Annotated in this window: 49 protein-coding genes and 1 tRNA gene (1 of these 50 only partly in view); 27 read left to right on the top strand and 23 right to left on the bottom strand. The window is 69.3% G+C overall.

Annotated features, from left to right (window positions below; translation table 11 throughout):
- From C6P64_RS08030 to tsaD, 11 genes are all read right to left on the bottom strand, one after another.
- Window positions 1-430, bottom strand: partial view of an NADH-quinone oxidoreductase subunit C gene (locus tag C6P64_RS08030; RefSeq protein ID WP_105748039.1) — the 5' portion only. The gene continues 194 nt to the left of window position 1, outside the view; the window shows 430 of its 624 coding nt (coding positions 1-430); its start codon is at window positions 428-430; its stop codon lies off the left edge, out of view.
- A 17-nt stretch (window positions 431-447) separates the two neighbouring features.
- The gene (locus C6P64_RS08025) at window positions 448-927 is read right to left on the bottom strand and encodes a NuoB/complex I 20 kDa subunit family protein (RefSeq protein ID WP_105729463.1); all 480 of its coding nucleotides are present in this window, start codon (window positions 925-927) and stop codon (window positions 448-450) included.
- 25 nt (window positions 928-952) lie between these two features.
- On the bottom strand, window positions 953-1312 hold the full coding sequence (locus C6P64_RS08020) for an NADH-quinone oxidoreductase subunit A (protein ID WP_105748038.1): 360 nt from the start codon (window positions 1310-1312) through the stop codon (window positions 953-955).
- A 40-nt stretch (window positions 1313-1352) separates the two neighbouring features.
- A tRNA-Leu gene (locus C6P64_RS08015) sits at window positions 1353-1437 on the bottom strand.
- Window positions 1438-1562: 125 nt separating this feature from the next.
- Window positions 1563-1904, bottom strand: a complete 342-nt coding sequence (gene secG / locus C6P64_RS08010) for a preprotein translocase subunit SecG (RefSeq protein ID WP_105748037.1) — start codon at window positions 1902-1904, stop codon at window positions 1563-1565.
- An 11-nt stretch (window positions 1905-1915) separates the two neighbouring features.
- Window positions 1916-2683: a triose-phosphate isomerase gene (gene tpiA / locus C6P64_RS08005; RefSeq protein ID WP_105748036.1), complete on the bottom strand. Its 768-nt coding sequence runs from the start codon at window positions 2681-2683 to the stop codon at window positions 1916-1918.
- A gap of 29 nt (window positions 2684-2712) precedes the next feature.
- Window positions 2713-3708: an NAD(P)H-quinone oxidoreductase gene (locus tag C6P64_RS08000; protein WP_105748035.1), complete on the bottom strand. Its 996-nt coding sequence runs from the start codon at window positions 3706-3708 to the stop codon at window positions 2713-2715.
- A gap of 7 nt (window positions 3709-3715) precedes the next feature.
- Window positions 3716-5845, bottom strand: coding sequence for a polyribonucleotide nucleotidyltransferase (gene pnp, locus C6P64_RS07995; protein ID WP_105748034.1), 2130 nt, complete (start codon window positions 5843-5845; stop codon window positions 3716-3718).
- A gap of 216 nt (window positions 5846-6061) precedes the next feature.
- Window positions 6062-6328, bottom strand: a complete 267-nt coding sequence (rpsO, locus tag C6P64_RS07990; protein ID WP_105748033.1) for a 30S ribosomal protein S15 — start codon at window positions 6326-6328, stop codon at window positions 6062-6064.
- A 131-nt stretch (window positions 6329-6459) separates the two neighbouring features.
- Window positions 6460-7794 (bottom strand): branched-chain amino acid ABC transporter substrate-binding protein, encoded by a 1335-nt coding sequence (locus tag C6P64_RS07985; RefSeq protein WP_105748032.1) that lies wholly within the window; start codon window positions 7792-7794, stop codon window positions 6460-6462.
- 66 nt (window positions 7795-7860) lie between these two features.
- Window positions 7861-8904: a tRNA (adenosine(37)-N6)-threonylcarbamoyltransferase complex transferase subunit TsaD gene (gene tsaD, locus C6P64_RS07980; protein ID WP_105748031.1), complete on the bottom strand. Its 1044-nt coding sequence runs from the start codon at window positions 8902-8904 to the stop codon at window positions 7861-7863.
- An 81-nt stretch (window positions 8905-8985) separates the two neighbouring features.
- Here tsaD and C6P64_RS07975 point away from each other — a divergent pair, with 81 nt between their 5' ends.
- From C6P64_RS07975 to C6P64_RS07955, 5 genes are all read left to right on the top strand, one after another.
- Window positions 8986-9999 (top strand): nitrate- and nitrite sensing domain-containing protein, encoded by a 1014-nt coding sequence (locus C6P64_RS07975; RefSeq protein WP_170073065.1) that lies wholly within the window; start codon window positions 8986-8988, stop codon window positions 9997-9999.
- Window positions 9996-10619, top strand: coding sequence for an ANTAR domain-containing response regulator (locus C6P64_RS07970; RefSeq protein WP_105748030.1), 624 nt, complete (start codon window positions 9996-9998; stop codon window positions 10617-10619). Before C6P64_RS07975 ends, C6P64_RS07970 begins: the two co-directional genes overlap by 4 nt.
- A gap of 183 nt (window positions 10620-10802) precedes the next feature.
- Complete coding sequence (locus tag C6P64_RS07965) at window positions 10803-12047, top strand: CmpA/NrtA family ABC transporter substrate-binding protein (protein WP_105748029.1); 1245 nt, start codon at window positions 10803-10805, stop codon at window positions 12045-12047.
- 25 nt (window positions 12048-12072) lie between these two features.
- The gene (gene ntrB, locus C6P64_RS07960) at window positions 12073-13011 is read left to right on the top strand and encodes a nitrate ABC transporter permease (protein ID WP_105748028.1); all 939 of its coding nucleotides are present in this window, start codon (window positions 12073-12075) and stop codon (window positions 13009-13011) included.
- A gap of 19 nt (window positions 13012-13030) precedes the next feature.
- Complete coding sequence (locus tag C6P64_RS07955; protein ID WP_105748027.1) at window positions 13031-13837, top strand: ABC transporter ATP-binding protein; 807 nt, start codon at window positions 13031-13033, stop codon at window positions 13835-13837.
- A 36-nt stretch (window positions 13838-13873) separates the two neighbouring features.
- On the opposite strand, the gene C6P64_RS07950 is transcribed toward C6P64_RS07955, so the two are convergent.
- On the bottom strand, window positions 13874-14506 hold the full coding sequence (locus C6P64_RS07950; protein ID WP_105748026.1) for a TetR family transcriptional regulator: 633 nt from the start codon (window positions 14504-14506) through the stop codon (window positions 13874-13876).
- A 133-nt stretch (window positions 14507-14639) separates the two neighbouring features.
- Here C6P64_RS07950 and C6P64_RS07945 point away from each other — a divergent pair, with 133 nt between their 5' ends.
- The 4 genes from C6P64_RS07945 (at window position 14640) to C6P64_RS07930 (ending at window position 21255) form a co-directional block, all read left to right on the top strand.
- Window positions 14640-15926: an efflux RND transporter periplasmic adaptor subunit gene (locus C6P64_RS07945; RefSeq protein ID WP_105748025.1), complete on the top strand. Its 1287-nt coding sequence runs from the start codon at window positions 14640-14642 to the stop codon at window positions 15924-15926.
- A 12-nt stretch (window positions 15927-15938) separates the two neighbouring features.
- Window positions 15939-19094, top strand: coding sequence for an efflux RND transporter permease subunit (locus tag C6P64_RS07940; RefSeq protein ID WP_105748024.1), 3156 nt, complete (start codon window positions 15939-15941; stop codon window positions 19092-19094).
- Entirely contained in the window at window positions 19087-20490 is a 1404-nt protein-coding gene (locus tag C6P64_RS07935) for an efflux transporter outer membrane subunit (RefSeq protein WP_105748023.1), read from the top strand. The genes C6P64_RS07940 and C6P64_RS07935 overlap by 8 nt, the downstream gene beginning before the upstream one ends.
- Before the next feature lie 72 nt (window positions 20491-20562).
- Window positions 20563-21255, top strand: a complete 693-nt coding sequence (locus C6P64_RS07930) for a substrate-binding domain-containing protein (protein ID WP_105748022.1) — start codon at window positions 20563-20565, stop codon at window positions 21253-21255.
- Between the two features lie 95 nt (window positions 21256-21350).
- Here the strand turns inward: C6P64_RS07930 and C6P64_RS07925 are convergent, their stop codons facing one another.
- On the bottom strand, window positions 21351-22610 hold the full coding sequence (locus C6P64_RS07925) for a nitronate monooxygenase (protein ID WP_105748244.1): 1260 nt from the start codon (window positions 22608-22610) through the stop codon (window positions 21351-21353).
- 491 nt (window positions 22611-23101) lie between these two features.
- Here C6P64_RS07925 and nirB point away from each other — a divergent pair, with 491 nt between their 5' ends.
- The 5 genes from nirB to cobA all read left to right on the top strand — a co-directional run bounded on the left by nirB (window position 23102) and on the right by cobA (window position 30483).
- Entirely contained in the window at window positions 23102-25561 is a 2460-nt protein-coding gene (nirB, locus tag C6P64_RS07920) for a nitrite reductase large subunit NirB (RefSeq protein ID WP_105748021.1), read from the top strand.
- 24 nt (window positions 25562-25585) lie between these two features.
- On the top strand, window positions 25586-25900 hold the full coding sequence (gene nirD, locus C6P64_RS07915) for a nitrite reductase small subunit NirD (RefSeq protein WP_105748020.1): 315 nt from the start codon (window positions 25586-25588) through the stop codon (window positions 25898-25900).
- Between the two features lie 20 nt (window positions 25901-25920).
- Entirely contained in the window at window positions 25921-28689 is a 2769-nt protein-coding gene (locus tag C6P64_RS07910) for a nitrate reductase (protein WP_105748019.1), read from the top strand.
- Window positions 28690-28774: 85 nt separating this feature from the next.
- Window positions 28775-29677, top strand: coding sequence for a DNA-binding protein YbiB (gene ybiB / locus C6P64_RS07905; RefSeq protein WP_105748018.1), 903 nt, complete (start codon window positions 28775-28777; stop codon window positions 29675-29677).
- A 17-nt stretch (window positions 29678-29694) separates the two neighbouring features.
- Complete coding sequence (cobA, locus tag C6P64_RS07900) at window positions 29695-30483, top strand: uroporphyrinogen-III C-methyltransferase (RefSeq protein ID WP_105748017.1); 789 nt, start codon at window positions 29695-29697, stop codon at window positions 30481-30483.
- A gap of 78 nt (window positions 30484-30561) precedes the next feature.
- On the opposite strand, the gene C6P64_RS07895 is transcribed toward cobA, so the two are convergent.
- Window positions 30562-30894 (bottom strand): ATPase with chaperone activity, encoded by a 333-nt coding sequence (locus C6P64_RS07895; protein WP_105748016.1) that lies wholly within the window; start codon window positions 30892-30894, stop codon window positions 30562-30564.
- Between the two features lies 1 nt (window position 30895).
- Window positions 30896-31390, bottom strand: a complete 495-nt coding sequence (locus C6P64_RS07890; protein ID WP_105748015.1) for an acyl-CoA thioesterase — start codon at window positions 31388-31390, stop codon at window positions 30896-30898.
- An 85-nt stretch (window positions 31391-31475) separates the two neighbouring features.
- On the opposite strand from C6P64_RS07890, the gene C6P64_RS07885 reads away from it, so the two are divergent.
- Entirely contained in the window at window positions 31476-32711 is a 1236-nt protein-coding gene (locus tag C6P64_RS07885) for a BaiN/RdsA family NAD(P)/FAD-dependent oxidoreductase (protein WP_105748014.1), read from the top strand.
- Between the two features lie 18 nt (window positions 32712-32729).
- On the opposite strand, the gene pap is transcribed toward C6P64_RS07885, so the two are convergent.
- Window positions 32730-34232 (bottom strand): polyphosphate:AMP phosphotransferase, encoded by a 1503-nt coding sequence (gene pap / locus C6P64_RS07880; RefSeq protein WP_105748013.1) that lies wholly within the window; start codon window positions 34230-34232, stop codon window positions 32730-32732.
- 183 nt (window positions 34233-34415) lie between these two features.
- Here pap and rpsU point away from each other — a divergent pair, with 183 nt between their 5' ends.
- The 3 genes from rpsU (at window position 34416) to murI (ending at window position 36103) form a co-directional block, all read left to right on the top strand.
- On the top strand, window positions 34416-34628 hold the full coding sequence (rpsU, locus tag C6P64_RS07875) for a 30S ribosomal protein S21 (RefSeq protein ID WP_105748012.1): 213 nt from the start codon (window positions 34416-34418) through the stop codon (window positions 34626-34628).
- Between the two features lie 138 nt (window positions 34629-34766).
- Window positions 34767-35228 (top strand): GatB/YqeY domain-containing protein, encoded by a 462-nt coding sequence (locus C6P64_RS07870; RefSeq protein ID WP_105748011.1) that lies wholly within the window; start codon window positions 34767-34769, stop codon window positions 35226-35228.
- Window positions 35229-35257: 29 nt separating this feature from the next.
- Complete coding sequence (murI, locus tag C6P64_RS07865; protein ID WP_105748010.1) at window positions 35258-36103, top strand: glutamate racemase; 846 nt, start codon at window positions 35258-35260, stop codon at window positions 36101-36103.
- Between the two features lie 59 nt (window positions 36104-36162).
- On the opposite strand, the gene pmbA is transcribed toward murI, so the two are convergent.
- Window positions 36163-37581: a metalloprotease PmbA gene (pmbA, locus tag C6P64_RS07860; protein WP_105748009.1), complete on the bottom strand. Its 1419-nt coding sequence runs from the start codon at window positions 37579-37581 to the stop codon at window positions 36163-36165.
- A 22-nt stretch (window positions 37582-37603) separates the two neighbouring features.
- Here pmbA and yjgA point away from each other — a divergent pair, with 22 nt between their 5' ends.
- Window positions 37604-38257, top strand: a complete 654-nt coding sequence (gene yjgA / locus C6P64_RS07855; RefSeq protein WP_105748243.1) for a ribosome biogenesis factor YjgA — start codon at window positions 37604-37606, stop codon at window positions 38255-38257.
- The gene (gene mog / locus C6P64_RS07850; RefSeq protein WP_105748008.1) at window positions 38254-38862 is read left to right on the top strand and encodes a molybdopterin adenylyltransferase; all 609 of its coding nucleotides are present in this window, start codon (window positions 38254-38256) and stop codon (window positions 38860-38862) included. Before yjgA ends, mog begins: the two co-directional genes overlap by 4 nt.
- A gap of 78 nt (window positions 38863-38940) precedes the next feature.
- Here the strand turns inward: mog and cysE are convergent, their stop codons facing one another.
- A complete protein-coding gene (gene cysE, locus C6P64_RS07845; protein WP_105748007.1) occupies window positions 38941-39708 on the bottom strand; it encodes a serine O-acetyltransferase in 768 nt (255 codons plus the stop codon).
- A 25-nt stretch (window positions 39709-39733) separates the two neighbouring features.
- Window positions 39734-40579 carry an RNA methyltransferase gene (locus C6P64_RS07840; RefSeq protein ID WP_105748006.1) on the bottom strand — a complete coding sequence of 282 codons (846 nt, stop codon included), beginning with the start codon at window positions 40577-40579 and terminating at the stop codon, window positions 39734-39736.
- An 83-nt stretch (window positions 40580-40662) separates the two neighbouring features.
- Here C6P64_RS07840 and C6P64_RS07835 point away from each other — a divergent pair, with 83 nt between their 5' ends.
- From C6P64_RS07835 to C6P64_RS07805, 7 genes are all read left to right on the top strand, one after another.
- On the top strand, window positions 40663-41607 hold the full coding sequence (locus C6P64_RS07835) for an inositol monophosphatase family protein (protein ID WP_105748005.1): 945 nt from the start codon (window positions 40663-40665) through the stop codon (window positions 41605-41607).
- A 214-nt stretch (window positions 41608-41821) separates the two neighbouring features.
- Window positions 41822-42502 carry a Bax inhibitor-1/YccA family protein gene (locus C6P64_RS07830; protein ID WP_105748004.1) on the top strand — a complete coding sequence of 227 codons (681 nt, stop codon included), beginning with the start codon at window positions 41822-41824 and terminating at the stop codon, window positions 42500-42502.
- A gap of 171 nt (window positions 42503-42673) precedes the next feature.
- On the top strand, window positions 42674-44008 hold the full coding sequence (tssK, locus tag C6P64_RS07825) for a type VI secretion system baseplate subunit TssK (protein ID WP_105748003.1): 1335 nt from the start codon (window positions 42674-42676) through the stop codon (window positions 44006-44008).
- A 61-nt stretch (window positions 44009-44069) separates the two neighbouring features.
- Window positions 44070-45317 carry a type VI secretion system protein TssL, long form gene (gene tssL, locus C6P64_RS07820; protein WP_105748002.1) on the top strand — a complete coding sequence of 416 codons (1248 nt, stop codon included), beginning with the start codon at window positions 44070-44072 and terminating at the stop codon, window positions 45315-45317.
- 44 nt (window positions 45318-45361) lie between these two features.
- Window positions 45362-48880, top strand: a complete 3519-nt coding sequence (tssM, locus tag C6P64_RS07815; RefSeq protein ID WP_105748001.1) for a type VI secretion system membrane subunit TssM — start codon at window positions 45362-45364, stop codon at window positions 48878-48880.
- Between the two features lie 20 nt (window positions 48881-48900).
- Window positions 48901-49284 carry a hypothetical protein gene (locus tag C6P64_RS07810; RefSeq protein WP_105748000.1) on the top strand — a complete coding sequence of 128 codons (384 nt, stop codon included), beginning with the start codon at window positions 48901-48903 and terminating at the stop codon, window positions 49282-49284.
- Between the two features lie 43 nt (window positions 49285-49327).
- Window positions 49328-51211 (top strand): serine/threonine-protein kinase, encoded by a 1884-nt coding sequence (locus C6P64_RS07805; protein ID WP_105747999.1) that lies wholly within the window; start codon window positions 49328-49330, stop codon window positions 51209-51211.
- Here the strand turns inward: C6P64_RS07805 and C6P64_RS07800 are convergent.
- From C6P64_RS07800 to tssF, 4 genes are read right to left on the bottom strand one after another with little or no spacing between them, the layout of a single operon-like run.
- Window positions 51208-51738, bottom strand: a complete 531-nt coding sequence (locus C6P64_RS07800; protein WP_105747998.1) for a DUF4123 domain-containing protein — start codon at window positions 51736-51738, stop codon at window positions 51208-51210. The two genes, C6P64_RS07805 and C6P64_RS07800, sit on opposite strands and share 4 nt — an antisense overlap.
- Before the next feature lie 3 nt (window positions 51739-51741).
- Complete coding sequence (locus C6P64_RS07795) at window positions 51742-53808, bottom strand: type VI secretion system Vgr family protein (RefSeq protein WP_105747997.1); 2067 nt, start codon at window positions 53806-53808, stop codon at window positions 51742-51744.
- Window positions 53789-54730 (bottom strand): type VI secretion system baseplate subunit TssG, encoded by a 942-nt coding sequence (gene tssG, locus C6P64_RS07790; RefSeq protein ID WP_105747996.1) that lies wholly within the window; start codon window positions 54728-54730, stop codon window positions 53789-53791. The genes C6P64_RS07795 and tssG overlap by 20 nt, the downstream gene beginning before the upstream one ends.
- Entirely contained in the window at window positions 54706-56568 is a 1863-nt protein-coding gene (gene tssF, locus C6P64_RS07785; RefSeq protein ID WP_105747995.1) for a type VI secretion system baseplate subunit TssF, read from the bottom strand. The genes tssG and tssF overlap by 25 nt, the downstream gene beginning before the upstream one ends.
- Window positions 56569-56598: the final 30 nt, after the last annotated feature.

Here is a 56598-nt window from a genome sequence, read left to right as displayed (position 1 = left end):
CATGGCCTTCGAACACGATGCCATAGAGGTCGAAGGCTTCGCGCTCGTACCAGTTGGCCGACGACCAGAGCGGGCACAGCGTGGCAACGACCGGGAAGTCGTCGTCGGCGCAGAACACGCGCACGCGCAGGCGCTGGTTGAGCTCGACCGACAGCAGATGCGCGACCACCGCGAAGCGCTGGCCTTCCCAGGCGCCGTCGCGGTAGGCGGAATAGTCGAGGCCGCAGATGTCGAGCAGCTGGTCGAAGCGGCAGCCCGGCGCGTCGCGCAGCAGCTGCATGGCCTCGAAGTAGTCGGCGGGAGCGACTTCAACGGTGACTTCACCGTGCTCGAGCTTGGTCTTCTTGATCTTGTCGCCGAGCACCTCGGCGACGGTTTGCTGCAGCGCCTCAGGGGCGATCGCCACAGCCTGTGCGGTTGCGTTCGTCATCGGGGGGTCTCCGGCGCTCAAGCGCGCGCAATGGTGTTGGTGCGGCGGATCTTGTTCTGCAGCTGGATGATGCCGTAGATCAGCGCTTCGGCCGTCGGCGGGCAGCCCGGCACATAGACATCGACCGGCACGATGCGGTCACAGCCACGCACCACCGAATAGCTGTAGTGGTAGTAGCCGCCGCCGTTGGCGCAGGAGCCCATCGACAGGACCCAGCGCGGCTCGGCCATCTGGTCGTAGACCTTGCGCAGCGCGGGCGCCATCTTGTTGCAGAGGGTACCGGCCACGATCATGAGGTCGGACTGACGCGGACTGGCACGGAAGACTTCGGCACCGAAGCGGGCGATGTCATAGCGGGCGGTCGCCGCATGCATCATCTCGACCGCGCAGCAGGCCAGACCAAAGGTCATGGGCCAGAGCGAACCGGTTTTGGCCCAGTTCACCACCGAATCGTAGCTGGTGGTGATGAAACCTTCCTTGAAGACGCCTTCGATCATTTGTACTCCTGAGCGCTAGCGCGCTTCATTCCCAGTCCAGGGCACCGATCTTCCAGGCGTAGACAAAGCCCACGAGCAGGTCGATCAGGAACACCACGCCGGTCCAGAAACCGGTCGAACCGATGTCGGTCAAGGCGACCGCCCAAGGGATGAGGAACGCGATTTCCAGGTCGAACAATATGAAGAGGATGGCGATCAGGTAGTAACGCACATCGAACTTCATGCGCGCGTCTTCGAAAGCTTCGAAGCCGCACTCGTAAGGGGAGTTTTTCGCCGCGTCAGGGCGATTGGGGCCTAGTATGTAGCCCAGGACTTGCGGCAGCACACCTACCGCAAGACCGACCAAAACAAACAAGAGTACCGGGAGGTATTGTGCTATGTCCATTTGCTTGTTCCGCGGACGCCTTGCGCGCCCATTGAATTTTTGGTGCCGACGGCGAGACTCGAACTCGCACAGCTTTCGCCACTACCCCCTCAAGATAGCGTGTCTACCAATTTCACCACGTCGGCTATTGTCTTGATACAACTTGTTGCAAGTACCGGGGTACTGCGCTGCACCAATTCGTGTATTCTATCCCGAAAAAATCGCTTTTCTCGGCCGCCCGCAGCTTTTTATGCAGCGGGCGCTTTCGTCATCACTGGCCCGGGATCTGGCCGGCAGCCGGCTGGACCGGAGCCGTCGCCGGCGCGGCAGCAGCGGGCGCCGCGCTCTCGAGCACGCTGCCGCTGCTGGCCGGCTTGGAGTGGCCAAAGTAGGCCAGCGCCAGCGTGCAGACGAAGAACACGGTGGCCAGCACGCCGGTGCTGCGCGACAGGAAGTTGGCGCCGCCGGTGGCGCCGAACAGGCTGGCCGAGCCGCCGCCGCCGAAGGCTGCGCCAGCATCGGCGCCCTTGCCGTGCTGCATCAGGATCAGGCCGATCATGGCCAGCGCGGACAGGATTTGAACGATCAAAAGCAGGTTGAAGAGAATGGTCATGATCTGGTGCTTCAGAGGCCAGCCGCCGCAAGCGGACAGCTGGCAATGATGGAGAGGAATTCGTCGGCCTTGAGCGAGGCGCCGCCGATCAGGCCGCCGTCGATGTCGGACTGGCAGAGCAGTTCGGCGGCATTGCCCGCGTTCATGCTGCCGCCGTAGAGGATGCGGTTGCGGCTCGAATGCGCCGAGGCCGCCTTGAGCTGGGCGCGCAGCACCGCATGCACGGCTTGCGCCTGCTCGGGCGTCGCGGTACGGCCGGTGCCGATGGCCCAGACCGGCTCGTAGGCCACCACGATCTCGCTGGCGCAATGGCCGACGGCGTGAATCACGGCCGACAGCTGGCGCTTGACGACGAACTCGGTGCGGCCGGCTTCGCGGTCGGCCAGCGTCTCGCCGACGCAGACGATGGGCGTGATGCCGGCGGCCAGCGCGCGCTGCGCCTTCTGCGCCACCTGGTCATCGGTCTCGCCATGGTACTGGCGGCGCTCCGAATGGCCGAGGATGACGTAGCGGCAACCGAAGTCGCGCAGCATCGCGGCGGCGACCTCGCCGGTGTAGGCGCCCGACTCGTGGGCCGAGCAGTCCTGGGCGCCCCAGCCGATCGCGCTGCCCTGCAGCAAGGCCTGCAGCTGCGCCAGGTAGGGGGCACTGGCGCAGAGGGCGACATCGGCAGCGGCTGCCTGATCGCCCAGTCCGGCCAGCAGGGCCTGCAGCAGCCCGGCATTGGCGGCCAGGCTGCCGTTCATCTTCCAGTTGCCGACTATCAGTTTCTTCGTCATGCGTGACAAGGAGCAAGGGGGTTGCGGATTCAGGCGGATGCCCAGTCGAGCAGGATCTTGCCGATGTGCCGGTTGGATTCCATCAGCTCATGCGCCTGCGCAGCCTGCGCCGCCGGGAACACCTGATGGATCACGGGCTTGATCTGGCCGGACTCGATCAGCGGCCAGACCACATGGCGCAGCGAGCGCGCGATCGCGGCCTTGAAGGCCAGCGGGCGCGGACGCAGCGTCGAGCCGGTGACCGTCAGGCGCCGGCGCAGCACCTTGCCGGCATTGATCTCGGCCTTGGCGCCACCCTGCACCGCGATGATGACCAGGCGGCCGTCCTCGGCCAGGCAGTCGATCTCGCGCGCCACATAGGGACCGGCCACCATGTCGAGAATGACATCGACGCCGCGTCCGTCCGTCAGACGGGCGACCTCGGCGACGAAGTCCTGCGACTTGTAGTCGATCGCATGGTCGGCGCCGAGCGCGAGGCAGGCCTGCGCCTTCTCGGCGCTGCCCACGGTCACGATGACCTGGGCGCCGCGCGCCTTGGCCAGCTGGATCGCGGTCACGCCGATGCCGCTCGAGCCGCCCTGCACCAGCAGGGTTTCGCCCGGCTGCAGGTGGCCACGCTCGAAGACATTGCTCCAGACCGTGAAGAAGGTCTCGGGCAGGCCGGCGGCCTCCAGGTCGGTCCAGCCCTTGGGCACCGGCAGGCATTGCGCCACCGGGGCGACGCAGTACTCGGCATAGCCGCCGCCGGCCACCAGCGCGCAGACGCGGTCGCCGAGGTGCAAGCCCTCGGCGGCGAGCGCCGCGGCATCGCCCTCGACGATCACACCGGCCACTTCGAGGCCGGGAATGTCGGAGGCACCCGGCGGCACCGGATAGTTGCCGGTGCGCTGCAGCACGTCGGGACGGTTGACGCCCGATGCGCTGACGCGGATCAGCAGCTCGCCAGCGCCCGGCACCGGACGCTCGCGCTGCACCAACTGAAGCACCTCGGGGGCGCCAGGGGTGGTGATCTCGACGGCCTGCATGGCTGGCTTACTGCTGTTGTTGCTGTTGCTGGGCGAACGCTTCGTCGCGATCGATCAGCGCCTTCATCGACAGCTTGACGCGGCCCTTCTCGTCGGTCTCGAGCACCTTGACCTTGACGATCTGGCCTTCGCTCAGGAAGTCGGTGACCTTCTCGACACGTTGGTGCGCGATCTGGCTGATGTGCAGCAGACCGTCCTTGCCCGGCAGCAGGTTGATCAGGGCACCGAAGTCCAGGATCTTGGTGACCGGGCCTTCGTAGACCTTGCCGACCTCGACCTCGGCCGTGATCTGCTCGATGCGGCGCTTGGCCTCGTCAGCCTTGGCCGACTCGGCAGCAGCGATGGTGATGGTGCCGTCTTCCTCGATGTTGATCTGGCAGCCGGTTTCCTCGGTCAGCGCGCGGATGGTGGCGCCGCCCTTGCCGATCACGTCGCGGATCTTCTCGGGGTTGATCTTCATGGTGAAGAGCTTGGGCGCGAAGTCCGAGATCTCGGTCTTGGCTTCGCCCATGGCGCTTTGCATCTTGTCGAGGATGTGCAGGCGGGCTTCCTTGGCCTGGGCCAGCGCGACCTGCATGATTTCCTTGGTGATGCCCTGGATCTTGATGTCCATCTGCAGCGCGGTCACGCCAGCGGTGGTGCCGGCGACCTTGAAGTCCATGTCGCCGAGGTGGTCCTCGTCACCCAGGATGTCGGTCAGCACCGCGAAGCGGTTGCCGTCCTTGATCAGGCCCATGGCGATGCCGGCCACATGGGCCTTCATCGGCACGCCGGCATCCATGAGCGCCAGGCAGCCGCCGCAGACCGAAGCCATCGACGAGGAGCCGTTGGACTCGGTGATCTCGGACACCACGCGCAGGGTGTAGGGGAACTCTTCCTTGGACGGCAGCGCGGCGACCAGGGCGCGCTTGGCCAGGCGGCCGTGGCCGATCTCGCGGCGCTTGGGGCTGCCGACACGGCCGGTTTCGCCAGTGGCGAAGGGAGGCATGTTGTAGTGCAGCATGAAGCGGTCTTCGAACTCGCCAGCCAGCGCGTCGATGCGCTGCGCGTCGCGGTCGGTACCCAGCGTTGCCACGACGAGCGCCTGGGTCTCGCCGCGGGTGAACAAGGCCGAGCCGTGGGTGCGCGGCAGCACGCCGTTGCGGATCTCGATCGGGCGCACGGTGCGGGTGTCGCGGCCGTCGATGCGCGGCTCGCCGGCCAGGATCTGGCCGCGCACGATGCGCGCCTCGATGTCAAACAGCAGGCCTTCGACCTTGACGGCGTCGAACTCGACGCCATCGGCCTTCAGGCCAGCCATGACTTCGGCGTAGGCGCTGCGGCAGGCCTGGGTGCGGGCCTGCTTGTTGCGAATCTGGTAGGCAGCAGCCAGCTTGTCGGCGCCCAGGGCCTCGACCTTGGCGATCAGCGCTTCGTCGCGCGCCGGGGCTTGCCAGTTCCACTCCGGCTTGCCGGCTTCGCGCACCAGCTCGTTGATCGCGGCGATGGCGATATTGCCCTGCTCGTGGCCGAACACGACGGCGGCCAGCATGGTTTCCTCGGACAGTTGCTGCGCCTCGGACTCGACCATCAGCACGGCGGCTTCGGTGCCGGCGACGACCAGGTCCATCTGGCTGTTGTTGCGCGCGGTCTGGCCCGGGTTGAGCACGAACTCGCCGTTGACATAGCCGACGCGGGCTGCGCCGATCGGGCCGTTGAACGGGATGCCAGAGACCGACAGCGCGGCGCTGGTGGCGATCATGGCGGCGATGTCGGCATCAACCTCGGGGTTGAGCGACAGGGTGTGGATCACGACCTGGACTTCGTTGAAGAAGCCTTCCGGGAACAGCGGACGGATCGGACGGTCGATCAGGCGGCTGGTCAGGGTCTCGAACTCGGACGGACGGCCTTCGCGCTTGAAGAAGCTGCCCGGGATCTTGCCGGCGGCGTATGACTTCTCGATGTAGTCGACGGTCAGCGGGAAGAAGTCCTGGCCGGCCTTGGCGTCGGACTTGGCGACGACGGTGGCCAGCACGACGGTACCGTCCATGTCGAGCAGCACGGCGCCGCTGGACTGGCGCGCGATCTCGCCGGTTTCCATGCGGACGGTGTGCTGACCCCATTGGAAGGTCTTGGTGACTTTGTTGAACAGGCTCATGGTTTTCCTAGGATGTTGTGCGCTAAGGGGCAGCGCACGGTGCCTGGAGTCAGGCCCTCAGAACACGATGCCATTCCAGCGCAGCCCCAGGGGACCCCGTTGGAATGACACAGCTTCGCTCTGAAAAGACACAACTCCGATTGAAGGGTTTAAAAGCGCAAAACGCCTGAGTGGCCAAGCAACCCAGGCGTTTCGGTCAGCAAGACAGCGTCAAGTTTACTTGCGCAGGCCCAGCTTCTGGATCAGGGCGACGTAACGCGCAGCGTCCTTGGCCTTCAGGTAGTCCAGCAGCTTGCGACGACGGCTGACCATCTTCAGCAGGCCGCGACGACCGTGGTGGTCCTTGGCGTGAGCCTTGAAGTGCGGCATCAGTTCGTTGATGCGGGCGGTCATGATGGCGACCTGGACTTCCGGGCTACCGGTGTCGTTGGCGCTGCGGGCGTTGGCGGCAATGACTTGCGCCTTGTTGTCGAAAGAGATCATGGTGGTCCTTGTATGACTTGCATCCCGCCGCAGCCTCCTCTTGGGGGCAGCCGCAACGGGCGTGAAACCGCTCGCCGAAATGGCGGGGGTCGCTGATTATAGCGCGGGCCAGGCCGGCCGCGCCAGGGGCTTCAAGGCCGCACCATGCGGCAGCTGTGCGCGTGCGAGGCCGCCTCGGCATTGAGCTGGTGCACGACCCGGAAGCCGTAGCCCGAGCCCTCGACATCGAAGGCCACTCCCTTGGCGCCCTTGCGCTCCATGATCGCGACCATCAGCGGCTGCTGCGCCTGGTGGTCGGCGGCGCGCATCTGCAGGCGCTGGCCGGCCAGGCTGACATCGGCCTGCTCGAGCGCGCGCGCGATGGCCAGCGCGCTCGGGACGGCCGACTGACCCTTGGCAGCGCCCTGCCCCACCGGCTGGGCGGCCGCGCGCTCGATCGCCTGCGCCAGCGCCTCGATCATCAGCTGCATGCGCAGGTGCACGTAATCGTCCTCGGGCTTGGGGAAGCGCTGGCGGAAGGCCTGGTAGAAGGCCTTGCTGGCCTGGCCCAGCGCGTTCGGGAACCATTCGGCCACCGCCAGCACCTGGCCGACGCCGGCATCGCCGATGGCAGCCGGCGCACCGAGCGCGTTGCCATAGAAGGTGTAGAACTTGCCCTCGTAGCCGACCTCGCGCGCGGCCTTGATCAGCAGGGTCAGGTCGTTGCCCCAGTTGCCGGTGATGACGGCCTGGGCGCCGCTGGCCTTGATCTTGGTCGCGTAGGGCAGGAAATCCTTCACGCGCGCCATCGGATGCAGTTCCTCGCCGACGATCTTCACGTCGGGGCGGCGCATCGAGAGCTGGCGCTTGGCCTCGCGCAGCACCGACTGGCCGAAGCTGTAGTCCTGGCCGATCAGGTAGGCGCTGGCGACCTGGCGGTCGTTCTTGAGCACGTCCATCAGCGCGGCCATGCGCATGTCGGCATGGGCATCGAAGCGGAAATGCCAGAAGTTGCAGCGCTCGTTGGTCAGCGCCGGATCGACCGCGGAATAGTTGAGGAACAGCACCTGCTGCGCCGGATTGCGCTCGTTGTGCTTGGCGATGGCCTCGACCAGGGCGCCGGCGACCGCCGAGGAGTTGCCCTGGGCGACGATGCGGATGCCGGCATCGATGGCCGAGCGCAGCGCGGCCAGCGCGTCCTCGATCTGGCCCTTGCTGTCGTAGCGTTCGATGGCCAGAGGAGCCCGGCCACCCGCGAGCTTGACGCCGCCGCGCGCGTTGACGCGCTCGGTCGCCAGCACCAGGTTGCGGTGCACGGCCTCGCCGGTGTTGGCGATCGGGCCCGACAGGCTCTCGATCAGCGCGACGCGGATCGGCGACTGGTCCGGGCTGGCCGCCCGCACCGGCAGCGCCGCCACACCCAGCAGGCCGGCCAGCGCCAGCAGGGAATGGCGGCGGTTGAACGAATGCTTGCGAAGATTCATCATTTCTCCATGGAAAAGCCGCATCCCGGCTGAAACGCAGGCCGGCCGGAATGCGGAAAGCGAGCCCTTTCAGGCCGGCAGGGACAGCTCGGCCAGTGGCCAGCGCGGACGCACGTCGAAGGCGTAGTCGGCGGCGGCCCGGTCGGCCAGGCCGGCCTGGACTCGCATGCCGGCGGCCAGCGCGATCATGGCACCGTTGTCGGTGCACAGATGCAGCTCAGGGTAATGCACGCGCCAGCCGCGCTTGGCGCAGGCGGCATCGAGTTGCTCGCGCAAGCTGGCATTGGCGCCGACGCCGCCGGCGACGACCAGGCGCTTCAAGCCCGACTGCTTGAGCGCGGCGACGGATTTCTTGACCAGCACCTCGACGATGGCGGCCTGGGTCGAGGCGGCCAGGTCGGCCTGGCGCGCGGGCAGCTCGGTGCCAAGCTTCCTGGCCTGGGTGAGCACTGCGGTCTTGAGTCCGGCAAAGGAAAAATCGAGGTCGCCGCTATGCAGCAGCGGGCGCGGCAGCTTGAAGGCCTCCGGGTCGCCCTGCCGGGCCAGGCGCGACAGCGCGGGACCGCCGGGATAGCCCAGGCCGAGCAGCTTGGCCGACTTGTCGAAGGCCTCGCCAGCGGCATCGTCGATGGTTTCGCCGAGCAGCTCGTAGCGGCCGACGCCGTCGACGCGCATGAGCTGGGTATGGCCGCCCGAGACCAGCAGCGCGATGAAGGGGAATTCGGGCGGGTCGGCGCTCAGGAAGGGCGACAGCAGATGGCCTTCGAGGTGATGCACGCCCAGCGTGGGCTTGTCCAGCGCCGCCGCGATCGCGCAGGCGACGCCAGCGCCGACCAGCAGCGCGCCAGCCAGGCCCGGCCCCCGGGTATAGGCGACCAAGTCGACGGCGGCCAGGTCCAGCCCGGACTGCTGCAGGGTGGCTTCGGTCAGCGGCAGCACGCGGCGGATATGGTCGCGACTGGCCAGTTCGGGCACCACGCCGCCGTAGGCCTGGTGCATCTCGATCTGGCTGTGCAGCGCATGGCCGAGCAGGCGCGGCACGGCGCTGCCGCTGGCGTCGACCAGCGCGACGCCGGTCTCGTCGCAGGAGGATTCGATTCCGAGGATCAACATGGGGCAAGTGTAAGCGTGCGGCCATGGTGTGGAACTTGCTTGACAAGGCCGACGGTTTTGTCGCATTCGGGAGAAGCAAGCATGAGGCAAGAAACTGGACATGTCGCAACCCTGCGCCAGCAGGCAGCCAACGCACTGGAATGGTCGCTGTCATGCATCGAACTGGTGCAGGGCTGCACCGATCTGATCGACGAGCTGCAACGCGAGCGCGGCCTCGGCCAGTTGCTGCTGGGCAGCGTGGGCGAGAGCTACGCCTCGGCGCTGCGCGAACAGCTGCAGCTCAGCGAAGAGGCCGAGCAGGCCTTGCGCCGCCAGCTGCTGCGGCTCGAGGCGCTGCCGGCGACGACGGACCCCGGCCAGCTCAAGCTGCAGCGGCTGGGCCTGGCGCTGCTGAACTCGCCCGGCCTGGCCGACCTGGTGCCGCTGCGCCGCGATCTGCTGTTGCTGCGCTGCGCCCGCCAGCAGATGTTCGATGCCTACTGCAGCCTGCTCGCGCAACTGCTGGAGCTGGTCGAGGCCGCCGTCCAGGCGATCCAGGAGCCCGCGCTGGCGCAGGAACTCGCCACCCTGCGGCAGCTGATGTGGGCCAAGGAATACAGCGGACAGGAGCGCGCCAGCGGCGCCGGCCTGTATGCCTCGGCTTGCCACGATGCGCGGGTCTGGCAGCGCATCGTGCAGCTGATCGAGGCCCAGCACCGCTGCGCCTCGGCCTTCATCAGCCGCGCCAGGCCGGGTGCGCGCAAGCGCCTCAAGGACAGCCTGCAACTCGAGACCCAGGCCGAGCTCGAACGGCTGCGCCAGCAGCTGGCCGACAGCGTGGACCAGGCCGCGCTCGACCCGGGCCTGGGCGAGCAGTGGTTCCGCAGCTGCAGCCGGCGCATGAACGAGCTGCGCGAGGTCGAGCGCAGCCTGCTGCAGGAGATGCAGCAGGCGCTGGCCCAGCAGCAGGCCCGCTCGCTCCCGGGCCGGCCTGCCGCCACGCCTGGCCCGAACCGGCTGACGCCCGGCAAGGTCGAGACGGTGCTGCGCACGGCCAAGGCCTGGCTGGCGAGTGCCAGCCCTGGCAGCGCCGTCCAGGACGGCACGCCCGCATGAGCGAATCGCTGCGCATTGTCGTCGTCGCGCCCGATCTCGATATCGCGGACGAGGACCCGCAGGCCTTGCAACAGGCCGAGCGCTCGCGCGCGCTGCGCATCGGCCTGCTGGAAAACGGCTACAACCTGGTCGCGGTGCTGCCGGCCGACCCCTTCCTGACCGAGCGGCTGGCGCAGCTGCACCCCGACCTGGTGATCGTCGATGCCGAAAGCGAGGCGCGCGATGCGCTCGAGCATGTGGTGATGGCCACGCGCGAGGCACCGCGCCCGATCGTGCTGTTCACCAACGACAGCGATACCTCGCAGGTGCGGCATGCGGTGGCAGCCGGCGTCACGGCCTATATCGTCGCCGGGCTCGAGGCGGCGCGCATACGCCCGATCCTGGACGTCGCGCTGGCGCGTTTCGAGCACGAGCAGGCCTTGCGCGCCGAGCTCGACAGCGCGCGCACCGAACTCAGGGAGCGCAAGACCATCGAGCGGGCCAAGGGCCTGCTGATGCAGCGCCAGGGCCTGAGCGAACCCGAGGCCTATGCCCGCCTGCGCAAGACCGCGATGGACAAGGGCCTGCGGCTGCACGAGGTCGCGCAGCGCATGCTCGACGTGATCGACCTGCTGGCCTGAAAGCTGGCACGAATCCTGCTTTTATTTTTTCAAGACCAAGGAAGGTCGACGGACCGACGGCACCCAAGGGCGGGTGCAACAGGTCCAAACCGGACAAAGACGTCCCCATCTGCAGCCATGGCCTCTGGCCGACTGCAGCATGAGGACGTCTTTTTTGTTTTTCTTGCCTACAGGAGTGTTGTCATGATCCACCTCGCCAACCGCCCGCTGAGCCGCCGCACCGTGCTGCAAGCCGCCACCGTGGGAGCCGCGGGCATCTCGCCCGCGCTGCGCTCCCTGGTGCATGCCGCCGGCTCCGATGCACCAGAAAAGAAGGAAGTGCGCATCGGCTTCATCCCGCTGACCGACTGCGCCAGCGTGGTGATGGCCAGCGTGCTGGGCCTGGACCAGAAGCACGGGGTCAAGATCATCCCAACCAAGGAGTCGAGCTGGGCCGGCGTGCGCGACAAGCTGGTCAACGGCGAGCTCGACTTCGCCCATGTGCTGTACGGCCTGGTCTACGGCGTGCACCTCGGGCTCGGCGGCCCGAAGAAGGACATGGCGGTGCTGATGAACCTGAACCAGAACGGCCAGGCCATCACGCTGAGCAAGAAGCTGGCCGACAAGGGCGCCGTCAACGGCGCCGGCCTGGCCAAGCTGATGGCGGCCGAGCCGCGCGAATACACCTTCGCCCAGACCTTCCCGACCGGCACCCACGCGATGTGGCTGTACTACTGGCTGGCCGCGCACGGCATCGACCCGATCCAGGGCGCCAAGGTGATCACGGTGCCGCCGCCGCAGATGGTGGCCAATATGCGGATCGGCAACATGGACGGCTTCTGCGTCGGCGAGCCCTGGAACCACCGCGCCATCATCGACGGCATCGGCGTGACGGCGGCGACCAGCCAGGAGATCTGGCAGAACCACCCCGAGAAGGTGCTGGGCACGACCAGCGACTTCGTCAAGAAATACCCCAACACCGCGCGCGCGGTGACCGCCGCCATCATCGAGGCCGGCCAGTGGATCGATGCCAGCCTGTCGAACAAGACCCGCATGGCCGAGACCATCGCCGGCAAGAGCTATGTCAACACCAGCGTGGACGCGATCAACCAGCGCATCCTGGGCCGCTACCAGAACGGCATGGGCAAGACCTGGGACGACCCGAACCACATGAAGTTCTACAACGAGGGGGCGGCCAACTTCCCCTACCTGAGCGATGGCATGTGGTTCCTGACCCAGCACAAGCGCTGGGGCCTGCTCAAGGACCATCCCGACTACCTGGGCGTGGCGCGGCAGATCAACCAGGTCGAGCTCTACAAGCAGGCCGCGACCGCCGCCAAGGCCGCGCTGCCCAAGAGCGAGCTGCGCAGCAGCAAGCTGATCGACGGCGTGGTCTGGGACGGCAAGAACCCGAAGCAGTACGCCGATTCCTTCAAGATCAAGGCCTGAAAGCCGCCCACCCAGGAGCATCACCATGGTCAGTGCAGTCTTCCATTCCCCGCTCGGGGCTTCGGCCACCGAGACCGGAGCGGCCGCTTCATCCCCCGGCCTGCCCGGCGCCGCCGTAGCGACGGCAGCCGCTGCCGCGCCAGCCAGCGCCCAATCCAAGCCGGTGCGCGACTGGCGCGACCACGGACGCGGGCTGGCGCTCGCGGTGCTGCCGCCGCTGTTCGGCCTGGGCCTGCTGGTGCTGGTCTGGTCGCTGCTGTCCCATTCGAGCGGCAGCGGCATCCCGGGCCCGCAGGAAACCTGGCTGCAGGCGGTCGAGCTGTTCAGCGACCCGTTCTACCGCAACGGCCCGAACGACCAGGGAGTGGGCTGGAACCTGCTGGCCTCGCTCGAGCGGGTCGCGCTGGGCTTCGGGCTGGCGGCGGCGGTCGGCATCCCGGCCGGCTTCGCGCTCGGGCGCTCGGCGCTGCTGGGCCGGATGTTCAACCCGCTGATCAGCCTGCTGCGCCCGGTCTCGCCGCTGGCCTGGCTGCCGATCGGCCTGCTGGTGTTCAAGGGCGCCGATCCGGCCGCGATCTGGACCATCTTCATCTGCTCGATCTGGCCGATGATCATCAACACCGCGGTCGGCGTGCAGCGGGTGCCGCAGGACTACCTGAACGTGGCGCGCGTGCTCAACCTGTCGGAGTGGAAGATCCTGACCACCATCCTGCTGCCCTCGGTGCTGCCCTACATGCTGACCGGCGTGCGGCTGGCGGTGGGCACGGCCTGGCTGGTGATCGTCGCGGCCGAGATGCTGACCGGCGGCGTGGGCATCGGCTTCTGGGTCTGGGACGAGTGGAACAACCTCAACGTCAAGAACATCATCATCGCGATCTTCGTGATCGGCATCGTCGGCCTGCTGCTCGAGGCCGCGCTGGTCAAGCTCGCCAGCGCCTTCAGCTACGAGGACGTCAAGTCCTGAAAACCCAGGAACCACCATCATGAACAACGACGCCAAATTCATCGACATCAGCGGCGTGGCGCAGACCTTCAAGACCGCCAAGGGTGTTTTCCCGGCGCTGCGCGACATCAACTTGCAGATCGCCAAGGGCGAGTTCGTCGCGCTGATCGGGCACTCGGGCTGCGGCAAGTCGACGCTGCTCAACCTGATCGCCGGCCTGACCACGCCGACCGAGGGCGGCCTGCTGTGCGCCAACAAGGAGATCAAGGGCCCGGGGCCCGAGCGCGCGATGGTGTTCCAGAACCACTCGCTGCTGCCCTGGCTGAGCTGTTTCGACAACGTCTACCTGGGCGTCGAGCGCGTCTTCGGCAAGACCGAGAAGAAGGACCAGCTCAAAAGCCGCACCGCCGCCGCGCTCGAGCTGGTCAGCCTGGGCCATGCGGCGCACAAGCGCCCGGGCGAGATCTCGGGCGGCATGAAGCAGCGCGTCGGCATCGCGCGCGCGCTGGCGATGGAGCCGCAGGTGCTGCTGATGGACGAGCCCTTCGGCGCGCTCGACGCGCTGACGCGCGCCCGGCTGCAGGACGAGCTGCTCGAGATCGTCGCACGCACGCGCAGCACGGTGGTGATGGTCACGCACGATGTCGACGAGGCGGTGCTGCTGTCAGACAAGATCGTGATGATGAGCAACGGCCCGGCCGCGACCATCGGCGAGCTGCTGCCGGTGCCGCTGGCGCGCCCGCGCAACCGGGTCGCGCTGGCCGACGACCCGGACTACCAGCGCTGCCGCAAGGCCGTGATCGACTTCCTCTACACGCGCCAGGGCCATGTCGAGAAGGCCGCCTGAAGACCAAGCGGGCTGAGGACTGAAGGCTGGGCGGGCTCAGCCGGCCTGCGCCGGCAGCAGGCCCCAACCCGCCAGGTAGGCCTGGACCGAGGCCTCGGCCGTGGCCTCGAGCTCGAAGGTCTCGGGCGCCAGCAGCCAGGTATGGATCAGCCCGACCAGCAGGGCATAGAGCCCCTGCGCCAGCAGGGCCACCGGCAGGGGCAAGGACAGCGCGCGCTGGGCCAGGGCAGCTTGCAGGCTGCGCTCCATCTGGCCCACGTTGTCGGCCTGCACGCGCCGGTGGCGCGCGCGCACCGCCATCAGCTCGTCGACATATTCGACCTTGAGCGTGGCGACCTCGAACACGCGACGGGTGCGCTCGTCATGCGCGATGCGGTGCATGGCGTCGGCGATCGAGCGCCGCAGTTCGACCAGTGGGTCCTGTCCGGGCTCATGCCCGACCTGCTGCAGCGCCTGCTCCATCGGCAAGGTGGTGCGCTCCATCATGGCATTGAACAGGTCGGCCTTGTTCTTGAAATGCCAGTAGATCGCGCCCCGGCTGGCACCAGCGGCCAGCGCGATGTCATTGAGCGAGGTACGCGACACCCCCTTTTCGGCAAACAGGCACTCGGCCGCGTCGAGCAGCTGGTGACGGGTCGCGAGGGCATCGGCTTTGGTGCGACGGGCCATGTCGAGAGTTCACTTTCCAACGGATTCCAGAGCAGCCATCTGCCCTTATACATTCACAATTGTATGTATACTGGCTCGCATTGTGCTGGCCGCCTGGCCGGTGCGCTCTACCACGCCTCTTCCGGACCCCGACATGCCAGTGATCCACCCTGCCTCCCCAAGTCGCCGCGCGCAATGGCGCGCCACCCTCAGTGCCCTGGGCCTGGCCGCCCTGCTCGCCGCCTGCGGCGACAAGGCCGCTGCCCCGGCAGCGCCTGGCGGCGGCATGCCACCACCCGAAGTCGGCGTGCTGAGCGTGACGCCGGGCGAGGTCGGACTGGTCACCGAACTGCCGGGCCGGCTCGAGGCCTCGCGCGTGGCCCAGGTACGCGCGCGCGCCGCTGGCATCCTGCAGCAGCGCCTGTTCCGCGAAGGCAGCGATGTCAAGGCCGGCCAGCCGCTGTTCGAGATCGACGCCAGCCCCTACCAGGCCGCCTTCGACAGCGCCCAGGCCAGCCTGGCCAAGGCCGAGGCCAACCTGACCCAGGCCAGCGCGCTGGCCGAGCGCTACCGGCCGCTGGCCGAAGCGAAGGCGATCAGCCAGCAGGAATTCGTCAACGCGCAGGCAGCGCAGAAGCAGGCCCAGGCCGACGTGGCCGTGGCCAAGGCGGCGCTGCAGACCGCACGCATCAACCTCGGCCATACAAGAGTCACGGCGCCGATCGCGGGCCGCATCGGCCGCGCGCTGGTGACCGAGGGCGCCCTGGTCGGCCAGGGCGAGGCCACGCCGCTGGCGGTGGTGCAGCAGATCGATCCGGTCTATGTCAACTTCACCCAGTCGGCCGACGAGACGCTGCAGCTGCGGCGCGCGCTCGAGAGCGGCCAGCTCAAGCGCGCCGGACAGGACGGCGCCAGCGTGCGCCTGCTGCTGCCCGACGGCAGCGAGCATGGGCGCAGCGGCAAGCTGCTGTTTTCCGACCTGACGGTCGACGGCAGCAGCGGCCAGGTCACGCTGCGTGCCGAGGTGCCGAACCCGGGCGGCCAGCTGCTGCCGGGCCTCTATGTGCGGGTGCGACTGGAGCAGGCCAAGGCCAGCCAGGCGATCACCCTGCCGCAGCAGGCGGTCACGCGCACGGCCCAGGGCGACAGCGTGATGGTGGTGGCCGAGGACGGCAGCTTCAGCCCGCGCCCGGTCAAGATCGGCGCCCAGCAGGGCGGCCGCTGGATCGTGCTCGACGGGCTCAAGGCCGGCGAGCAGGTGATGGTCGACGGCTTCCAGAAGCTGCGCGGCGCCAAGGTGGTCAAGCCGGTACCGTGGCAGGAGAAGGCCGGCACCCCGGGCCAGCCGGACGGCAAGGCCGCAGCGCCGGCCGAGGCCGCGGGCAATGCGGCCAAGGCACCGGCCGAGCCCGCCAAGGCCGGCGCTGGCGCGGCACGCTGAGGAGTCACAGACATGGCGAAATTCTTTATCGAGCGGCCCATCTTTGCCTGGGTGATCGCGCTGTTCGTGATGGTGCTGGGCTCGGTGGCCATCACCCAGCTGCCGATCGCGCAGTATCCGCCGGTGGCGCCGCCATCGATCGTGGTCTCGACCGCCTATCCGGGCGCCTCGGCGCAGACGCTGGAGGACAGCGTGCTGTCGGTGATCGAGCGCGAGATGAACGGCTCGCCCGGCCTGATCTACATGGAGTCGGTGGCGCAGGCCGACGGCTCGGGCAACATCACGCTGAGCTTCCAGCCCGGCACCAACCCGGATCTGGCCCAGGTCGACGTGCAGAACCGGCTGGCGCGCGCCACGCCGCGCCTGCCGGCAGCGGTCACGCAGCAGGGCGTGCGGGTCGACAAGTCGCGCAACAACTTCCTGCTGTTCGCGATCCTGTCCTCGGATGACCCAGCCTGGGACCCGGTCGCGCTGGGCGACTACGCCTCGCGCAACGTGGTGCCCGAACTGCAGCGCCTGCCCGGCGTCGGCCAGGCCCAGCTGTTCGGCACCGAGCGCGCAATGCGGATCTGGATCGACCCGGCCAAGCTGCTGGGCTACAAGCTCAGCGCGGCCGATGTCAACGCGGCGATCCGGGCCCAGAACGCCCAGGTCTCGGCTGGCGAGATCGGCAGCCTGCCCAATGTCGCGGGCCAGGGCATCGCGGCCACCGTGGTGGTCAACGGCCAGCTCTCCAGCGTCGAGCAGTTCGGCCGCATCCTGTTGCGCGCCAACCCCGACGGCTCGGCGGTGCGACTGAAGGATGTCGCGCGCATCGAGCTCGGCGGCCAGGCCTACGCGACCTCGGCGCGACTGAACGGCAAGCCCTCGACCGGCATCGGCGTGCAGCTGTCGCCGAGCGGCAACGCGCTGGCCACCGCCGAGGCCGTGCGCGCCAAGATGCACGAGCTCGAGAAGTTCTTCCCCGCCGGCATGGAGTGGAAGATCCCTTACGACAGCTCGCGCTTCATCAAGATCTCGATCGAGCAGGTGGCCAAGACCTTGCTGGAAGCGGTGGCGCTGGTGTTCCTGGTGATGTTCCTGTTCCTGCAGAACTGGCGCTACACGCTGATCCCGACCATCGTGGTGCCGGTGGCGCTGCTGGGCACCTTCGCCGCGCTGCTGGCGCTGGGCTTCTCGATCAACGTGCTGACCATGTTCGGCATGGTGCTGGTGATCGGCATCGTGGTCGACGACGCGATCGTGGTGGTCGAGAACGTCGAGCGCATCATGAGCGAGGAAGGCCTGTCGCCGCAGCAGGCGACGCGCAAGGCGATGCGCCAGATCTCGGGCGCCATCGTCGGCATCACCGTGGTGCTGATCTCGGTCTTCGTGCCGCTGGCTTTCTTCAGCGGCTCGGTCGGCAACATCTACCGCCAGTTCGCCACCGTGATGGGGGTGTCGATCGCGTTCTCGGCCTTCTTCGCGCTGTCGCTGACGCCAGCGCTGTGCGCCACCCTGCTGAAGCCGGTCGAGGCCGGCCATCACCACGAGAAGACCGGCTTCTTCGGCTGGTTCAACCGCGGCTTCTCGCGCAGCGCCAAGCGCTACGAGGGCTGGGTCGGCCGGCTGCTGCCGCGCGCCGGCCGCTCGCTGCTGATCTACGGCGTCATCGTCGGCGTGGCGGCGCTGGTCTACCTGCGGCTGCCGACCTCCTTCCTGCCCAACGAGGACCAGGGCACGCTGCTGGTCAACGTGCAGCTGCCGCCGGGCGCCACCCGCGAGCGCACCAGCGCCGTCATGGAGCAGGTCGAGGGCTTCATGCTCAAGCAGCCCGAGGTCCAGAGCATGGTCGGCGTGCTGGGCTTCTCGTTCTCGGGCCAGGGCCAGAACGCCGCGCTCGCCTTCGTGACGCTGAAGGACTGGTCCGAGCGCCATGCGCCGGGCAGCTCGGCGCAGGACCTGGCCGGCCGCGCCTTCGGTGCGCTCTCGGGCATCCGCGACGCCTTCATCTTCCCGCTGAGCCCGCCGCCGATTCCCGAACTGGGCTCGGCCTCGGGCTTCTCGTTCCGGCTGCAGGACCGCGCCGGCCTGGGCCGCGAGGTGCTGCTGGGCGCGCGCAACCAGCTGCTCGGCATGGCGAGCCAGAGCAAGGTGCTGACCCAGGTCCGTCCCGACGGCCTGGAGGACGCGCCGCAGCTGCAGCTCGACATCGACCGCGACAAGGCGCAGGCGCTCGGCGTCGGCTTCGATGCGATCAACGCGACGATCTCGACCGCGCTGGGCTCGAGCTACATCAACGACTTCCCGAACGCCGGCCGGCTGCAGCGGGTGGTGGTGCAGGCCGATGCGCCGGCCCGCATGCAGCCCGACGACCTGCTCAAGCTGCATGTGATCAACAGCAGCGGCCAGGCCGTGCCGCTGTCGGCCTTTGCCAGCACGCGCTGGATCACCGGCGCGATGCAGACGGTGCGCTACAACGGCTATCCGGCGATGCGCATCAGCGGCAGCGCCGCGCCCGGCTACAGCACCGGCGCGGCAATGGCCGAGATGGAACAGCTCGCGGCCCAGCTGCCACCTGGCCTGGGCTTCGAGTGGACCGGCCAGTCGCGCGAGGAAAAGCTCGCCGGCGCGCAGGCCATCATCGTCTACGGCTTCGCGATCCTGGCAGTCTTCCTGTGCCTGGCCGCGCTGTACGAAAGCTGGTCGATCCCGCTGGCGGTGATCCTGGTGGTACCGCTCGGCGTGCTCGGCGTGCTGCTCGCGACGCTGCTGCGCGGCTATGCCAACGATGTCTACTTCCAGGTCGGCCTGATCACGATCATCGGCCTGTCGGCCAAGAACGCGATCCTGATCATCGAGTTCGCCAAGGACCTGCAGGCCCAGGGCAAGAGCGTGATCGAGGCCGCGCTGGAAGCCGCCCACCTGCGCTTCCGTCCCATCATCATGACCTCGCTGGCCTTCATGCTCGGCGTGCTGCCGCTGGCGCTCTCGAGCGGCGCCGGCTCGGCCAGCCAGCGCGCGATCGGCACCGGCGTGATCGGCGGCATGGTCACGGGCACGCTGCTGGCGGTGGTCTTCGTGCCGGTGTTCTTCGTGGTCGTGCGCAGCCTGTTCAAGGGCAGCGAGCGCCAGCACCAATTCGACCGGGCCCATGGCCAGCAAGCCGGAATCCATAGCCATGAATAAGACTTCATCCACCCTGCTCGGCCCGCTGGCGGCGGCCTTGTTCCTGAGCGGCTGCAGCCTGATGCCGGCCTACGAGCGGCCGGCCGCGCCGGTGCCGGCGCAATGGCCGGCCAGCGCCGGCGCAGCCGATCAAGCGGCAGCCGCCGCCACGGCGGCCGATGCCTTGCCCGACTGGCAAGGCTTCTTCGGCGATGCGACGCTGCGCCAGCTGATCGACACCGCGCTGGCGCAGAACCGCGACCTGCGCGTGGCCGCATTCAACCTCGAGCAGGCACGCGCCCAGCTCGGCCTGCGGCGCGCCGAGCAATGGCCCGGCGTCGGCCTGGGGATCAACGGCTCGCGCACGCCCAACAACTCGGGCGGCATCACGAGCAACTACAGCGGCGGCCTGCTGGTCACGGCCTACGAGCTCGACTTCTTCGGCCGCGTCGCCAGCCTGAAGGAGCAGGCGCTGGCCCAGTACCTGGCCAGCGAGGCCGGTCGCCAGAACCTGCGCATCAGCCTGGTCGCAGGCGTGGCGCAGAGCTGGCTCGCGCTGCTGGCCGACCAGGCCCAGCTCGAGCTGGCACGGCAGACCCTGGCCACGCGCGAGGCCTCGCTGGGCCTGATCCGGCTGCGCTTCGAGCATGGCACGACTTCGGCGCTCGAGCTGAGCCAGGCCGAGTCGCTGGTGGAAAACGCGCGCGTCGCGCTGGCGCAGTTCGAGCGCCAGCGCGCGCAGGACGAGAACGCGCTGGCGCTGCTGCTGGGCCAGCCGCTGGACCCCGGCCTGCGCGCCGAGCTGGCGCCGCAGCAGCTGAGCGGGCTGCAGCTGCCGACCCTGGCTGCCGGCCTGCCGTCGCAGTTGCTGACGCGCCGGCCCGACATCGTGCAGGCCGAACAGCAGCTGATCGCGGCCAATGCCAACATCGGCGCGGCGCGCGCGGCCTTCTTCCCGCGCATCACGCTGACGACCGGCATCGGATCGGCCAGCAGCGAGCTGTCCGGCCTGTTCAAGGATGGCAGCTGGGGCTTCACGCTGGCGCCGCAGCTGCTGCTGCCGATCTTCGACGCCGGGCGCAACCAGGCCGGGCTCGATGCGGCGCGCGCCGGGCGCGAGGCCGCGCTGGCCCAGTACGAGAAGGCGATCCAGTCCGCCTTCCGCGAGGTGGCCGATGCCCTGGCCGGACGCGAGACGCTGGCGCGCCAGCTGCAGGCCCAGCAGGCGCAGACCGCCGCCGACCAGCGCCGGCTCGAGCTGACCGAGCTGCGCTATCAGCATGGCGCGGCCAGCCAGCTCGACTGGCTCGATGCGCAGCGCTCGCTGTTCGCCAGCCAGCAGGCGCTGACGCAGACAAGACTGGCCTGGTGGCAGAACCAGATCGCGCTCTACAAGGCGCTGGGCGGCGGCGCCTGATCCGCTAGCATAGGCACTTTGTCACTGGCCCCGCCCGCTGGCGGGGCTGTTTTTCCTACCGATAGCTCACCCATGACTTCTGCCCTGCGCGTCATCTCCTCCATGGCGACCAAAGCCCTGCTCGCCGACCTCGTCGCCCTCCATGCCCAGGCCAGTCCCGGCAGCGCGGTCAGCGTGGAATCGGTCGGTGGCGTCGACGCGGCCAAGCGGGTGCAGGCCGGCGAAGCCTTCGACGTCGTGGCGCTGGCCTCGAACGCGATCGACAAGCTGATCGCCGAGGGCCATGTGCTGGCCGGCAGCCGGGTCGACCTGGTGCATTCGGGCGTGGCGGTCGCGGTGCGCGCCGGCGCCGCCCGACCCGATATCTCGAATGAAGCCGCGCTGAAGGCCGCCGTGCTGGCAGCGCGCACCCTGGGCTACTCGACCGGCCCGAGCGGCGTGCAGCTGGCCAAGCTGTTCGAGCGCTGGGGCATTGCCGAGCAGATCGCCGACCGCATCGTGACCGCGCCGCCCGGCGTGCCGGTCGGCGCGCTGGTGGCCCAGGGCGCGGTCGAGCTCGGCTTCCAGCAGCTCAGCGAACTCATGAATCTCGAGGGCATCACCCTGCTCGGCCCGCTGCCGCCAGAGGTCCAGATCACCACCACCTTCTCGGCCGGCATCGCCGCGACCTCGACCCGGCCCGAAGCGGTGCGCGAGCTGCTCGGCTTCCTGGCCTCGCCGGCCACGGCCGAGGCCAAGCGCCGCAACGGCATGGACCCGGCCTGAAGCCGGGCCCGGCATGAAAAAACCAGCCCTGCGGCTGCAGTGGCGGGTTTTTTCATGCGCCAGCGGTCACGGGACCGCCAGACTCCAGGGCTGAATCAGGCCAGGGCTTCGGCGACCGGCAGGTTCACCTTGTCGTCGACGCTGAACTGGTAGTCCTCGAACACATGCTGGGCGCTCAGCAGCTGGAAGCTGCCGTCGTCATGGCGCAACGTGGTGTCCTTCAGGCGCCAGGTCAGCTGGCCGCAGGTCCAGATCGCGAAGTTGCGCATATGGGTGCACAGGCAGGTCTTGTCCCAGACCTGGATCTTGCGCTCGCCCGGATGCGCCAGCAGCTCGCGGTTGTAGGCGTCGATATAGGCGCACTTGCCGTTGGCGTCGAGCAGGTAGCCATAGGCCTCGCAATTCGGGCGGATGCCATCGCCGATGCCCGGGCTGGACTTGATCATGCGCATCGGGTAGCCGGTCGGCGAGATCTCGTTGACCTCGATGTCGTCCTCGTCGGCCTTGAAGTATTCCTGCTTGACATCGTCGGGCAGGCCGCATTCCTTGGTCACGGTGAAGCGGGTCGCGACCTGGACGGCGGAGGCGCCCATTTCCATGAAGCGCACCGCGTCGCTGCCGGTGAAGATGCCGCCGGCCGGGATCAGCGGGATGTCGAGCTGCTCGGCCTTGAGCCAGGCGGCGATCTCGGCGACGATGGTCGCGAGGTCGTACTTGGCCCAGTCCATGCCGAAGCCCAGGTGGCCGCCGGCCAGCGGGCCCTCGACCACGACGTAGTCGGGCAGGCGGTTCAGGCGCGCGCTCTTCTTGAGGAAGAGCTGCAGCGCACGCAGCGAGGAGACGATGATGCCGAGCTTGGCATGGCGGAAGCGCGGATGATCCTCGATCAGCGCGAAGCTGCCCAGGTGCAGGCCGGCGGCCAGCGTGATGCCGTCGATGCCGGCGTCGAGCGCGGCCGACAGGCGGACCTTGAGGGTCTCCTTGGGCGCGTTCATGGTCAGCTTCTCCATGCAGTTGATGAAGATCTGGCCGCTGCCCTGCTTGCGGCTCATGCTGTGCTCGACATGCAGCTTGGTCGCTTCGGCCAGGTGGCCGAGGTCGAACTTGACGTCCGACTTGTCGACATTGTCGACGTTGTACTTGTACTGCGCCTGTTTGGCCTTCACGTACTTGGTCTTGTAGCGGCGGTCGGTCACCGTCTTGATCATCGCATCCGAGATATGGCCCACGCCACCCAGACGCGCGGCTTCGAGCGCGAGGTCGGAGGAGGAAATGTCCACGCCCATGCCGCCGATCATGATCGGCACCAGCTCGTCGCCACCCAGGCGCAAGCGGAAATCGTCCAAACGTTTCACTGTCATCTTTCGTGTGTGCTTTGCCGGACCGACCCGCTGCTTGTGGTCAAGAATCCGTAATAGCCGATTTTCGGACTTTTTTGCAGGGTTCGCCCGCCCAAGGTCAAGTTATCGCTAGATAAAAGCTATCACGAACATCATTCGATAGAGCAAAACTAGCACTACCGACATGAAAAATGCCTCAGGGTCGGCTGCACATGCACCATAGCGGGCCAACTGACGGCAGGCTGACGGGCAAGATGCACCAGATTGGAGGCCAGGCGAAGCCGAACCGGGCGCACAACGCGCTGACACTGGCCTGCCGTTCGACGGGAAAGGATTGGCACGGCAATTGCTTGAATCCGGCAACGGTCAATGGTGACCGGCTCAGCACCCCGCCCAAGGATGGGCCGGGTGCAACCAGGACAAAGGCGTCCCTGCAGCACCGCCCCGCAACGGGTGGTCCCTGCATGGACGCCTTTTTGTTTTCTGCAGCGACTGACGGAGTCAAGATGGAAAAGCCCAAATTGGTGTTGATCGGCAACGGCATGGCCGGCGTGCGCACGCTGGAGGAGCTGCTCAAGCTCGCCCCCGATCAGTACGAGATCACGGTGTTCGGCGCCGAACCGCACCCGAACTACAACCGCATCCTGCTGTCGCCGGTGCTCGCCGGCGAGATGCAGGTCCAGGACATCATCCTCAACGGGCTGGACTGGTATGCCGAGCACGGCATCCAGCTGCACACCGGCAAGACCGTGACGCAGATCGACCGGGTCCGCCGAGTCGTGATCGCCGATGACGGCACCGAGGCGCGCTACGACCGGCTGCTGATCGCGACCGGCTCGACCCCCTTCATGCTGCCGATTCCCGGCCGGCAGCTGCCGGGCGTGATCGGCTACCGCGACATCAAGGACACCGACGAGATGATCGCCGCGGCCAGCCAGTACCGGCACGCGGTGGTGATCGGCGGCGGCCTGCTCGGGCTCGAAGCCGCCAACGGCCTGAAGTTGCGCGGCATGGACGTGACCGTGGTGCACATCGGTCCCTGGCTGCTCGAGCGCCAGCTCGACGAGGTGGCCGGCAAGATGCTGCAGCAGTCGCTCGAGGACAAGGGGCTGAAATTCCTGCTGAGCAAGCAGACCGAGGCGCTGCTGCCAGCCCCCGACGGCGGCCCCGAGGGCCGGGTCGGCGCGGTGCGCTTCAAGGACGGCCTGCAGATCCCGGCCGACCTGGTCGTGATGGCCGCCGGCATCAGGCCCAACTACGCGCTGGCCGAGGCCGCCGGCATCCACTGCAACCGCGGCATCGTGGTCAGCGACACGATGCAGACCTACGACCCGCGCGTCTATGCGGTCGGCGAATGCGTGAGCCACCGTGGCATCGCCTACGGCCTGGTCGCGCCGCTGTTCGAGCAGGCCAAGGTGGCGGCGAACCACCTGGCCAGCCACGGCATCGGGCGCTACCAGGGATCGGTGACCTCGACCAAGCTCAAGGTGACCGGCATCGACCTGTTCTCGGCCGGTGACTTCCAGGGCGGCCAGGATGACGCCGAGGAGATCACGCTCAACGACCCGCATGGCGGCGTCTACAAGAAGCTGATCGTCAAGGACAACAAGCTGGTCGGCGGCGTGCTGTACGGCGACACGGCCGACGGCCCCTGGTATTTCCAGCTGCTCAAGGACGGGCGCGACATCCACGAGCTGCGCGACAGCCTGATCTTCGGCCAGTCGCAGGTCGGCGATGTCGGCCACGCCGGCAACAGCAAGGCCGCCGAGATGGCCGACAGCGCCGAGGTCTGCGGCTGCAATGGCGTCAGCAAGGGCAAGATCTGCCAGGCGATCAAGGAAAAGGGCCTGTTCAGCCTCGACGAGGTCAAGAAGCACACCAAGGCAGCGTCTTCCTGCGGTTCCTGCGCCGGTCTGGTCGAGCAGATCCTGGCCAGCACGATAGGCGGCGCCTACACCCCGGCCAAGCTCGACAGCAAGCCGGTCTGCGGCTGCACCGAGCATTCGCACAAGGCGGTACGCGAGGCCATCGTCGCGCAGCGCCTCACCAGCAAGGAGGCGGTATTCGACTTCCTCGAGTGGAAGACGCCCAACGGCTGCGACAAATGCCGTCCGGCGATCAACTACTACCTGATCTCGAGCTGGCCGCACGAGGCCAAGGACGATCCGCAGAGCCGCCTGATCAACGAGCGCGCCCACGCCAACATCCAGAAGGACGGCACCTACTCGGTCGTGCCGCGCATGTGGGGTGGCCTGACCACGCCGGCCGAACTGCGCGCCATCGCCGACGCGGCCGAGAAATACCAGGTGCCGACGGTCAAGGTCACCGGCGGCCAGCGCATCGACCTGCTCGGCATCAAGAAAGAGGATCTGCCAGCCATCTGGGCCGACCTCAACGCGGCCGGCATGGTGTCGGGCCACGCCTACGGCAAGTCGATCCGTACCGTCAAGACCTGCGTCGGCGCCGAGCATTGCCGCTTCGGCACCCAGCTGGCGATGGACATGGGCGTCAAGCTCGAGAAGATGCTGTTCGACATGTACGCGCCGCACAAGGTCAAGCTCGCGGTGTCGGGCTGCCCGCGCAACTGCGCCGAGGCCGGCATCAAGGATGTCGGCGTGATCGGCGTCGACTCGGGCTACGAGCTCTATGTCGGCGGCAACGGCGGCATCAAGACCGAGGTCGCGCAGTTCCTGTGCAAGGTCAGGACCGACGAGGAAGTGATGGAGTACGCCGGCGCCTTCCTGCAGCTGTACCGCGAGCAAGGCTGGTACCTGGAGCGCACCTGCCACTGGCTGGAACGGGTCGGCCTGGACGCTGTCAAGCGCCAGGTGGTCGATGACGCCGCCGGGCGCCAGGCGCTCTACGCCCGCCTGCTCGACTCGTTGAAGGACGCCAAGGACCCCTGGCAGACCTCGCGCGAGACCCAGCCGGTCAAGCAGTTCATCCCGATCAAGCTCGAAGCCTGAAACGCCATCCAAGGAAACCAAGACATGACGACCTGGAACCTGATCTGCCCGCTGGACGACATCCCGCCGCTGGGCTCGCGCATCGTGCAGCGCCCGACGGGCGGCGACATCGCGATCTTCCGCACCGCGGCCGACGAGGTCTTCGCGCTGCACGACAAATGCCCGCACAAGGGCGGCCCGCTGTCGCAGGGCCTGGTGCACGGCAAGCGCGTGACCTGCCCGCTGCACGGCTGGAACTTCGAGCTCGAAAGCGGCCAGGCGGTGGCGCCCGACAGCGGCTGCAGCCAGACCTTCGCGGTCAAGGTCGAGGACGGCCAGGTCCTGCTGGCCCTGAACTGATCCCAGCAACAGGAGCACGCATGGCCGAAACCCGATCCACCTGCCCCTACTGCGGCGTCGGCTGCGGCGTGATCATCGAGTCGCAGGGCGACCGCATCACCGGCGTGCGCGGCGACCCCGATCACCCAGCGAACTTCGGCCGGCTCTGCACCAAGGGCCAGACGCTGCACCTGACCGCCACCGAAGCCATCACGCGCCAGGCCCGGCTGCTGCAGCCGATGCAGCGGCTGCAGCGAGGTACTGCGCCGCAGCCGCTCGGCTGGGATGGCGCGCTGGATCTGGCTGCCGGCCGGCTGGGCGACATCATCGAGCAGCACGGGCCCGACGCGGTCGGCTTCTACCTGTCGGGCCAGCTGCTGACCGAGGACTACCATGTCTTCAACAAGCTCGCACGCGGCCTGGTCGGCAGCAACCACATCGACAGCAACTCGCGGCTGTGCATGAGCAGCGCGGTGGTGGGCTACAAGCGCACGCTGGGCTCGGACGCGCCACCAACCTGCTACGACGACCTGGCGCGGGCCGACTGCCTGTTCATCAGCGGCAGCAACACGGCCTGGGCGCATCCGATCCTGTTCCGGCGCATCGAGGACGCGCGCGCCGGCATGAAGCTCATCGTGGTCGATCCGCGCCGCACCGAGACCGCCGAGCAGGCCGACCTGCACCTGCAGATCCAGCCCGGCACCGATGTACTGCTCTGCCACGGCCTGCTGCACATCATGCTGTGGGAGGGCTGGACAAGGCCCGACTACATCGCCAGACACACCAGCGGCTTCGAGGCACTGAAGGAACTGGTGCGCCAGGCCACGCCCGAGCGCGTCGCGCGCGGCTGCGGCGTCAGCGTCGAGGACCTGCACACCGCGGCACGCTGGTTCGCGCAATCGAACGCCACGCTCAGCCTCTACTGCATGGGCCTGAACCAGAGCAGCAGCGGCAGCGACAACAACGCCGCACTGATCAACCTGCACCTGGCGACCGGACAGATCGGCCGGCCCGGCGCCGGCCCCTTCTCGCTGACCGGCCAGCCCAATGCCATGGGCGGGCGTGAGGTCGGCGCCATGGCCACGCTGCTGCCCGGCCATCGCGACCCGGCAAACGCCGAGCACCGGGCCGAGATCGCCCGCCTGTGGGGCGTCGACCAGTTGCCCGCGCAGCCCGGCCTGACCGCGACCGAGCTGTTCCAGGCCGCCGCCGACGGCCGGATCAAGGCGCTGTGGATCGCCTGCACCAATCCGGCGCAATCGATGCCCGACCAGGCGCTGGTGCGGCGCGCGCTGCAACGCGCCGAATTCGTGATCGTGCAGGAAGCCTTCGCCACCGCCGCGAGCTGCGACTATGCCGACTTGCTGCTGCCGGCGGCGAGCTGGGGCGAGAAGGCAGGCACGGTGACCAACAGCGAGCGCCGCATTTCGCGCGTGCGCGCCGCCATCGCGCCGGCCGGCCAGGCCAGGCCCGACTGGCTGATCGCACGCGATGTCGCGCGCCGGCTCGAAGCGCGACTGCGCCCTGGCCAGCCCAGCCTGTTCGGCTTCGAGACGCCCGAGCAGGCCTGGCTCGAGCACCGCGAGAGCACGCGCGGGCGCGACCTCGACATCACGGGACTGAGCTATGCCTTGCTCGACCAGCTCGGCCCGCAGCAATGGCCGCTGCCGGCCGGTGCCAGCGAAGGCCAGGCCAGGCTCTACGCCGACGGCCTGTTCGCCGCGCCAGACGGCCGGGCGCGCTTCGCGGCCGATGCCTGGCGCCCGGTGGCCGAGCCGCGCTCGCCGCGCTACCCGTTCTCGCTCTCGACCGGGCGGCTGCGCGACCAGTGGCATGGCATGACGCGCACCGGCACGATCGGACGGCTGTTCGGCCATGCCCCCGAGCCGGCGGTCGGCCTGCATCCGGACGACCTGCTCGCACTCGGCCTGCAGGCCGGCGAGCTGGTACGGGTCAGCAGCGTGCGCGGCGCGATCGTGTTGCCGGTGCAAGCCGCACCCGAGCTGGGCCGGCAACAGGCTTTCATCCCGATGCACTGGGGCTCGGAGACGCTCGGCGGCCGCGATGCCGCGGGCCGGCCGCTGGCCGGCGTCAATACGCTGACCACCCCGGCCAGCTGCCCGCTGTCCAGGCAGCCCGAGCTCAAGCATTGCGCGGTCCGCATCGAGCAGGCCAAGCTGCCCTGGACCCTGCTCGGCCTGGCCTGGCTGCCGCCGGAGCGCGCGATCGAGGTCCAGCGCGAGCTGCGCGCCCTGCTGCCCGAGTTCGATTTCGCCAGCTGCGTGCCGTTCGGGCGCGAGCGCAGCGGCCTGCTGCTGCGCGCGGCCTGCGCCAAGCCGCCGCCGGCGGAACTGGTCGAGCGCATCGCCAGCTGGCTCGGCCTCGATAGCAGCGGGGTGCTGCGCTACGCCGACCACAAGCGCCAGCACAGCCGGGCGATCCGCCTGAGCCAGGTGGGCGCCAGCCAGCAGGTCGAGGCCTTCCTGCTGGCCGGCGACAGCCGGTCCGAACCCTGGCTCAGAACCCTGCTGCAGGACCAGCTGCCGGCGCAGGACTACGGTCGCCTGCTGCTCAGGTCCGACACGCAGGCACCCGTCGCGCTGGCGCCGCGCAGCCCTCAGGTCTGCAGCTGCCTCGACGTCAGCGAGGACGCGATCCGCCGCGCGCTGCCCGACTGTGGCGGCGACGGCACCCAGCGCCTGCTGCAGCTGCAGGACGGCCTGGGCTGCGGCACCCGCTGCGGTTCCTGCCTGCCGACGCTCAAGCGCCTGGTCGCGCTGGTGCCAGCCAGTGCCGCCCTGAGCTGCTGAGCTCACGCCCCGCTGCGGCATGGCCAGCGGCGGGGATTTTTTGCTTCATAACTCGAAGTCATCAGGCATCGCGGAAAATCGCTACATGGCCATCAGTCACTATCTCAAGGAAATCGGGCGCGGCAAGGACGGCGCCCGCTCGCTCGACCGCGCGCAGGCGGCCGACCTGTTCGGCGAGCTGCTCGACGGCCAGGTGAGCGAGCTCGAGCTCGGCGCCTTCTGTCTCGCGATGCGCATCAAGGGCGAGACACCCGAGGAGATGGCCGGCTTCCTCGACGCGACGGCCCTGCGCACCGACAAGGTGCCGACCCAGGGGCGCACCGCCGTGGTGCTGCCGAGCTACAACGGTGCGCGCAAGCTGCCGGTGCTCACGCCACTGCTGGCGCTGCTGCTGGCGCGCGAGGGCCTGCCGGTGCTGGTGCATGGCGCGGCGACCGAAAGCCGGCGCGTGAGCTCGGCCGAGGTGCTGGCGCTGCTCGGAGTGGCCGCCGACAGCAGCGTGCAGCCGCTGCAAGCCGGCCAGGTGCGCTTCGTGCCGACCGGCCTGCTGTGTCCGGGCCTGCAGCGCCTGCTCGAGGTGCGCCGGGTCATCGGCCTGCGCAACTCGGCGCACAGCCTGGTCAAGCTCATGAACCCCTGCGACGGCGACGCGCTGGTGGTCGGCAGCTACACCCATCCCGAATACCTGCTCTCGATGGGCAAGACCTTCGAGCTGACACGGCAGCGCGCGATGCTGCTGCGCGGCACCGAGGGCGAGCCGGTGGCCGATCCACGCCGCCTGCCGCAGATCGATGTCTTCCAGCAAGGCCAGCGCCGCTGCGTGCAGGAAGCCCAGGGCGGCCCGCTGGCCAGCCTGCCCGAGCTGCCCGCGATCGATGCCGCCAGCACGGCCGCCTGGATCAGCGAAGTGCTCGCCGGTCGCCGGGCCGTGCCGGCGCCGATCGCGCGCCAGGTGGAACATGTCTTGCAAGCGGTGCAGGCATCATGAGCGCTGATTGCCAACCTATGAACTCCACCCTGCCCCTGACCGCACCGGGCCAGGTCACTCTGGTCGGCGCCGGCCCGGGCGACCCGGAACTGCTGACGCTGAAGGCGGTCCGCGCGATCGGCGCGGCGACCGTGCTGCTGGTCGATGACCTGGTCAATGACGCGGTGCTGGAACATGCCTCACCGCGGGCCCGCATCGTCCATGTGGGAAAACGCGGCGGCTGCAAGAGCACGCCGCAGTCCTTCATCGAGAAGCTGATGATCCAGGCCGCCCAGGAGGGCGAGGTGGTGGTGCGGCTCAAGGGCGGCGATCCCTTCATCTTCGGCCGCGGCGGCGAGGAGGTCGAGCACCTGCAGGCCGCCGGCATCCCGGTCACGGTGGTCAACGGCATCACCGCCGGACTGGCCGCGCTCAGCTCGCTCAACGTGCCGCTGACGCACCGCGAACATGCCCATGGCGTGGTCTTCGTGACCGGCCACGCCAAGCCCGGCGATTCCGGCACCGACTGGGCGGCGCTCGCGCATTGCGCGCGCGAGGCCAGGCTCACGCTCGTGATCTACATGGGCGTCTCGAGCGCCGCCGCCATCCAGGCCGGCCTGCTGCAAGGCCTGCCGGCCGCCACGCCGACCGCGATCGTGCAGCGCGCCAGCCTGCCGCAGCAGCGCCATGCAGGCTGCACCCTGGACCAGCTGGTCGAGACGCTGCAGGCCGAACGGCTCGGCAGTCCGTCCATCCTGGTCGTCGGCGACGTGGTCTCGGGCCTGGCCCAGCTGCGCCAGCCAGCCGGCGCGCGCCAGGTCGCCTGAGACCGGGCCCGCCCCGTCAGCAGAGCAGCGCGGACGCAGCCAGCCAGGCCCGCGGTGCCCCTACGCTGGCAGCCGCGCTCAGGCCTCGAGCCAGCTCGGCCAGGGCCAGTCGAGCAGTTCGGCCAGGCGCTTGACCACCCAGCCGGCCTCGGCGGCCGACAGGCCAGTCTCGCCGCTGCTCAGGCCGGCATGGATGCGCTCGAGCACGTCGGACTCGTGCACGCCGAGCTTGAACTGCAGCTGCGCGGCCTGTTCGGTCAGCAACTGCGCCATGTCCTCGCACAGCTCGTGGCGCTGCGCGATGACCTCGTAGGGCTCGGTCGGCTTGATCTTGCCGGGCGGCACGAACAGCGCGACGAAGGATTCCGGCAGCAGGATCTGGCTTTCGCCATGGGCCAGGGTCTTGGCCATCTCAGGCCTCGTCGACAACCGGCTGCCTGACCTGCTGGTAGCGCTGGGCCAGCTCCTGGCGCACCTGCTTGCGCACCAGGGCCGCATCCCAGCGCCGCTTCTCGTCGGGGCTGAAGGGGCGCAGCGTGGGCACCTTGGCCGGCTTGCGGTCGTCGTCGACCGCGACCATGGTGAAGAAGCAGCTGTTGACATGGCGCACCACCTGGCTGCGGATGTCCTCGGCCACCACCTTGATGCCGATCTCCATCGAGGAGTTGCCGGTGTGGTTGACGCTGGCCAGGAAGGTCACCAGCTCGCCGACATGGATCGGCTGCAGGAACATGACCTGGTCGACGCTCAGGGTCACGACATAGTGCGAGGCATAGCGGCTGGCGCAGGCATAGGCCACCTGGTCGAGCAGCTTGAGGATGGCGCCGCCGTGGACATTGCCGGAGAAGTTGGCCATGTCGGGCGACATCAGCACGGTCATGCTGAGTTGGTGTGCGGGCAAGTTCATGATGGGGAGTTTATGCGGACCTGATGACAGAGAGGCAAGGATCACGCCAGCCGCGGGCCGGGCAAAGCCGCCTACACTCGCGGCCATGGAAAAATTCGATGTCGCCATCATCGGCGCCGGCGCGGCCGGCCTGTTCTGTGCCGGCGTGGCCGGCCAGCTCGGCCTGCGCGTGCTGCTGCTCGACCATGCGCCCAAGGTCGCCGAGAAGATCCGCATCTCGGGCGGCGGCCGCTGCAACTTCACCAACCGCGAGCTCGACCCGCGCCAGCCGCACAAGCATTTCCTGGGCGACAACCCCAACTTCTGCCGCTCGGCGCTGTCGCGCTACACCCCGGCCGACTTCATCGAGCTGCTGCAGCGCCACGCGATCCCGTTCCACGAGAAGCACAAGGGCCAGCTGTTCTGCGACCGCTCGGCGCAGGACCTGATCGAGCTGCTGCTGGCCGAATGCGCGGCCGGCGGCGTGCAGCGCTGGCAGCCCTGCGCGGTGCAGGCGGTCGGCTATTCCGATGCCGACCCGGCCGAGCGCTACCAGCTGCAGACCGACCGCGGCCCGGTCGGCTGCCGCTCGCTGGTGGTCGCCACCGGCGGCCTGTCGATCCCGAAGATCGGCGCCAGCGACTTCGGCTTCCGGCTCGCGCGCCAGTTCGGCCTCGATGTGGTCGAGCTGCGCCCGGCACTGGTTCCGCTGACCTTCGACGCCGCCGCCTGGGCCCCGTTCGCCGAGCTGTCGGGGCTGGCGCTGCCGGTGCGCATCGCCACCGGCGAGAAGAAGACGAAGATGGAATTCCTCGAGGACCTGCTGTTCACCCACCGGGGCCTGAGCGGTCCGGCCGTGCTGCAGATCTCGAGCTACTGGCGCCCCGGCCAGCCGCTGCGGCTCGACCTGCACCCCGAATCCGCGCTCGAGCCGCTGCTGCTGGAGGCCAAGGCCCGCTCGCGCAAGCTGCTGGCCAACGAGCTCGCGCTGCACCTGCCGAGCCGGCTGGCCGATACCTGGACCGCGCAGCAGCCGCAATGGCAGCGCCCGGTCAGCGACACGCCCGACAAGGCGATCGCCCAGCTGGCCCAGGGCCTGCAGCGCTGGGAGCTGACCCCGACCGGCACCGAGGGCTATGCCAAGGCCGAGGTCACGGCCGGCGGCGTCGATACCCGCCAGCTGTCCTCGCAGACCATGGAATCGAAGCAACCCGGCCTGCACTTCATCGGCGAGGTGGTCGACGTGACCGGCTGGCTCGGCGGCTACAACTTCCAGTGGGCCTGGTCGAGCGCGCACGCCTGCGCCCAGGCGCTGGCCGCCGACCGCATGGCCAGCGCCTGAGGCGGCCACGGCAGAGGTTCAGCCGCGCGCCTTGAGCGCACGCTCGATCCGGTCGCACAGGGTCTCGAGCACCTCGAGGCGCGACCAGTGCTTGTCGTCCGAGGCGACCACATGCCAGGGCGCGATCTGGGTCGAGGTGCGGTCTATCATGTCGCCGATCGCCTGCTCGTACTGCGGCCACTTGTCGCGGTTGCGCCAGTCCTCGTCGGTGATCTTGTAGCTCTTGTGCGGCGTCTCGCTGCGCTCCTTGAAGCGGCGCAGCTGCTCCTCGGGCGTGATCGCGAGCCAGAACTTGACGATCAGCACCCCGGACTCGGACAGCTCCTCCTCGAACTCGTTGATCTCGCCATAGGCGCGCATCCAGTCGGCCTCGGAACAGAAGCCCTCGACCCGCTCGACCAGCACCCGGCCATACCAGCTGCGGTCGAACAGGGTCGCGTGGCCGAACTTGGGGATGTAGCGCCAGAAGCGCCACAGATAGGGCTGGGCGCGCTCGTTCTCGTTCGGCGCCGCGACCGGGATCACGCGGTAGAAGCGCGCATCGAGCGCCTGCGTCAGGCGCCGGATCGTGCTGCCCTTGCCGGCCGCATCCATGCCCTCGAACACCACCACCAGCGACAGCTGCTGCAGGCGCGGGTCGCGGCTGAGCAGGTTGAGGCGGCCCTGCAGGGTCTCGAGCCGGTCCTCGTAGTCCTTGCGCGCGACGCTGCGGCCGTAGTCCTGCGCTGCCAGCAAGCTGAGCCGGTCGAGCGGCTGCGTCTCGGGCACCAGCGGCGCGGGCAGCGGCTGGGGCAGCGGCTGGGGCAGCGGCTGGGCAAGGCGCCGGTTGACCGAATCCAGCAGCAGCTGGCCCGCGCTCAGGTAGCGGTAATAGGGATCGCTGCCCTCGATCACGAGCCAGGGCGCCTCGCCGATGCTGGTCTTGCGCAGCGCCTCGTCGCTGACCCGGATGAACTCGTCGTAATGCCTGAGGTTGTGCTCCTCCTGCGGCGTCACGCGCCAGGCGGTCTTGGGCGAATCCTGCAGCTCCTTCATGCGCGCCTTGGCCGCCTTCTTCGACAGGTGGAACCAGAACTTGAGCAGCAGCACGCCCTCGGCCGCCAGCATGCGCTCGAACTGGCGGATGCGCTCGAGGCGGCGCACGAAATGCTCGCGCGTCTCGTGGCCCAGCGCATGCGCGCTGACGGGATCGGTGTACCAGTTGCCGAACAGGATGCCGATATGCCCCTTGGACGGCAGCACGCGCCAGAAGCGGAACATCTCGGGGTGGTGGCGCTCATGGTCGGCGATCGGACCGAAGGCCTCGGTGCGGATATGGCGCGGGTCCATCCACTCGTTGAGCACATTGACCGTCTCGCCGCGCCCGGCCAGGTCGACCCCGTTGACCAGGATCACGACCGCGAAGCGGGCCTCGCGCAGCAGCCGGAACTGCATGTCCAGCAAGGCCGCGCGCAGCTCGGGCTCGCGCTGCTTCCAGGTTTTCTTGTCTATGCGATGACCGATTTCCGCCGACTCGAACATGAATTCTCCAGTTTTTCCCGCCACTGTAACCGCGACAAGCGCCATTTGCAGGGCTATAATGCTCGTCTTTGCCGGCAAACCCCGTCGGCCAGATCACGATAGACGGGGAAAACTGCCGCAAGTGCGGATTCAAGGCCCGATCTTCCCTGGACACCGACAGCGGCGCAATTCTGTTATTAGCTAATGACCACCATCCGCGTTAAAGACAACGAACCGTACGACATCGCCCTGCGCCGCTTCAAGCGCACCATCGAGAAGCTGGGCCTGCTGACCGACCTGCGCGCCCGCGAGTTCTACGAGAAGCCCACCGCCGAGCGCAAGCGCAAGAAGGCTGCCGCCGTCAAGCGCCACTACAAGCGCGTGCGCTCGATGCAGCTGCCCAAGCGTCTGTACTGATCGCTGTATTCCGCTGCAGTCGTCCCTGACGACCGCGCACAAGCCCGCTGGAGGACGCTCAGGCGGGCTTTGTCGTTTCTGGCCCGTCCACCGGAGCGGCCAGGCGCTAAGATTCGCATTTACCTACAGGGCTGGACCATGGCACTCAAAGAGCAGATCACCGAAGACATGAAGACCGCGATGCGCGCCAAGGACATGGATCGCCTCGGCACCATCCGCCTGCTGCAAGCCTCGATCAAGCAAAAGGAAGTCGACGAGCAGATCACGCTCGACGACAGCGCCGTGATCGCCGTGCTCGACAAGATGCTCAAGCAGCGCAAGGACTCGATCACCGCCTTCGAGCAGGCCGGCCGCGACGACCTGGCCGCCAAGGAAAGGGCCGAGGCTGCCGTGCTGCAGGCCTACCTGCCCGCGCGCCTGAGCGCCGAGGAAGTGGCGGCCGCGGTCCAGGCCCTGGTGGCCGAGGTGGCGGCCGAGCTCGGCCACGCGCCGGGCGCCGCCGACATGGGCAAGCTGATGGCGGCGGCCAAGGCGGCGCTGGCCGGCAAGGCCGAAATGGCCCAGGTCTCGGCCGCCGTCAAGGCCGCCCTGGCCGGCTGAGCCCCGCGCAGCGACAGAAACCCGGCCCGATGCCAGCGCCCGCCGCCACCGAACAGGACCGCTCGCGCCCGATCGGCGTGTTCGACTCCGGCGTCGGCGGGCTGTCGGTACTGCGCGAGATCCGGCGCGCCCTGCCCGCCGAGACGCTGTGCTACGTGGCCGACTCGGCGCACGCTCCCTACGGCGAGCGCAGCGTGGCCTATATCGAGGCACGCTCGCGCCACATCATCGGCTTCCTGCAGGCGCAGGGCGCCAAGGCCGTAGTCGTGGCCTGCAACACCGTGACCGGACTGGTGATCGGACATCTGCGCGCGGCCTTTCCGGGCCTGCCGCTGATCGCGATCGAGCCGGCGGTCAAGCCGGCCGCGCAGTCCACGCACAGTGGCGTGATCGGCCTGCTGGCGACGCGCCAGACCGTCGCCAGCCCCGGGCTGCAGCGCCTGCTGCAGCTGCACGCCAGCGGCAGGCAAGTGCTGCTGCAGGCCTGCCCGGGCTGGGTCGAGCGGGTCGAACGCGGCGAACTCGACGGCGCCGAGACCGAGGCTGCGGTGGCGCAGTTCCTGCGCCCCCTGCTCGCGCAAGGCGCCGACACGCTGGTGCTGGGCTGCACCCACTACCCCTTCCTGGCACCGCTGATCCGCCGCCTGGCCGGACCAGCGGTGCAGGTGCTGGACCCGGCACCGGCCGTGGCGCGCGAGCTCGCGCGCCGGCTCGCGGCACTCGACCTGCTGAACCCGGCCACCGAGGTCGGCCGCGAGCAGTTCTGGACCAGCGCCGACCCGCGGCGCATCGGCCCCGTGATCAGCGCGCTCTGGGGCGCGCCGGTCGAGCCGGCCCTGCTGCCGGCGGCACTGCCGGCCACGGCAGCAACTTGAAACCTGCCCGGGCCGGCTGGACCGACCCTGGACAGAAGCGGCAGCAGCGGGCTTTAACTTTAACTGCCCGCCAGCTTCATGCGCTGGATCAGCACCGAACCCACGCTCTTGGCGCCGTAGTTGTAGACATCGGCGCCGACCGCGACGATCTGTTGCAGCATCTCGCGCAGGTTGCCGGCGATCGTGATCTCCTGCACCGGAAAGGCGATCTGGCCGTTCTCGACCCAGAAGCCCGAGGCGCCGCGCGAATAGTCGCCGGTCACGTAGTTGACGCCCTGGCCCATCAGCTCGGTCACGAACAGGCCGGTGCCGAGCTTGCGCAGCATCGCGTCGAGGTCGTCGCCCGGCTGGGTGAGCCGGCTGGCCAGGGTCAGGTTGTGCGAGCCGCCGGCATTGCCGGTGGTGCGCATGCCGAGCTTGCGCGCCGAATAGGTGCTGAGGAAATAGCCCTGGACGATGCCCGCCTCGACCACCTGGCGCTTCGCGGTGCGCACGCCCTCGTCGTCGAAGGGCGCGCTGCCCTTGCCACCGCGCAGATGCGGGTCTTCCAGGATGTCGATATGGTCGGGAAACACCTGGGTGCCCAGGCTGTCGAGCAGGAAGCTGGTCTTGCGATACAGCGCACCACCGCTGACCGCCTGCACGAAGCCGCCCAGCAGGCCGGCGGCCAGCGGTGCCTCGAACAGCACCGGGCATTCGGTGGTCGCGATCTTGCGCGGCTTCAGGCGCGACAGCGCGCGCTCGGCCGCATAGCGCCCGACCGCCTCGGGGCTGGCCAGGTCGGCCGGCGAGCGCATCGAGCTGTACCAGGCGTCGCGCTGCATGTTGGCGCCGCGGCCCGCGATCGGCGCGACCGAGAAGCTGTGGCGCGAGCTCGCGTAGCCGCCGCGGAAGATGCCGGGCCGGCCACGTTCGCCGCCGCGCATGTGCTCGGTGAAGAAATGCGACTGCTGGGCCGAGACGCCCGCGCCCTCGCTGTTGCTGATCTTCTTGCTGGTCGCGAAGGCCGCCGCCTCGCAGCGCAGCGCGATCTGCATCGCCTCCTCGGGCGTGACGGCCCAGGGATGGAACAGGTCGAGGTCGGGGTAGTCGTTGGCGATGTCCTGCTCGTCGGGCAGGCCGGCGACCGGGTCCTCGGCCGTGAAGCGCGCGATGTCATAGGCCGCCTGCACCGTGCGCCGGATCGCCGCCGGACTGAAGTCCGAGGTCGAGGCATTGCCGCGCCTGTGGCCCAGATAGAGGGTAACGCCGAGCGACTTGTCGCGGTTGCGCTCGACATTCTCGAGCTCGCCCTTGCGCACCGAGACGCTCAGGCCCGCGCCTTCGGAGACGTCGATGCCGCCATCAAGCGCGCCGAGCTTGCGGGCGTGCGAGAGCGCGAGATCGGACAGCTCCTCGAACTGGGCCCGGCTGAACTGGAAGCCAGTCTCGGGCTGGGACTGGGGCGAAGGGGTGGAGGCGGCGCTGGTCTTCTTCATGTCGGCGGCTATGATACTTGGCATGTCACGCAAACCCACCAAAGGCTATTACGTCAAAGGCCACTTCGTCGCTGAAGGCAGCGAACTCGACCTCGAACTCAAGCGCGAACTGCGCGGCGACGTCGACCAAAGCCGCACCGATCTGAAGAAGCACAGCGAGCACCTGCAGTCGCTCGGCGAGCAGCTGCTCACATTGCGCCGCGGCCTGCTCGACAAGCTGGCGCTGCCCGACCGCCTGCTCGACGCCATGGCCGAAGCCAAGCGCATCACCAACTTCGAAGGCAAGCGGCGCCAGATGCAGTTCATCGGCAAGCTGATGCGCAAGCTCGACGAGGCGACCGTCGCCGCGATCGAGGAGGCGCTCAAGGTCCAGCACCAGGGCAGCGCCAAGGACACGCTGCGCCTGCACCAGGCCGAGCAATGGCGCGACCGCCTGATCGCCGAGGACGAGGCGCTCGAGGCCTGGCTGCAGCTCGACCCGGACGCCGACCTGCAGCGCCTGCGCACGCTGGTGCGCCAGGCGCGCAAGGACGCCGTGCCGGCGCAAGAAGGCGAGGCGCCGCGCCACGGCAAGTCCTACCGCGAGATCTTCCAGCTCGTGCGCGCCAAGCTCGACGGCGATGCCGCCGCGGCCCAGGCCGCCGAGGATGGCGTTGAGGACGAGGAAGACGCATGAGTCAAGCCCTGAACGCCGGTCCGGAGCCGGTGCGGATCGGCATCGTCTCGATCAGCGACCGCGCCTCCTCGGGCGTCTACCAGGACCAGGGCCTGCCCGCGCTGCAGGACTGGCTGAGCCGGGCGCTAAAGAACCCGATCCAGTTCGAGGCGCGGCTGATCCCCGACGAGCAGGCCCTGATCAGCCAGACCCTGGTCGAGCTGGTCGATGCCGGCTGCTCGCTGGTGCTGACCACCGGCGGCACCGGGCCGGCGCTACGCGATGTCACGCCCGAGGCCACGCTGGCGGTCGCGCACAAGGAGATGCCGGGTTTTGGCGAACAGATGCGCCAGATCAGCCTGGCCTTCGTGCCGACCGCCATCCTGTCGCGCCAGGTCGCGGTGATCCGGGACCAGAGCCTGATCATCAACCTGCCGGGCCAGCCCAAGGCCATCGCCGAGACCCTGGCCGGACTGAAGGACGCCGACGGCAGGCAGCTGGTCAAGGGCATCTTCGCGGCCGTGCCCTACTGCATCGACCTGATCGGCGGCCCCTATCTCGAAACCCACGACGACATTTGCCAGGCCTTCCGGCCCAAGAGCGCGATCCGGCCACCGCGCGGCTGAAGCCGCCAGACCGGCCGGATCTGGGCCACGGGGTCGGCGCAGCGGCAAGCGCCGGCCCGGCGGGCGCTCAGCCAGCGCTCACTTGCCTACCATCTCGTTGAACTTGTCGGCCGGGAAATGCTCGACCTTGGCCGCATCGACCGGCAGGCCGGGCGCACGGGCGCAGGCCAGCTTCTCGATCGCCTGCCACAGCAGCGCGATCTGGTGCTCGTGGCCGGCCGCGTTGTCGATCAGGCCGCGCATGGCCTGGGACAGCGGGTCGTCGTTCTGCGTCACGCCATAGGCCGAGAAGCCCATCTTGGACGCCGCCTCCTCGCGCTTGGCATCGGCCTCGGCCTGGATGATGCGCGCCGGGTTGCCAACCGCGGTCGCACCCGCCGGCACCGGCTTGGTCACCACCGCATTGCTGCCGACCTTGGCGCCATCGCCGACGGTGAAGCCGCCCAGCACCTTGGCGCCGGCGCCGACCACCACATCGCGGCCCAGGGTTGGGTGCCGCTTGGCACCCTTGTAGAGCGAGGTGCCGCCCAGCGTGACGCCGTGGTAGATGGTGCAGCCGTCGCCGATCTCGGCCGTCTCGCCGATCACCACCCCCATGCCATGGTCGATGAAGACGCGCTCGCCGAGCTTGGCGCCCGGATGGATCTCGATCCCGGTCAGGAAGCGGCCCAGGTGCGACACGAAGCGCCCGAGCCAGCGGTAGCCGCGCGTCCAGCAGCCATGCGCCAGCCGGTGCAGCAGGACCGCATGCAGGCCCGGGTAACAGGTCAGCACCTCCCAGCGCGAGCGCGCGGCCGGGTCGCGTTCCAGGATGCAGTCGATGTCGGTCTTGAGGCGGGAAAACATGCTCGGGTCCAATCTGGCCTACAGTCTAGCGCCTGGCCTGGGCGGCGGTCTGCAGCATGGCGCGCGCCACCCCGCGCAGGATATGGACGTCCTCCTCGGTCGGCTGCGCGCGGTTGCAGAGCTGGTTCAGGCGCGGCAGCAGCTTCCTGGGCGCTGCCGGGTCGAGGAAGCCGACGGCGACCAGCGCCTGCTCCCAGTGCGCGAGCAGGCCGGCGACCGCCTGCGCATCGGCCAGCCGCGGCTCGGGCGCCCCCGAGGGGGCCAGCGCGAAGCCGCCGAGCGCCTGCCGCCACTCGTAGGCGATCAGCTGCACGGCAGCGGCCAGGTTCAGCGAGCCGTAGTCGGGCGCGGTCGGGATGCTCAGACAGGCATGGCAGCGGTAGACATCCTCGTTCTTCATGCCGTAGCGCTCGGAGCCGAACAGGAAGGCGACGCCAGTCGGGACGGCGGGCGCCGGCTCAGGCGCAGACGGCGTGGTACCGTCAACCGGATCAGCCGCCGCCGCGCCCGCTGCCGGCTCACCGGTATCGCCGCCCCGTGATGCCGCGGGACTGAGCAAGCGCGCGGCCAGTGCGGCCAGGTGCTCGCGCGGCGCCACCGTGGGCGGGCCGAAGTCGCGCGGCGTCATCGCGGTCGCGCAGACATGGGAGACCCCGTCGAGCGCCTCGTCCAGCGTCGGCACGATGCGCGCGCGCGCCAGCACATCGTCGGCCCCGCTGGCCAGCGCCAGCGCCTCCTCGCGCTGCAGCACGTCGGGCCAGCGCGGGCGCACCAGCACCAGTTCGTCGAAGCCCATCACCTTGATGGCGCGCGCGACGGAGCCGACATTGCCGGCGTGACTGGTCTCGATCAGGATGAAGCGGGTTCGCATATGGCGCAAATGATGACGAAAGGATAGAATCGCGCTATTGTCGCCGTCATCGCACGGCCCCTTATTCGTTCCTCACACAATTCATGTCTGCTCATCTGCACCCCATGCTCAACGTGGCCATCAAGGCTGCGCGCGCCGCTGGCGCCATCATCAACCGTGCCGCCCTCGATGTCGAGTCGGTCCGCGTCGCCGCCAAGCAAACCAACGACTTCGTGACCGAAGTCGACAAGGCCGCCGAGGACATCATCATCTCGACCCTGCTCGAAGCCTATCCCGAGCACGGCATCTGGGCCGAGGAATCGGGCCGCCGCGAAGGCACGGGTGCAGGCAAGCGACATATGTGGATCATCGACCCGCTCGATGGCACCACCAACTTCATCCACGGCTTCCCGGTCTACTGCGTCAGCATCGCGCTGATGTACAACGGCAAGATCGAGCAGGCCGTGATCTACGATCCGAGCCGCAACGACCTGTTCTGCGCCACCAAGGGCCGCGGCGCCTACCTGAACGACCGCCGCATCCGCGTGGCCAAGCGCACCCAGCTGCGCGACTGCCTGATCAGCACCGGCTTTCCCTTCCGTCCGGGCGACAACTTCAAGAACTACATGGCGATGCTGACCGAGGTCATGCCGCGCGTCTCGGGCGTGCGCCGCCCGGGTTCGGCCGCGCTCGACCTGGCCTACCTCGCCGCCGGCTTTTCCGACGGCTTCTTCGAGACCGGCCTGAGCCCCTGGGACGTCGCCGCCGGATCGCTGCTCGTGACCGAGGCCGGCGGCCTGGTCGGCAACTTCACCGGCGAGGCCGACTTCCTCGAGCAGAAGGAATGCCTGGCCGCCAACCCGCGCGTCTACGGCCAGCTGGTCGGCATGCTCGGCAAGTACAGCAAGTTCGCCAGCGCGGGCGACAAGGCTGGCGTGCGCCAGGCACAGGCCGGTGCCGAGGCCGAGGCCGACAACGCAGCCGCCGAGGGCAGCGCAGCCCAGCCGGCGACCGAAGCCGAACCCAAGGCCGACGAAGCGCCGTTCTGACGCTGCACCCCTGCCCGCCAAAGCCCGCCCTGCCCTGCAGCGCGGGCTTTTTTCATTGCCCCATCACTCAGTAAAAAACAGAATCAAATTCAATGATTATCTGATTTTTCCGACTTCTCGAACGGACTACGCTTGTTCCCATGTCCAGGCTGGTGCCCGGTGGCTCGACGGTTCGAGCCGACCCGAGCCGGCCCTTTCCTTCGAGGAGTCCATCATGAATCCTGTGATCGTCCATCGCCGCAGCGCCGCCCAGTCGGGCTGGGGGTCCGGCATCGCCACGCACCGGGTGCTGCGCAACACCTATGCCCTGCTGTCGCTGACGCTGCTGTTCAGCGCCGGCAGCGCCGCACTCGGGGTGGCGCTGCGCCTGCCGGCCCCCGGCATGCTCGTGACGCTGGCGGGCTATTTCGGCCTGCTGTTCCTGATCCACAAGGTGCAGCACAGCGGCTGGGCGATTCCGGCCGTGTTCGCGCTGACCGGCTTCATGGGCTACACGCTGGGCCCGCTGCTGTCGATGCACCTGGCGCTGCCGGGCGGCGCGCAGAGCATTGCGCTGGCGCTGGGCGCCACCGGCGTGACCTTCCTGGCGCTGTCGGGCTGGGTGCTGGCGACCCGGCGCGACTTCAGCTTCATGGGCGGCTTCCTGTTCGCCGGCATGGTGGTGGCGCTGCTGGCCGGCCTCGGCGCGGTGTTCTTCGAGCTGCCGGCGCTGGGCCTGGCGGTGTCGGCCATGGTGGCGCTGCTGTCGGCCGGCATGATCCTGTTCGAGACCAGCCGCATCGTCAACGGCGGCGAGACCAACTACGTGCTGGCCACGGTCAGCCTGTTCGTCTCGCTGTTCAACCTGTTCACCAGCCTGCTGAGCCTGTTCGGCTGGAGCGGCGGCAAGGACTGACAGGGATGGCTGCCCGGGGCTCCGCACTGCTGCGGGCCCCGCGGCAGAAAAACGGCCGCCACCCCCATATCCCACTGGAAAACATCAGACTTCGCGTGAATAATCGGCCCGACAGCAAGATCCCCATGATTCAAGTCCCAGGCCAACGGGACAGGAAAGCAGATCAAGCATATGTCGTGGTACAGCAAAGTCTTGTGGTCCGAGGGCCTATTCCTGCGGCCACAGCATCTCCAGCAGCAGGACCGGCATCACGAATGGTGGGTCGAGGCCCGGGTGCGCAGCCTGGGCAGTCATTTCTGGGGCTTTTTCGCGCTGGAGCTCGATGCCCCGGCGCTGCTGAGCGGCCAGCTGGCGCTGGATTCGGCCCGAGGCGTGCTGCCGGACGGCACGCCGTTCGACTTCCCCGCCACCGACGAAGCCCCCGGCGCGCTCGAGGTGCCGGCCGGACTGCACGATGCGCTGGTCTACCTGACCTTGCCGCTGCGCCGCCCCGACAGCCTGGAGGCGGTGCGCCCGGAGCAGCCGGCCGGGCTCGCGCGCTACCGCTACGCCGACGAGGCCGTCATCGACTCGACCGGCAGCGCGACCGCACCGGAACCGCTGGAAATCGGCCAGCCCAACCTGAGGCTGGCGCTCGAACCGCAGGCGGGTGATGACGTCGTGCGGCTGGCGGTCGCGCGCATCGTCGAGCGCCGGCCCGACAACAGCCTGGTGCTGGACCGGAACTTCATCCCGCCGCTGCTGTCCTGCCGCGCCTCGCCGCTGCTGTGGGGCTGGCTGCGCGAGCTCAATGGCCGGCTGGCGCAGCGCGGCCAGGCGCTCGCCGCCCGTCTCGGCCAGCCGGGCCAGGGCGGCATCGCCGAGATCGCCGACTTCATCTTGCTGCTGACGATCAACCGCCACCAGCCGCTGCTGGAGCATCTCGCGGACCTGTCCCAGCTCCATCCCGAACGCAGCTTCAGCGCTCTGCTCGCGCTGCATGGCGAGCTTGCGACGCTGGCCAGCGCGGAGCGCCGGCCCTTGCCGCTGCCGCCCTACCAGCATGATGCGCTGGAGGCTTGCTTCGTGCCGCTGCTGCGCGAACTCCGGCTCGGGCTGGCCAGCTTGCAGGAGCCGCAGGCGATCCCGATCGAACTCAAGGACCACCAGCAGGGCCGCTATGTCGGCCTGATTCCCGACCACAGCCTGCTGCGGCAGGCCAGCTTCGTGCTCGCGGTCAAGGCCCAGCTGGCGGGCGAGACGCTGCGCACCCGCTTTCCGGCCCAGGCCAAGCTCGGCCCGGTCGAGCGCATACGCGACATCGTCAACCTGCAGCTGCCGGGCCTGCGGCTGAGCCCGCTGCCGGTCGCGCCGCGCCAGCTGCCCTACCACGCCGGCTTCAGCTACTTCGGGCTCGAGCAGAGCGGGGAGCTCTGGCAGCAGCTCGAGTCCTCGGGCGGGCTGGGGCTCTACATCACGGGCGACTACCCAGGGCTGGAGCTGGCCCTGTGGGCGATCCGGAGCTGAAGCGCCAGGCCGCGCGCTCCAGCCGCCCGGACCCGCCATCAGCTCCGACAGGGAGGCAGGCATGGAACAGACGCTGTTGATCACCGGGCCGGACCATTGGCCGGCTGCCATGGCCAGGCTGCGCCAGCCAGCGCCGCGGCTGGAACAGCTCATGCCAGACTGGCAGACCGGCATCAACCCGCTGGTGGCCGCGGCCAATCCCCTGCTCGCACTCGCAGCCAGCTTGCGCCAGCAGGTCCATCACCCCGACCCGGCCGGCCTGCGCGAGACCCTGACCCAGGCGATCAAGCTGTTCGAGTCGCGGACGGTGGCCGTCGGGGTCGGACATGGCGAGCGGCTCGCGGCGCGCTATGCGCTGTGCACCTTGCTCGACGAGGTGGCGGCCGGCACGCCCTGGGGCGAGCCGGTCTGGGCCCAGCGCAGCCTGCTGGTGCAATTCCACAACGAGGCCTGGGGCGGCGAGAAGTTCTTCCTGCTGCTCGGCAAGCTGGCCGAACGCCCGCAAGAACACCGCGCCTTGCTCGAGCTGCTGTATCTGATCCTCGCGCTGGGCTTCGAGGGGCGCTACCGGGTGCTGGCCAACGGCCGCGCCCAGCTCTGCGAGCTGCGCGAGCGGCTGGCACAACAGCTCGCCAGCCAGCGCGGCCCCATCGAGCACGAACTGTCCCCGCAATGGCGCAGCGAGGCCGCCACGCTACCGGTCCAGCACAAGCGCACGCCGGCCTGGGTGTTCGCCGCGCTGGCGGCGCTGCTGCTGGCCCTGGTCCATGGCGGACTGTCGTTCGCGCTCAACCGCCAGTCCGACCCGACCTTCTCGGCCATCCTGGCGCTGCGCCTGCCCCCCATGTCGCCAGCCACGGCACCAGCCCCCGATCGCCTGGGCCGGCTGCTCGCCGCCGAGATCGCCTCAGGCGCCTTGACGGTGCGCGACCTGCCTGACCGCAGCCTCGTGATCGCACAGGGCGACCAGCTGTTCGAACCCGGCAGCGCGACGGTCTCCGACAGCTTTGCCCGCCTGCTCAAGCGCATCGGCGTGGCGGTCGCGCACACGCCGGGCCAGCTGCTGGTCCGGGGCCATACCGATGACCGTCCGATCCGCTCGCTGCGCTTCCCGTCGAACTGGCACCTGTCGCTGGCGCGCGCGGAGGCCGCGGCCCGGCTGCTGCAGCCGATGCTGGGCGATCCGGCCAGGCTCAGGACCGAGGGACTGGCCGACAGCGAGCCGGTCGCGAGCAACCAGAGCGCCGAGGGCCGCGCGCGCAACCGGCGCGTCGAGATCGTGCTCTACACCTCGGCGCCGGGCCGCTGAACGGCCAGACGCTGCGGCAGGCACGCGAACCAAGGACAGTGAGCATGAGGAGATTCTTCAACGCCCTGCTCCAGCCGGCCCCGCTCAAGCTGCTCGGCCTGCTGGCCCTGGCCCTGCTGGTCTGGTGGATCGGCCCGCTGGTCGCGATCGCGGGGCATATACCGCTCGAATCCGCCCGCTCGCGCGGGATCGCGATCGCGCTGCTGCTGCTCGCGTTCGCGCTGCGGGCCGGCCGGCGCCGCTTCCGGACCAGCAGCGGCGCAGCGGAGCTGTGGCAGCGCCTGCTCGGCCGGCCGGCCAAGACCGCCGAGCCGGCCGAGGTCCAGCGCTTGCGCCAGCGCCTCGAGCAGGCGATCGAACGGCTGCACGAGGGCCGGCCCCATGCGGTCGGCCTGCTGGCGCGGCTGCTGGAGCTGGGCGGTGGACGCCAGCGCGATCCGCGGCCCTGGTATCTGTGGCTCGGTGCGCCGGGCTCGGGCAAGACCAGCGCCCTGGCCCATGCCGGCCTGCCCTTGGCGCGCAGCGACAGGCCAGCCAGCCATGCGGTCGAGCCGCAGGGCGACAGGTCCGACTGCGACTGGTGGATAGGCGAGCAAGCGGTGCTGCTCGATACGGCCGGCCGCTACGCGAGCCAGGACTCGGGACAGGCCAGCGACCGGGAAGGTTGGCTGGGCTTGCTCGGACTGCTGCGCCAGCACCGGCCCGATCAGCCGCTCAACGGCGTGATCCTGACGCTCAGCGCTGCCGAGCTGCTCGAGCCCGCCGAGAACGCTGCTGCGCGGCAAGCACAGGCGCTGCGGGCCCGGCTGCAGGAGCTGGAGCAGCAGCTGGGACTGCGCCTGCCGGTCTACCTGCTGGTCACCAAGGCCGACCTGATCGCGGGCTTCGAGCCCTTCTTTGCCACGCTGGACCAGGCCGGCCGCGACCAGGTCTGGGGCTGCACCCTGCCCCTGGACGGGCCAGCGGCCACCGATCCGGTCCAGTCGCTGGTGCCCCGGCTCGACGCGCTGCGCGAGCGCCTGCAGGACCAGCTGCTGAGCCGGCTGCAGCAGGAACCCGATCTCGACCGGCGCTGCGCCATCGCTGGCTTCGACCAGCGGTTCGCGGCCTGCTGCCGCCAGCTGCTGCCTTTCGTCCAGGCCCTGTTTCCAGCCTCCGGGACCGCGCCGACAGCGCGACTACGCGGCGTCTACTTCAGCAGCGCCCTGCAGCAGGGCCAGCCGTTCGACCCGTTGCTGTCGCGGCTGGGCCAGGCCTGCGGCCTGGAGCGGCGCTGGCTGCCCTCATGGACAGGCCAGGGCCGCAGCTATTTCCTGTCCCGGCTGCTGCGGGAGCTGGTATTCGCCGAGCCGCAGCTCGCGGGCCTGGCGCAGGACGACCAGAAGCGGCGCGGGCGCCTGCAGCTCGGCCTGCTAGCGGCCAGCGTTGTCTGCAGCCTCGCGCTGCTGGCGGGCTGGGCCCTGAGCTACCGCAACAACAGCCGCTATGTCGCGCAGGTCGATCAGGCAGTCGCCGCGGTCCGGCCGATGCTGGCGCCAGCGGCCCAGACCCCGGCACAGGACCTCGCCGCCCTGCTGCCGCTGCTCGAGACCGTGAGCCAGATCTCGGCCACGCCGACCAGGGCCTTGGGCGAACCGGGCATAGGCATGGGACTGGGCCTGTCCCAGGGCGACAAGCTCGACGCCGCGGCGCGCCAGGCCGGCGGGGCGCTGCGACACGAGCTGCTGCTGCCGCGGATCAGCCAGCGTCTGAGGCAGCAGCTGCATGAGCCAAACGGCAGCGACCCCGAGTTCAGCCATGAAGCGCTCAAGGCCTATCTGATGCTGCACGAGCCGGCGCATTTCGACGCAAGCGCGCTCAAGGCCTGGATACTGCGCGACTGGGAACGCCAGCCCGCTGGCGCACCGAATGGCGCCGGGCGCGCGGCACTCGAGCGCCAGCTCGATGCCTTGTTCGCGGCCGGTCCGCCCAGCCTGCCGATCGGGCCCGACCAAGCCCTGGTCGCGCGCACGCGCGAGCGGCTGCTGCAAGAGCCGCTGTCCAGGCACCTCTACGGCCGACTCAGGCGCGAAGGCGTCGGCCCCCCGCTCACGGACTTCAGCCTGTTGCAGGCCGTCGGCCCCGAGGCGGCGCTGGTGTTTGCCAGGCGCAGCGGCAAGCCTTTGAGCGAGCCACTGCCCGGGCTCTACACGCGCGCAGGCTACCGGCAGCATTTCGGACCCGGACTCGATCGCATCAGCCACCAGCTGGTGGCGGAAGCGGCATGGGTGCTGGGACCTAGCGCTGGCCTCCAGCAGGCCCAGGCCGGCGCCATCGCGCAGCAGGTGCGCGAGCTCTACCTGCAGGACTATGCCCGGATCTGGGAAGCGCTGCTGGCCGACCTGGCGCTGCGGCCATCGGCCAGCCTGGCGCAAAGCGTGCAACTGGCCCGGCTGCTCTCGAGCCCGGACTCGCCGCTGCTCAAGCTGGTCACGGCCATCGTGCACGAGACCACCCTGGTGCCAGAACCGGTGCCAGCTACCGACCCGTCCGATAGCCGGCTGGCCCAGGCCAAGGCGCAGCTCGGCAGGCTGTTCGGCCAGGACCGCTTGCCGGGGGTGATCCCCGAGCAGGACCCGGCAGCGCAAAGGCTGGTCGACGAGCGCTTTGCCGCGCTGCGCCAGCTCGTCGCGGGCGATGCGCAATCGGCGCCGATCCAGGCGCTGCTCAAGCGACTCGACGAGTTCTACCTGCAGCTCGTGGCCAGCGAGGCAGCGCTGCGCGACCGGCTGCCGCCACCAGCCGGCGACGCGGGCGCACGGCTCAAGGCCGAGAGCGCCAGGCTGCCCGAGCCCCTGCGCCAGCTGCTGCCCCAGCTGGCGGACATGGCAGCGGGACAGGCGCTGAGCGCGACCCGGCAGAAGCTGTCAGCCGAGCTTGGCCAGCAGATCGGCAGCTTCTGCCGGCTGGCGACAGAGGGCCGCTATCCCTTCCTGCGCAGCAGTTCGCGCGACGTGACGCCGGAGGACTTCGCGCGCCTGTTCGGGCCAGGCGGGCTGTTCGACCAGTTCTTCCAGCAGCAACTGGCACCCCATGTCGACAGCAGCAGCCGGCCCTGGCGCTTCCGCCAACCACAGTCCTTCGGCGGCCCGGGCCAACTGGTGCAGTTCGAGCGCGCGGCCATGATCCGCGATGTCTTCTTTGGCGCCGGCCTGCTGCGCTTCGACTTCAAGCTGCTCGAGGTCGACCCCAACCTGGGGCCGCTGACGCTGGAGATCGACGGCCAGCGGCTGCTGTTCGACCCGGCACAGTCCAGGCGGCAGTCGATCCAGTGGCAGGGCCCACGCAACGGCCTGACGGCCGAGCTCAGGCTCGGGACCGAGCTGATCGCCGCGGAAGGTCCCTGGGCGCTGTGGCGGCTGCTGGACCGCGCGCGCCTCGAGCCGCTCGGCGCACCGGAAAAGTTCAAGGCCAGCTTCGAGGCCGGCAGCCAGCGCGCCAGCTTCGAGGTCACGGCGGCCAGCGTGCGTCAGCCGCTGCGCCTGCGCGAGCTGGCCGAATTCCGTTGTCCGCAAGGACTTTGACGGCAGGAAGGAGAGCCACCATGGTGCTGCAACTCGAGCCGGTCCAGTACGAGGCGATGGGCCGCGCCAGCTACCTGCAGCGGCTCAGGGAGCTGATACGCGAGCATTTCCCGCGCCAGTCCGCCGGGATAGACGACGACCGGCTGGACGAGCGGCTCTGGGCCCAGACCCTGCTGGCGCGCCGCTACGGGCTGGAGGACGAACGCTCGGCCGCCCGCTTCGCGCTGAGCGCCTTCCTGCTCGGCGAGGGCTTCGACCGCAGCATACCGGCGCTGGCCCAGATCCTGGATTCGGACCAGCTCTCGCCCAGCCGCAAGGCACAGGCGCTGGAGGACTTCACGCTGCTGCTGTTCTCGATCCTCGAACGTCAGCGCAGCGCTGCGGAGCAGGAGCCTGCGCCATGAAGCCATCCACCCCACTCAGGCCCAGCAGGCACCGAGTACGCCCATGAGCACCCGATCCAGCCCGCCACTGCCGCGGGACGAACAGACCATCGTGCTGGGAGGCCAGGCGGCCGCCCAGGGCCCGGACAGCCCGCATGACCTGCTGCCCAACGGCACCCGGCTGCACGAATTCGAGATCACCGGACTGATAGGCGAAGGCGGCTTCGGCGTGGTCTATCAGGCCTACGACCACCTGCTGCTGCGCCGGGTCGCGCTGAAGGAATATCTGCCCGCCGCACTGGCCGCACATGGCCATGACCAGTCGGTGGTGCTGCGCTCGCAGCGCCATGCCGACAGCTATGCCAAGGGACTCGAGAGCTTCGTCAACGAGGCCAGGTTGCTGGCGCGCTTCGACCATCCGGCGCTGGTCAAGGTGCACCGCTTCTGGCAGGCGAACGACACCGCCTACCTGGTCATGCCCTACTACGAGGGCCCGACCCTGAAGGCCGCGGTGCAAGCCATGGCGGACCCGCCCGACGAAGCGTGGCTCAGGGACCTGCTGGAGCCGCTGCTCGATGCCCTGGAGCTGCTGCACCGGCAGGACTGCCTGCACCGGGACATCGCGCCCGACAACATCCTGCTGCCCGAGATCGGCCATCCGGTGCTGCTCGACTTCGGTGCCGCGCGGCGCGTGATCGGCGACATGGGCCAGGCGCTGACCGTCATGCTCAAGCCGGGCTATGCACCGATCGAACAGTTCGCCGAGATGCCCGGCATCCGGCAAGGCCCGTGGACCGATCTCTACGCGCTCGGCGCCGTCCTGCACTGGATCATCACCGGACAGACGCCGCCGCCGGCGGTCGGTCGCATGCTGCGCGCCCCCTACGAGGCACTGACGGTCCGAGTCGCCGGACGCTACTCGGAAGCCCTGCTGCATGGCATCGACCGCTGTCTGGCGCTCAAGGGCGAGGACCGGCCGCAGTCGGTGGCCCAGTTGCGCGCGCTGCTGGAACCGGCTGCCTCTGCCTCTGCCTCTGCCTCTGCCACTCCTGCTCCAGCCCAGGCCCCGGCCAGTCCGGAGACCACGACAGCGCCCCCAGCACCGGCATCCGCACTGCCTCAGGCCCAGACACTGGCGCCGCGCCAAGCACCGGAGCCAACACCAACGCCGGCGCCGGCAACCACCAGCCGGCTGGATACCCACTGGCGCCAGCACCGCCGCGGGTACCGCGCCGCAGCCCTCGCCAGCGTTGCCGTGGTGGCCAGCAGCCTGCTGCTCGGCTGGTTGCTGGATGCTCCGGAACTGCCAGCGCTGCAAGCCGCCAACCTCGGACAGCCGACTGCCACCGCCCAGGCGAAGCCGGCAGAATCCGCGGCCTCGCCGCAGCCTCCTGCAACCGATCCCGTCGCCATGACGCCACCCGCCGTCAGCCTGGAAGCGGCCTGGCAAACCGTCCTCGCGGCGGCCTCGCCCGATTTCGGACTGAGCGTCTCGGGGCTGAAGAACCCGCTGCAAGTGGGACGCGACAGCCTGAGCCTGGATCTGCTCAGCCAGCGGGATGGGTGGCTGCACCTGCTGCTGTGGGACCGCGCCAACGGACAGCTCGGCCTGCTGCTGCCCAATGCGCTCGATCCGGCACCGCAGATCCAGGCCGGCCAGCCGCTGCGCCTGCCCCGACCGGGCTGGCAGTACCAGGCCGACCTGCCAGCCGGCGACTGGGAAATCCTGCTGCTGGTGTCCGAGTCGCAGCGCGACTTCACTGATCTGGGCTGGACCCGGAACGGCATCATGTTCGCAGCCTCCAGGGAGCGGATCGAGCAGGCGCTCGCCAGTGCCCGCTCGGGCCAGCTGGCCCTGGCAGGGCGGCCGGATTGTCCGCCCGGCGCCCCCTGTCCGGCCGGCTACGGCGCCCTGCGCCTGGGCCTGCGCGAGACCGAGGCCCGCTAGCCAAAGCGGCTGAGCGCGAGTTTTCCGCCCGCCAGCCCAAGCGCCAGCCCCTGGCCAGGCTGCGGCGCCTCGCACAGGAAGCTGCGCAAGGGACCGAACAGGGCCTGCAGTTGGTCGGCCTCCAGCTGCGGCGCGACCAGCGCCAGCACGCGCGGGTCGTACCAGCGAAACCAGAGGGTTTCGCCAGCAGGCCCATAGGCCAGGCCGAGCTGGCGCAGATGGCGACGCAGCGCCGCCAGGTCCATCGCCTCGGGCGCCAGCAGATAGACCCCCCAGTGGCTGCCCCAGCCCGCGAGCAGCCAGTCGGGCAGCGGCCCCTGGCGCGGCAGCTCGAGCAGATAGGGCGCCAGCTCGGCCACTTCGGGCTCCAGCTGGCCCTGGAACAGGCAGCTCCAGCGCGGGGCCGACGGGCCGTGCAGGCGCGGCAACAGCCCGGCCACGCCCGCGCCGTCGAGTACGACCCAGGGCCGCCAGCCTGGCAAGGACCAGAGCCGTTGGTTCAGCGCATGGCCAGGCATGGATCCCATGGCTCAATCCGGACATTTCTCGACGAAGGCACTGGCGCTGTCACGCGCCAGCCTGAGCGCCTGCGCCTGCCGGGACGAGGCACGCCGCGCACCGGCCGGTGCCGACGACGATGCGGCGGCAGCATCCGGCGCAACGACGGGCCTGGGTGCCAGCGGTGGCTCCGGACTGGCGCCCGAGCCATTGCCCGGCATGCCGCCGCCATGCAGGTTGACGCTGGGTCCGGCCAGGGTCACGCCGCCCGGGCCGATCTCGATGAAGCTGCCCCCGACCTTGAGCGTGAGCTGGGCGCCGGCCTCGAGCACCAGCTTGCTGCCGGCCTTGAGGTGGATCTCCTGGCCGGCCTCGAGCGCCAGCCGCAGGCCGACCTGCCCCAGCCAGTCCTGCCCGACGCGCAAGGAATGGCTGCCGCCGAGCTCAACCCTCTGGTCGCCGCCAATGCGCAGGTGATGGTCGCCGCCCAGCTGCTCGCGCAGGTCCTGGCCGACCGTCAGGTGGCTCTCGTTGCCGACCGACTCGACCCGGTCGCGGCGGGTCTGCAGCAGCTGGTCGCGCTCGGCATGCAGGCGCAGCTCCTCCGCGCCACGCCGGTCCTCGAAGCGGATCTCGTTGTAGTTCGAGCCATTGCCGCCCGGGCTCGAGCGCGACCGGATGCCGCTTTGCGTCATGTACTGGGGCAGCTCATAGGGCGGCATCTGGTCGGCGTTGTAGACGCTGCCGGTGATCAAGGGCCGGTCAGGATCACCCTCCAGGAACTCGACCACCACCTCCTGGCCGACGCGCGGGATCGCGACCAGGCCCCAGTTCTGCCCGGCCCAGGGATGGGCGACCCGGATCCAGCAGGAGCTGTCCTGGTCGTCGCGCCCACTGCGGTCCCAGTGGAAGCGGACCTTGACCCGGCCGTAGCGGTCGACATGGATCTCGTCGCCCGGCGGACCGGTGACGATGGCCGTCTGCGGCCCCTGGATCAGGGGCCTTGGAGTCTGGCTGGGCGGCCGGTACTCCTGGGTGGCGGGAATGGCCGACAGCTTCAGGCTCAGCCAGGCCTCGGCCCGCTCGCCAGGCTCGAGGCCAGCCTCCTGCAGCCGGTATTCGGCCGCCGTGACCAGGTAGTCCTGGTTCTGGTCGGACCTGGGATGCGATTGCAGGCGAAAGCGCGCGCCAGGGCTCAACCCGGCGGCATTGCCTGCGCCCGCGAAGGTCTGTTGCTGCGCGCGCAGCGCCTCGGCCCGGATGCGCGCCAGCCGCTCGCCCTCGGCGCGTTCGCGGTAGTCGCCGGGATAGTCGTAGCGCTCGAGTGGCTGTACCGGCTCGTGATGAATCGGACAGGCCGCCTCGCCCTCGACCTGGAGATCGGCGCGCGGCTTCTCGAAATCATGGGCGCGCAGGACCTGGCGCGTGGACTGGATCTCGGCCGAGCAGATCCAGCTCTGCAGGCCTTCGCGCTGCCAGCCCGGCTGCGGATCGGGCTCGAGAAAATCCACCTGCGCATAGCCCGGCACCGGCTGGTGCGCCGCAGCGCTGTCGGCGACCACCAGCTGCTGCCTGCCATCCTGGTGCGCGAAGAAATAATGCAGGCCTTCCTGCTCCATCAGCCGGGCGACGAACTGGTAGTCGGTCTCGCGGTACTGGACGCAGTAGGGCCGGGGCAGGTAGCTCCCCGTCAGCTCGAAGCGGAAGTCGGCCTGGGGATGGGCGGCGAACACGGCTTGCAGGATCTGCGGCGTGCTCTGGTCCTGGAAGATGCGGCAATCGCTGCAGCGGGTCAGCATCCAGAGCCAGGGCCGCAGGATGAGCTGGTAGCGATGCAGCCGGCCCCGAGGGGCCAGCAGGGAAAAGCCGGTCACCAGGCCGTTGAACTCGCGCACACCGCCAGGCACCAGCTCGACCAGCACCGAGACCGGCTGGCCCAGCAGCTCGGACGCCAACAGGTCGCCGCGCCGCGACAGCAGGCAGAGCCGGTACTCGCCCAGGCAGGACAGGCCATCGGCGCCTTCGAGCCGCTCGAAGACCAGGGCATCGCCCAGGGCACTGGCCACCCGGACCCGGCGGTCAAAGCGTTCGCTGTCCATGGCTTCCTCCTGCTGCCGGGTCGCGGTGGCCGGCCTGGCGATGTTCCCCCGGGTTAGAGTGACTGCTGGCAGGCGGTGCGGCAAGCACCAAGTCGCCCGCCGCCAAGCCGCTGCGGCGCCGGCCCAGCCAGCTGCTGTAGCCCAGGCGCTGCTTGCCCCCGAGCGCCAGGCGGGGCACGCTGTCGGCGCGCAGCAGCAGGCACAGATCCCAGTCGAACTCGAAGCCGACGTAGTTGCGCACCGCTGCCGCCAGCAGCGCCAGGCCGTCGGCCTGCGGCAACAGGCAGTCATAGTCCGGCAGCGACAGCGGACCGATCTGCAGCCGGAACTTGTGCTGGCGGTCCCAGACCCGACGCCCGAGCAGGCTGTCCAGGCCCAGCCCGCAGAGGGCGCCGACATAATGCGCAAAGCGGTCCTGGCCGGGCCGGTCCAGGCTGACGCAGGGCTGGGCCTGGGCCCAGGCACGGTAGAACAGGCTCAGGAAGCGGTGCTGGATCAGGTCGGCAAAGCGGACCAGGCTCGCGTCGCCCGCGTGCAGCAGGCGCTTGCGCGCGTACTCGCTCAGGTGCAGCGGCAGTGGCCCGTTGGGGCCGAACAGGCCAAGAAAGCGTACGCTGATCCGCGCCGGCACGCTCCCATGGCCTGGCTCCAGCCCGGCCAGGCTGGCCGGGGCGAAATCCAGCGCCGGCTGCTGGCCCAGGCGCACCGGCTCGTCGGCCGGACGACGGGCCTGGCCCAGGCGCGGCAGCTCGGGGTTCAGGCAGTCGAGCAGGCGCAGGGCCTGGAAATAGTTCCAGCGCCAGGGCGTGGCCGCGATCGCCGCGAACAGCGCCTGCCGGCGGTCAGCAGGACCCGCCTGGACCGTGTCGCTGCCCCCGGGCCGCTGCGGCCCGGCGCTCACAGGATCGGCCGCGTCCCGCATCGGGGCCTCCAGCGCATGATCTCGCCGCGCGTGAGCGTACGCAGCGCGGTTTCGGTGAAGCTGTTGAGCGAGACATGGCGTGCCAGGAAGCGCTCGAGCACGCTGCCGAACAGGAAGGCACTGCCGCCCTCGAACGCCAGCTCGTCGACCTCGAGCGTGATCCCGACCCCGCGGCCGAAGCACAGCGGACCAGGCAGCGGCAAGCGCGCGACCACGGGCTGGCAGGAAACCGAACGCAGGCCTTCGACATGGCGGCGCAAGCCGGGATCGGCCGCGTCGGCATGCAAGCCCAGCAGCTCGCGCAGCGCAGCTGCACCCTGCTCGGGACTGCTGTCGAGCAGCGACAGGTAGTTGAGCGAGAGCTGGCTGATCAGCTTCCAGCCTTCGGCGCCCTGGGCCAGCGCGCCCTGCGGCGCCGAGGGTCCCCTGACGCAGCGGATGCGCTCGACCGGCGCCGCGACCTCGAGCGTGAAGTCGGTCGAGCCATGGCCCAGCTTCATCAGCAGCGGCAGGTCGCGGTTGGTGCAGCGCGCCCGCAGCGAGAGCTGGCGCAGCCCTGGCGGATAAGGCGCCTGGTTCGGATCAACCAGGGACAGGAAAACCTCGCTGCCGACATAGCCGGTCAACCGCCGTCCGCGGCGCTGGGCCGCGCCGAGCAGCCTGGGCTCGCGCCGCAGCGTGAAATAGGCCTCGGAGCCGGGCTCGGTCAGGCGACTGGTCGAGTAGAAGGCCCGGAAAGGCTGCTCGGCCCGGCCGCTGCCATGGCCGATGACCTCGAGCAGGTCGTAGACCTCGTAGTCGAGCGGCCGGGCCCGGTCGGCCAGCAGATGGAAGTCCGGCTCGCCCGGCTGCAGCTCGACCCGGTCCAGGCGGCGCTCGAACAGGTTGATCGCCGGCACGCAATGCAGCAGGAAATGGCGCGCATCGACCTGGCCCTCGAGCGCGGGGGCGGCGCGGCCGAACAGCAACAGCAGCTCGAGCTCGCTGCCTGGCTGCTGGGCCAACAGCGGCGCCAGGCCCTCGATCGCGAAGAACAGGTAGCGCGCCGGAAAGGCGAAATACTCCTGCAGCAGCCGATGGCCGCTGAAGCCGCGCCCGCTCACCGGCAGCAGCGCCTCGTCGTCATCGAAACCGACCAGCCTCACGCTGCTGGCGGGCAGTGACTGCCAGCCCTGCTCGCCGCGCACCAGCAGGCCCAGGGTCGAGGCCCCGATCAGTTCATGCAGCCGATGCGCGATCTCCGGCGCACCGCCCAGGAAGAAGTGCAGCTGGTCGAGCTTGAGCGCCGACAGGTTCAGTCCGGCGCCAACATGCAGCTTGAGCCTGATCCCGGCCTGGCAGCGCGCAGGCCCCTGCCACCCCGCCAGCGCCAGCTCGGGCACCGAGCTGACATAGCGCGCCTCGCGCAGCTCCAGCGGCCACAGCCGCAGATCGCAGCTGGTGCGGAACTCGCAGGCCACCGCATCGGCGCCGGCACCGGCCTGGCGCAGCGCCGACCCGCGCGGCAGCAGCTGGCCGGCCGCCAGATTGGCATCGCCCGCCATGGGCTGGAACTGGGCGATCAGCATCGCCGGCGTCGGCGCCAGGTAATGCGGATAGAGCATCGCGAGCAGCTGCTCGGTGAAGCGCGGGAACTCGGCATCGAGCTTGAGCTGCACCCGGGCCGCGAGGAAGGCAGCGCCCTCGAGCAGGCGCTCGACATAGGGATCCTGCGCCGGCTCGCTGCCATCGAGCCCCAGGCGAGCGGCGATCTTGGGGAACTCGGCGGCAAACTCGGCACCGAGCTCGCGCAGATGGCCGAGCTCGCGGTTGTAGTGGTCGAGCAGGCGGCGGTCCATGGCCTCGGACTCCTAGGGCCTGTTAACGCA

Source organism: Malikia granosa, assembly GCF_002980595.1.
Lineage (GTDB): Bacteria > Pseudomonadota > Gammaproteobacteria > Burkholderiales > Burkholderiaceae_C > Malikia > Malikia granosa.
The sequence above is the reverse complement of the archived record's forward strand: the minus strand, read 5'-3'. Positions and strand labels throughout refer to the sequence as shown.

Coding starts and splice junctions, on each gene's coding strand:
- pap (WP_105748013.1), bottom strand. CDS start 34,232: ATGTTCGAGTCGGCGGAAATCGGTCATCGCATAGACAAGAAAACCTGG.
- C6P64_RS07890 (WP_105748015.1), bottom strand. CDS start 31,390: ATGAACTTGCCCGCACACCAACTCAGCATGACCGTGCTGATGTCGCCC.
- C6P64_RS07795 (WP_105747997.1), bottom strand. CDS start 53,808: ATGGACAGCGAACGCTTTGACCGCCGGGTCCGGGTGGCCAGTGCCCTG.
- C6P64_RS07800 (WP_105747998.1), bottom strand. CDS start 51,738: ATGGGATCCATGCCTGGCCATGCGCTGAACCAACGGCTCTGGTCCTTG.
- C6P64_RS07940 (WP_105748024.1), top strand. CDS start 15,939: ATGGCGAAATTCTTTATCGAGCGGCCCATCTTTGCCTGGGTGATCGCG.
- rpsU (WP_105748012.1), top strand. CDS start 34,416: ATGACCACCATCCGCGTTAAAGACAACGAACCGTACGACATCGCCCTG.
- C6P64_RS07945 (WP_105748025.1), top strand. CDS start 14,640: ATGCCAGTGATCCACCCTGCCTCCCCAAGTCGCCGCGCGCAATGGCGC.
- C6P64_RS08000 (WP_105748035.1), bottom strand. CDS start 3,708: ATGCAGGCCGTCGAGATCACCACCCCTGGCGCCCCCGAGGTGCTTCAG.
- tssG (WP_105747996.1), bottom strand. CDS start 54,730: ATGCGGGACGCGGCCGATCCTGTGAGCGCCGGGCCGCAGCGGCCCGGG.
- C6P64_RS07965 (WP_105748029.1), top strand. CDS start 10,803: ATGATCCACCTCGCCAACCGCCCGCTGAGCCGCCGCACCGTGCTGCAA.
- C6P64_RS07835 (WP_105748005.1), top strand. CDS start 40,663: ATGTCTGCTCATCTGCACCCCATGCTCAACGTGGCCATCAAGGCTGCG.
- C6P64_RS07885 (WP_105748014.1), top strand. CDS start 31,476: ATGGAAAAATTCGATGTCGCCATCATCGGCGCCGGCGCGGCCGGCCTG.
- C6P64_RS07810 (WP_105748000.1), top strand. CDS start 48,901: ATGGTGCTGCAACTCGAGCCGGTCCAGTACGAGGCGATGGGCCGCGCC.
- C6P64_RS07970 (WP_105748030.1), top strand. CDS start 9,996: ATGAGCGAATCGCTGCGCATTGTCGTCGTCGCGCCCGATCTCGATATC.
- ntrB (WP_105748028.1), top strand. CDS start 12,073: ATGGTCAGTGCAGTCTTCCATTCCCCGCTCGGGGCTTCGGCCACCGAG.
- secG (WP_105748037.1), bottom strand. CDS start 1,904: ATGACCATTCTCTTCAACCTGCTTTTGATCGTTCAAATCCTGTCCGCG.
- yjgA (WP_105748243.1), top strand. CDS start 37,604: ATGTCACGCAAACCCACCAAAGGCTATTACGTCAAAGGCCACTTCGTC.
- C6P64_RS07955 (WP_105748027.1), top strand. CDS start 13,031: ATGAACAACGACGCCAAATTCATCGACATCAGCGGCGTGGCGCAGACC.
- tssK (WP_105748003.1), top strand. CDS start 42,674: ATGTCGTGGTACAGCAAAGTCTTGTGGTCCGAGGGCCTATTCCTGCGG.
- pmbA (WP_105748009.1), bottom strand. CDS start 37,581: ATGAAGAAGACCAGCGCCGCCTCCACCCCTTCGCCCCAGTCCCAGCCC.
- tsaD (WP_105748031.1), bottom strand. CDS start 8,904: ATGTTGATCCTCGGAATCGAATCCTCCTGCGACGAGACCGGCGTCGCG.
- C6P64_RS07975 (WP_170073065.1), top strand. CDS start 8,986: ATGAGGCAAGAAACTGGACATGTCGCAACCCTGCGCCAGCAGGCAGCC.
- C6P64_RS07950 (WP_105748026.1), bottom strand. CDS start 14,506: ATGGCCCGTCGCACCAAAGCCGATGCCCTCGCGACCCGTCACCAGCTG.
- C6P64_RS07935 (WP_105748023.1), top strand. CDS start 19,087: ATGAATAAGACTTCATCCACCCTGCTCGGCCCGCTGGCGGCGGCCTTG.
- C6P64_RS07830 (WP_105748004.1), top strand. CDS start 41,822: ATGAATCCTGTGATCGTCCATCGCCGCAGCGCCGCCCAGTCGGGCTGG.
- tssF (WP_105747995.1), bottom strand. CDS start 56,568: ATGGACCGCCGCCTGCTCGACCACTACAACCGCGAGCTCGGCCATCTG.
- nirB (WP_105748021.1), top strand. CDS start 23,102: ATGGAAAAGCCCAAATTGGTGTTGATCGGCAACGGCATGGCCGGCGTG.
- cysE (WP_105748007.1), bottom strand. CDS start 39,708: ATGTTTTCCCGCCTCAAGACCGACATCGACTGCATCCTGGAACGCGAC.
- ybiB (WP_105748018.1), top strand. CDS start 28,775: ATGGCCATCAGTCACTATCTCAAGGAAATCGGGCGCGGCAAGGACGGC.
- tssM (WP_105748001.1), top strand. CDS start 45,362: ATGAGGAGATTCTTCAACGCCCTGCTCCAGCCGGCCCCGCTCAAGCTG.
- C6P64_RS07985 (WP_105748032.1), bottom strand. CDS start 7,794: ATGATGAATCTTCGCAAGCATTCGTTCAACCGCCGCCATTCCCTGCTG.
- C6P64_RS07895 (WP_105748016.1), bottom strand. CDS start 30,894: ATGGCCAAGACCCTGGCCCATGGCGAAAGCCAGATCCTGCTGCCGGAA.
- mog (WP_105748008.1), top strand. CDS start 38,254: ATGAGTCAAGCCCTGAACGCCGGTCCGGAGCCGGTGCGGATCGGCATC.
- tssL (WP_105748002.1), top strand. CDS start 44,070: ATGGAACAGACGCTGTTGATCACCGGGCCGGACCATTGGCCGGCTGCC.
- pnp (WP_105748034.1), bottom strand. CDS start 5,845: ATGAGCCTGTTCAACAAAGTCACCAAGACCTTCCAATGGGGTCAGCAC.
- tpiA (WP_105748036.1), bottom strand. CDS start 2,683: ATGACGAAGAAACTGATAGTCGGCAACTGGAAGATGAACGGCAGCCTG.
- C6P64_RS07805 (WP_105747999.1), top strand. CDS start 49,328: ATGAGCACCCGATCCAGCCCGCCACTGCCGCGGGACGAACAGACCATC.
- C6P64_RS07930 (WP_105748022.1), top strand. CDS start 20,563: ATGACTTCTGCCCTGCGCGTCATCTCCTCCATGGCGACCAAAGCCCTG.
- cobA (WP_105748017.1), top strand. CDS start 29,695: ATGAACTCCACCCTGCCCCTGACCGCACCGGGCCAGGTCACTCTGGTC.
- C6P64_RS08020 (WP_105748038.1), bottom strand. CDS start 1,312: ATGGACATAGCACAATACCTCCCGGTACTCTTGTTTGTTTTGGTCGGT.
- nirD (WP_105748020.1), top strand. CDS start 25,586: ATGACGACCTGGAACCTGATCTGCCCGCTGGACGACATCCCGCCGCTG.
- C6P64_RS07910 (WP_105748019.1), top strand. CDS start 25,921: ATGGCCGAAACCCGATCCACCTGCCCCTACTGCGGCGTCGGCTGCGGC.
- rpsO (WP_105748033.1), bottom strand. CDS start 6,328: ATGATCTCTTTCGACAACAAGGCGCAAGTCATTGCCGCCAACGCCCGC.
- murI (WP_105748010.1), top strand. CDS start 35,258: ATGCCAGCGCCCGCCGCCACCGAACAGGACCGCTCGCGCCCGATCGGC.
- C6P64_RS07840 (WP_105748006.1), bottom strand. CDS start 40,579: ATGCGAACCCGCTTCATCCTGATCGAGACCAGTCACGCCGGCAATGTC.
- C6P64_RS08025 (WP_105729463.1), bottom strand. CDS start 927: ATGATCGAAGGCGTCTTCAAGGAAGGTTTCATCACCACCAGCTACGAT.
- C6P64_RS07870 (WP_105748011.1), top strand. CDS start 34,767: ATGGCACTCAAAGAGCAGATCACCGAAGACATGAAGACCGCGATGCGC.